At 67.8% G+C, this 55,804-nt stretch carries 55 protein-coding genes and 1 pseudogene (1 of these 56 running past the window's edge); 26 read left to right on the top strand and 30 right to left on the bottom strand.

Features of this window, described 5'->3' with window-relative positions; all coding sequences use genetic code 11:
- Positions 1 to 730, bottom strand: partial view of an NAD(P)H-dependent flavin oxidoreductase gene (locus tag AC30PD_RS13840; RefSeq protein WP_489536224.1) — the 5' portion only. 389 nt of this gene lie to the left of the window's left edge; 730 of the gene's 1,119 nt are visible here — the first part of the coding sequence; its start codon is at positions 728 to 730; its stop codon lies off the left edge, out of view.
- Positions 731 to 776: 46 nt separating this feature from the next.
- Between AC30PD_RS13840 and AC30PD_RS13835 the strand changes: the two genes are divergently transcribed.
- Genes AC30PD_RS13835 through AC30PD_RS13765 form a run of 15 tightly spaced genes read left to right on the top strand, consistent with a single transcriptional unit; the run spans position 777 to position 16,436 of the window.
- Complete coding sequence (locus tag AC30PD_RS13835; protein ID WP_489536223.1) at positions 777 to 1,691, top strand: IclR family transcriptional regulator; 915 nt, start codon at positions 777 to 779, stop codon at positions 1,689 to 1,691.
- On the top strand, positions 1,688 to 2,677 hold the full coding sequence (locus AC30PD_RS13830) for a Bug family tripartite tricarboxylate transporter substrate binding protein (protein WP_489536222.1): 990 nt from the start codon (positions 1,688 to 1,690) through the stop codon (positions 2,675 to 2,677). Before AC30PD_RS13835 ends, AC30PD_RS13830 begins: the two co-directional genes overlap by 4 nt.
- 34 nt (positions 2,678 to 2,711) lie before the next feature.
- Positions 2,712 to 3,170: a MaoC family dehydratase gene (locus AC30PD_RS13825; protein ID WP_489536221.1), complete on the top strand. Its 459-nt coding sequence runs from the start codon at positions 2,712 to 2,714 to the stop codon at positions 3,168 to 3,170.
- Positions 3,171 to 3,207: 37 nt separating this feature from the next.
- Entirely contained in the window at positions 3,208 to 4,365 is a 1,158-nt protein-coding gene (locus AC30PD_RS13820; RefSeq protein ID WP_489536220.1) for an acyl-CoA dehydrogenase family protein, read from the top strand.
- A gap of 14 nt (positions 4,366 to 4,379) precedes the next feature.
- Positions 4,380 to 5,270, top strand: coding sequence for an SDR family oxidoreductase (locus AC30PD_RS13815; protein ID WP_489536219.1), 891 nt, complete (start codon positions 4,380 to 4,382; stop codon positions 5,268 to 5,270).
- Entirely contained in the window at positions 5,267 to 6,454 is a 1,188-nt protein-coding gene (locus tag AC30PD_RS13810) for a CaiB/BaiF CoA transferase family protein (protein WP_489536218.1), read from the top strand. Before AC30PD_RS13815 ends, AC30PD_RS13810 begins: the two co-directional genes overlap by 4 nt.
- A 5-nt stretch (positions 6,455 to 6,459) precedes the next feature.
- The gene (locus AC30PD_RS13805; RefSeq protein ID WP_489536217.1) at positions 6,460 to 7,707 is read left to right on the top strand and encodes an acyl-CoA dehydrogenase family protein; all 1,248 of its coding nucleotides are present in this window, start codon (positions 6,460 to 6,462) and stop codon (positions 7,705 to 7,707) included.
- Positions 7,688 to 8,812: an acyl-CoA dehydrogenase family protein gene (locus AC30PD_RS13800; RefSeq protein ID WP_489536347.1), complete on the top strand. Its 1,125-nt coding sequence runs from the start codon at positions 7,688 to 7,690 to the stop codon at positions 8,810 to 8,812. Before AC30PD_RS13805 ends, AC30PD_RS13800 begins: the two co-directional genes overlap by 20 nt.
- Complete coding sequence (locus AC30PD_RS13795; protein WP_489536216.1) at positions 8,809 to 10,038, top strand: thiolase family protein; 1,230 nt, start codon at positions 8,809 to 8,811, stop codon at positions 10,036 to 10,038. Before AC30PD_RS13800 ends, AC30PD_RS13795 begins: the two co-directional genes overlap by 4 nt.
- Before the next feature lie 34 nt (positions 10,039 to 10,072).
- Positions 10,073 to 10,516, top strand: coding sequence for a Zn-ribbon domain-containing OB-fold protein (locus tag AC30PD_RS13790; protein ID WP_489536215.1), 444 nt, complete (start codon positions 10,073 to 10,075; stop codon positions 10,514 to 10,516).
- Positions 10,513 to 11,823, top strand: coding sequence for a phenylacetate--CoA ligase family protein (locus AC30PD_RS13785; RefSeq protein WP_489536214.1), 1,311 nt, complete (start codon positions 10,513 to 10,515; stop codon positions 11,821 to 11,823). Before AC30PD_RS13790 ends, AC30PD_RS13785 begins: the two co-directional genes overlap by 4 nt.
- 4 nt (positions 11,824 to 11,827) lie before the next feature.
- A complete protein-coding gene (locus tag AC30PD_RS13780; RefSeq protein WP_489536213.1) occupies positions 11,828 to 13,591 on the top strand; it encodes an acyl-CoA dehydrogenase family protein in 1,764 nt (587 codons plus the stop codon).
- Between the two features lie 26 nt (positions 13,592 to 13,617).
- Positions 13,618 to 14,775 (top strand): acyl-CoA dehydrogenase family protein, encoded by a 1,158-nt coding sequence (locus AC30PD_RS13775; RefSeq protein ID WP_489536212.1) that lies wholly within the window; start codon positions 13,618 to 13,620, stop codon positions 14,773 to 14,775.
- A complete protein-coding gene (locus AC30PD_RS13770; protein WP_489536211.1) occupies positions 14,776 to 15,570 on the top strand; it encodes a CoA-transferase in 795 nt (264 codons plus the stop codon).
- Positions 15,567 to 16,436, top strand: coding sequence for a hypothetical protein (locus tag AC30PD_RS13765; protein ID WP_489536210.1), 870 nt, complete (start codon positions 15,567 to 15,569; stop codon positions 16,434 to 16,436). Before AC30PD_RS13770 ends, AC30PD_RS13765 begins: the two co-directional genes overlap by 4 nt.
- Positions 16,437 to 16,442: 6 nt before the next feature.
- Here the strand turns inward: AC30PD_RS13765 and AC30PD_RS13760 are convergent, their stop codons facing one another.
- The 7 genes and pseudogenes from AC30PD_RS13760 to AC30PD_RS13730 all read right to left on the bottom strand — a co-directional run.
- The gene (locus AC30PD_RS13760; RefSeq protein WP_489536209.1) at positions 16,443 to 17,798 is read right to left on the bottom strand and encodes an MmgE/PrpD family protein; all 1,356 of its coding nucleotides are present in this window, start codon (positions 17,796 to 17,798) and stop codon (positions 16,443 to 16,445) included.
- 45 nt (positions 17,799 to 17,843) lie between these two features.
- Positions 17,844 to 18,821: a tripartite tricarboxylate transporter substrate binding protein gene (locus AC30PD_RS13755; RefSeq protein ID WP_489536208.1), complete on the bottom strand. Its 978-nt coding sequence runs from the start codon at positions 18,819 to 18,821 to the stop codon at positions 17,844 to 17,846.
- A 20-nt stretch (positions 18,822 to 18,841) separates the two neighbouring features.
- Positions 18,842 to 19,717, bottom strand: a complete 876-nt coding sequence (locus tag AC30PD_RS13750) for a TauD/TfdA dioxygenase family protein (protein WP_489536207.1) — start codon at positions 19,715 to 19,717, stop codon at positions 18,842 to 18,844.
- Between the two features lie 32 nt (positions 19,718 to 19,749).
- Positions 19,750 to 20,721 carry a Bug family tripartite tricarboxylate transporter substrate binding protein gene (locus AC30PD_RS13745; protein WP_489536206.1) on the bottom strand — a complete coding sequence of 324 codons (972 nt, stop codon included), beginning with the start codon at positions 20,719 to 20,721 and terminating at the stop codon, positions 19,750 to 19,752.
- Between the two features lie 34 nt (positions 20,722 to 20,755).
- On the bottom strand, positions 20,756 to 21,547 hold the full coding sequence (locus AC30PD_RS13740) for a class II aldolase/adducin family protein (RefSeq protein ID WP_489536205.1): 792 nt from the start codon (positions 21,545 to 21,547) through the stop codon (positions 20,756 to 20,758).
- Between the two features lie 10 nt (positions 21,548 to 21,557).
- Entirely contained in the window at positions 21,558 to 22,712 is a 1,155-nt protein-coding gene (locus AC30PD_RS13735; protein ID WP_489536204.1) for an acyl-CoA dehydrogenase family protein, read from the bottom strand.
- Positions 22,670 to 22,993, bottom strand: a pseudogene (locus tag AC30PD_RS13730) (acyl-CoA dehydrogenase family protein); the annotation flags it as partial. The pseudogene AC30PD_RS13730 and the gene AC30PD_RS13735, both read right to left, overlap by 43 nt.
- A 364-nt stretch (positions 22,994 to 23,357) precedes the next feature.
- Here AC30PD_RS13730 and AC30PD_RS13725 point away from each other — a divergent pair.
- The 9 genes from AC30PD_RS13725 (at position 23,358) to AC30PD_RS13685 (ending at position 33,760) form a co-directional block, all read left to right on the top strand.
- Entirely contained in the window at positions 23,358 to 24,164 is an 807-nt protein-coding gene (locus tag AC30PD_RS13725; RefSeq protein WP_448169798.1) for an ABC transporter ATP-binding protein, read from the top strand.
- Positions 24,154 to 26,097 (top strand): AMP-dependent synthetase/ligase, encoded by a 1,944-nt coding sequence (locus tag AC30PD_RS13720; protein ID WP_489536203.1) that lies wholly within the window; start codon positions 24,154 to 24,156, stop codon positions 26,095 to 26,097. Before AC30PD_RS13725 ends, AC30PD_RS13720 begins: the two co-directional genes overlap by 11 nt.
- Before the next feature lies 1 nt (position 26,098).
- Positions 26,099 to 26,986 carry a branched-chain amino acid ABC transporter permease gene (locus AC30PD_RS13715; RefSeq protein WP_489536202.1) on the top strand — a complete coding sequence of 296 codons (888 nt, stop codon included), beginning with the start codon at positions 26,099 to 26,101 and terminating at the stop codon, positions 26,984 to 26,986.
- 5 nt (positions 26,987 to 26,991) lie between these two features.
- Positions 26,992 to 28,065 carry a branched-chain amino acid ABC transporter permease gene (locus AC30PD_RS13710; RefSeq protein WP_489536201.1) on the top strand — a complete coding sequence of 358 codons (1,074 nt, stop codon included), beginning with the start codon at positions 26,992 to 26,994 and terminating at the stop codon, positions 28,063 to 28,065.
- 75 nt (positions 28,066 to 28,140) lie between these two features.
- Positions 28,141 to 29,388 carry an ABC transporter substrate-binding protein gene (locus AC30PD_RS13705; RefSeq protein WP_489536200.1) on the top strand — a complete coding sequence of 416 codons (1,248 nt, stop codon included), beginning with the start codon at positions 28,141 to 28,143 and terminating at the stop codon, positions 29,386 to 29,388.
- 96 nt (positions 29,389 to 29,484) lie between these two features.
- Positions 29,485 to 30,732, top strand: coding sequence for an ABC transporter substrate-binding protein (locus AC30PD_RS13700; RefSeq protein ID WP_489536199.1), 1,248 nt, complete (start codon positions 29,485 to 29,487; stop codon positions 30,730 to 30,732).
- Between the two features lie 74 nt (positions 30,733 to 30,806).
- The gene (locus tag AC30PD_RS13695; protein ID WP_489536198.1) at positions 30,807 to 32,015 is read left to right on the top strand and encodes an ABC transporter substrate-binding protein; all 1,209 of its coding nucleotides are present in this window, start codon (positions 30,807 to 30,809) and stop codon (positions 32,013 to 32,015) included.
- 3 nt (positions 32,016 to 32,018) lie between these two features.
- Positions 32,019 to 32,810: an ABC transporter ATP-binding protein gene (locus AC30PD_RS13690; RefSeq protein WP_489536197.1), complete on the top strand. Its 792-nt coding sequence runs from the start codon at positions 32,019 to 32,021 to the stop codon at positions 32,808 to 32,810.
- 80 nt (positions 32,811 to 32,890) lie between these two features.
- On the top strand, positions 32,891 to 33,760 hold the full coding sequence (locus AC30PD_RS13685; RefSeq protein WP_489536196.1) for an alpha/beta hydrolase: 870 nt from the start codon (positions 32,891 to 32,893) through the stop codon (positions 33,758 to 33,760).
- A 12-nt stretch (positions 33,761 to 33,772) separates the two neighbouring features.
- On the opposite strand, the gene AC30PD_RS13680 is transcribed toward AC30PD_RS13685, so the two are convergent.
- The 20 genes from AC30PD_RS13680 to AC30PD_RS13585 all read right to left on the bottom strand — a co-directional run bounded on the left by AC30PD_RS13680 (position 33,773) and on the right by AC30PD_RS13585 (position 51,174).
- Positions 33,773 to 34,165: a Zn-ribbon domain-containing OB-fold protein gene (locus AC30PD_RS13680; protein WP_489536346.1), complete on the bottom strand. Its 393-nt coding sequence runs from the start codon at positions 34,163 to 34,165 to the stop codon at positions 33,773 to 33,775.
- 2 nt (positions 34,166 to 34,167) lie between these two features.
- Positions 34,168 to 35,334, bottom strand: coding sequence for a thiolase domain-containing protein (locus tag AC30PD_RS13675; protein ID WP_489536195.1), 1,167 nt, complete (start codon positions 35,332 to 35,334; stop codon positions 34,168 to 34,170).
- Positions 35,331 to 35,720, bottom strand: a complete 390-nt coding sequence (locus tag AC30PD_RS13670) for a MaoC family dehydratase (RefSeq protein WP_489536194.1) — start codon at positions 35,718 to 35,720, stop codon at positions 35,331 to 35,333. Before AC30PD_RS13670 ends, AC30PD_RS13675 begins: the two co-directional genes overlap by 4 nt.
- A 10-nt stretch (positions 35,721 to 35,730) precedes the next feature.
- Positions 35,731 to 36,132, bottom strand: coding sequence for a MaoC family dehydratase (locus AC30PD_RS13665; protein WP_448169810.1), 402 nt, complete (start codon positions 36,130 to 36,132; stop codon positions 35,731 to 35,733).
- Positions 36,129 to 36,548 (bottom strand): Zn-ribbon domain-containing OB-fold protein, encoded by a 420-nt coding sequence (locus AC30PD_RS13660; protein WP_489536193.1) that lies wholly within the window; start codon positions 36,546 to 36,548, stop codon positions 36,129 to 36,131. The genes AC30PD_RS13665 and AC30PD_RS13660 overlap by 4 nt, the downstream gene beginning before the upstream one ends.
- 2 nt (positions 36,549 to 36,550) lie before the next feature.
- On the bottom strand, positions 36,551 to 37,702 hold the full coding sequence (locus tag AC30PD_RS13655) for a thiolase family protein (RefSeq protein ID WP_489536192.1): 1,152 nt from the start codon (positions 37,700 to 37,702) through the stop codon (positions 36,551 to 36,553).
- A 13-nt stretch (positions 37,703 to 37,715) separates the two neighbouring features.
- The gene (locus AC30PD_RS13650) at positions 37,716 to 38,846 is read right to left on the bottom strand and encodes an NAD(P)H-dependent flavin oxidoreductase (RefSeq protein WP_489536191.1); all 1,131 of its coding nucleotides are present in this window, start codon (positions 38,844 to 38,846) and stop codon (positions 37,716 to 37,718) included.
- Positions 38,846 to 39,607: an enoyl-CoA hydratase/isomerase family protein gene (locus AC30PD_RS13645; protein WP_489536190.1), complete on the bottom strand. Its 762-nt coding sequence runs from the start codon at positions 39,605 to 39,607 to the stop codon at positions 38,846 to 38,848. Before AC30PD_RS13645 ends, AC30PD_RS13650 begins: the two co-directional genes overlap by 1 nt.
- Before the next feature lie 37 nt (positions 39,608 to 39,644).
- Positions 39,645 to 40,613, bottom strand: a complete 969-nt coding sequence (locus tag AC30PD_RS13640; protein WP_489536189.1) for a tripartite tricarboxylate transporter substrate binding protein — start codon at positions 40,611 to 40,613, stop codon at positions 39,645 to 39,647.
- A 28-nt stretch (positions 40,614 to 40,641) separates the two neighbouring features.
- Positions 40,642 to 40,827, bottom strand: coding sequence for a hypothetical protein (locus tag AC30PD_RS13635; protein WP_489536188.1), 186 nt, complete (start codon positions 40,825 to 40,827; stop codon positions 40,642 to 40,644).
- Between the two features lie 96 nt (positions 40,828 to 40,923).
- A complete protein-coding gene (locus AC30PD_RS13630; RefSeq protein WP_489536187.1) occupies positions 40,924 to 41,700 on the bottom strand; it encodes an SDR family NAD(P)-dependent oxidoreductase in 777 nt (258 codons plus the stop codon).
- Positions 41,697 to 43,214 (bottom strand): AMP-binding protein, encoded by a 1,518-nt coding sequence (locus AC30PD_RS13625; RefSeq protein ID WP_489536186.1) that lies wholly within the window; start codon positions 43,212 to 43,214, stop codon positions 41,697 to 41,699. The genes AC30PD_RS13630 and AC30PD_RS13625 overlap by 4 nt, the downstream gene beginning before the upstream one ends.
- 26 nt (positions 43,215 to 43,240) lie before the next feature.
- A complete protein-coding gene (locus AC30PD_RS13620; RefSeq protein ID WP_489536185.1) occupies positions 43,241 to 44,413 on the bottom strand; it encodes an acyl-CoA dehydrogenase family protein in 1,173 nt (390 codons plus the stop codon).
- 18 nt (positions 44,414 to 44,431) lie between these two features.
- Complete coding sequence (locus tag AC30PD_RS13615; protein WP_489536184.1) at positions 44,432 to 45,649, bottom strand: dihydrolipoamide acetyltransferase family protein; 1,218 nt, start codon at positions 45,647 to 45,649, stop codon at positions 44,432 to 44,434.
- Positions 45,650 to 45,671: 22 nt separating this feature from the next.
- Entirely contained in the window at positions 45,672 to 46,457 is a 786-nt protein-coding gene (locus AC30PD_RS13610) for an enoyl-CoA hydratase/isomerase family protein (protein WP_489536183.1), read from the bottom strand.
- Positions 46,458 to 46,471: 14 nt separating this feature from the next.
- Positions 46,472 to 47,434, bottom strand: coding sequence for an alpha-ketoacid dehydrogenase subunit beta (locus AC30PD_RS13605; protein ID WP_489536345.1), 963 nt, complete (start codon positions 47,432 to 47,434; stop codon positions 46,472 to 46,474).
- Between the two features lie 17 nt (positions 47,435 to 47,451).
- Complete coding sequence (locus AC30PD_RS13600; protein WP_489536344.1) at positions 47,452 to 48,375, bottom strand: thiamine pyrophosphate-dependent dehydrogenase E1 component subunit alpha; 924 nt, start codon at positions 48,373 to 48,375, stop codon at positions 47,452 to 47,454.
- A gap of 50 nt (positions 48,376 to 48,425) precedes the next feature.
- Positions 48,426 to 49,238, bottom strand: a complete 813-nt coding sequence (locus AC30PD_RS13595; RefSeq protein WP_489536182.1) for an enoyl-CoA hydratase/isomerase family protein — start codon at positions 49,236 to 49,238, stop codon at positions 48,426 to 48,428.
- Positions 49,235 to 50,383, bottom strand: coding sequence for an acyl-CoA dehydrogenase family protein (locus AC30PD_RS13590; RefSeq protein ID WP_489536181.1), 1,149 nt, complete (start codon positions 50,381 to 50,383; stop codon positions 49,235 to 49,237). The genes AC30PD_RS13595 and AC30PD_RS13590 overlap by 4 nt, the downstream gene beginning before the upstream one ends.
- Entirely contained in the window at positions 50,380 to 51,174 is a 795-nt protein-coding gene (locus tag AC30PD_RS13585; RefSeq protein WP_489536180.1) for an IclR family transcriptional regulator, read from the bottom strand. The genes AC30PD_RS13590 and AC30PD_RS13585 overlap by 4 nt, the downstream gene beginning before the upstream one ends.
- Positions 51,175 to 51,287: 113 nt before the next feature.
- Between AC30PD_RS13585 and AC30PD_RS13580 the strand changes: the two genes are divergently transcribed.
- On the top strand, positions 51,288 to 52,250 hold the full coding sequence (locus tag AC30PD_RS13580; RefSeq protein ID WP_489536179.1) for a tripartite tricarboxylate transporter substrate binding protein: 963 nt from the start codon (positions 51,288 to 51,290) through the stop codon (positions 52,248 to 52,250).
- Between the two features lie 483 nt (positions 52,251 to 52,733).
- Positions 52,734 to 53,927: a porin gene (locus AC30PD_RS13575; protein ID WP_489536178.1), complete on the top strand. Its 1,194-nt coding sequence runs from the start codon at positions 52,734 to 52,736 to the stop codon at positions 53,925 to 53,927.
- A 127-nt stretch (positions 53,928 to 54,054) separates the two neighbouring features.
- Here the strand turns inward: AC30PD_RS13575 and AC30PD_RS13570 are convergent, their stop codons facing one another.
- Together AC30PD_RS13570 and AC30PD_RS13565 are read right to left on the bottom strand one after the other, a co-directional pair.
- Entirely contained in the window at positions 54,055 to 54,480 is a 426-nt protein-coding gene (locus AC30PD_RS13570; protein WP_489536177.1) for a Zn-ribbon domain-containing OB-fold protein, read from the bottom strand.
- Positions 54,477 to 55,685 (bottom strand): thiolase C-terminal domain-containing protein, encoded by a 1,209-nt coding sequence (locus tag AC30PD_RS13565; RefSeq protein ID WP_489536176.1) that lies wholly within the window; start codon positions 55,683 to 55,685, stop codon positions 54,477 to 54,479. The genes AC30PD_RS13570 and AC30PD_RS13565 overlap by 4 nt, the downstream gene beginning before the upstream one ends.
- Positions 55,686 to 55,804: the final 119 nt, after the last annotated feature.

Here is a 55,804-nt window from a genome sequence, read left to right as displayed (position 1 = left end):
CCTCGCAGCCGAGCGCCAGCGCCGCCGCGAGCTGGCGCCCGCGGCCGATGCCACCGGCGCCGAGCACGGGCAAGGGCGCGACCGCGTCGACGATGCGCGGCCACAGCACCATCGAGGTGATGCTGCCGGTGTGGCCGCCGGCCTCGGTGCCGACCGCGATGACGAAATCACAGCCGGCATCGCGGTGCTTGATCGCGTGTTTGGGCGCGCCCGCCATCGCTGCGACCTTGATGCCGCGCGCATGCGCGCGCTGCACGAGTTCAGCCGGCGGCGAACCGAGCGCGTTGACGATCAGCTTGATCGGGTGGCGCAGCGCGATCTCGATCATCGCGGCGCTTTCGCCCGGGGTGAAGTTGAAGGTCGACACCAGGTCGCGCTCGATCTGCGCCGCTTCGGCCGCAGGCAGCGCGGGGACACCGGCACGATCGAGCATGCCGCGCACGAAGGCCAGGTGCTCGGCGGGCAGCAGCCGATCGGCGTCGTACTTTGCCTCGCCCTCGCCGGCGTCCTGGTAGGTGGTGGGCATCAGGATGTCGACACCGTAGGGGCGGCCGCCGATGTGGTCGTCGATCCATTGCAACTCGGCATCGACGCGCTGCGGGCTCATGCGGGCCAGACCGAGCACGCCCAGCCCACCGGCCTTCGAGACTTCGACGACCACGTCGCGGCAGTGCGAGAACGCGAAGATCGGCGCCTCGATACCGAACATTTCACACAAGCGGTTTTCCATGCTGGCTCCGTGACCGTTGGTCCGATATTGGACTATCATACCAATAATGGACCAACCATCGGCGACGATCGACCCCGGCAACGACGACTACAGCGGCCCGAAATCGCCGCTGCGCGTGATGCAGATCGTCGAGTTGCTGGCCGCTTCGAACAGCGGCCTGTCGCTGGCCGCGATGACCGAGGCATTGCAGATCCCGAAGACCAGCCTGTTGAATCATCTTCGGGTCATGGTGGTGGCCGGCTACGTCAGCTCGCGCGACGCGCGCTACACGCTCGGACCGGCGTCGATGCGGCTGGGCGCGATCATTGCCGCCGACGCTGGCGTGCTGGCCGCCTGGCGCCCGGTGGCGCTGGACCTCGTCGCCCAGAGCGGCGAGACCGCGATGCTCGCCACGCTCGACGACCGCAGCGCCGAGGCGCTGTACATCGACGTCGTCAACAGCGATCAGGACATCCGCTACTCGCCGCGCGTCGGCTCGCGCTGGCCGCTGTACTGCACCGGCATGGGCCGCGCGCTGCTGGCGTTCCAGGAGCCGGTCTTCCTCGACCGCTACCTGGCCAGCGCGCGCACGGTCGAGCGCACCGAACTCACCGTGACCGGCGTGGCGCGCCTGCGGCGCATCATCGCCGGCGTCCGCAGCGCCGGTGTCGTCGTCACCGAGGGCGAGCACACCGTCGGCGCCGGTGCGGTGGCGGCGCCGATCATCGAACGCGACGGCCGCGTGCGCTGCGCCATCGGCATTGGCGTGCCGATCGCCCGCCTCGGGCCGCGGCGCGAGGCCTTGGCCGGGCTCGTGGCCGACGCTGCGCGGCGCGTCTCGTGGACGCTCGGCGGACACGGCGCGAGCCCGAACCCGTCGACGATCACCGCCCTCACCCCGCTTCCCGACGAGGTGCGGCCACCTGCCACACGCTCGTCGCCCATGCCAAGGGCCGCCGCGCCCGCACGGAGACACCGATGACCATGATCCTTGCCACCACCGCACACCACCTGTCGCGCGGCATCGCCGTCGCGTTGATGCTCAGCCTGGCGTCGCTCGCCAGCCAGGCGCAGTATCCAAACAAGCCGGTTCGCCTGGTCCTGCCCTTCGGCCCGGGGTCGGCCACCGACACCTTCCTGCGCATCGTCGCCGAGCCGCTGGGCACCGCGCTTGGCCAGAGCGTGGTGGTCGACAAAAAGCCCGGCGCGATGTCCGTTCTGGCCGTCGAGCATGTCGCCAAGTCGCCGGCCGACGGCTACACGGTGGTCGCCGCCACCAACTCCATCGTCGCCAATCCGGCCGGCATCCTGCGCAGCGTCAACTACGACCCGTTACGCGACTTCACGCCCATCACCCGGCTGGCCGGCACGTCCTACGTGCTGGTGGTGGCGGCCGACCAGCCCTGGAAGACGCTGGACGAACTGGTTGCGCATGCGCGCGCCAATCCGGGAAAGCTCAATTACGCCAGCGGCAACCTCGGTGGTGTGCTGTACGGCGGCATGTTGCAGAAGTCGATCGGCGTGAACATGGTTCACGTGCCTTACAAGTCCACGCCGCCGGCGCTGCTGGAGCTGCTGGCCGGCCGCGTGCACCTCATGTTCACCGACCTGGCGACGGCCGGCGGGCAGGTCAAGGCGGGCAAGGTGCGGCCGCTGCTGGCCACCGCAACGCAGCGCACGGCGCTGTTCCCCGATGTGCCGACCATTGCCGAAACAGGCTTGAAGGGCTTCGCCGACATGCCGGCCTGGTGGGCACTTTACGGCCCGGCCGGCATGCCCGCCGACGCCGTCGAACGGCTGAACCGCGAGATCACGACGATCCTGCAGCGGCCCGACATCCGCAGCCGGCTGCTCGCGATGGGCATCGACGCCGTGCCGTCGTCGCCGCAGGGGCTGGCCGAGTTCACCCGCGAACAGTCGCAGAACTATGTGCGGCTGATCAAGGAATTCAACATCCAGCCGGAATGACCCGGTTGCAACGCATCGCGAAGAGACTCGATCCATGCACCCTACCCAACCCCTCTGGCTCGGCGACATCCGCCCGGGCATGCGCCTGCCCCTGCCCGGCTTCGACTGCAGCGCCGAACTGGTGGCCGGCTACGCCGACCTGCTGGACGCGCGCCATCCGATCCATGTCGACCCCGAGTACGCCAAGACCACGCGCTACGGGCGGCTGATCGCGCACGGGCCGCTCGTCATCGCCAAGGTGCTGGCCGAGTTGAACGGCATCTTCGGCACTGCCCTGCAGGTCATGCTCGACGTCGGCGAGTGGCGTTTCTACGGGCCGGTGTTCGTGGGCGACGCGGTCAAGGTCGAGTGTTTCGTGATCGACGTGAACGCAGCCAAAGGCAGCAGCGCAGGCGCGGTCAGGCTCGAGATCCGCGTGCTCGGGAACGACGGCGCGCTGGTGCAGCGCGGCACCGTCGGCGTGCTGATTTCGCGCGCCGCGGCGAAGGCCTGATCGCCCATCTTCAACTTCCATCAAGGTACCGCATCCCATGAGCCAACCCGAGCGCCGAGTCCCCCCCAACAGCGTCGACCGCGAAGCGTTCCGCGACATGTGTCGCAAGTTCGCCGAACGCGAGATCAAGCCACGCTGGCAGCAGGCCGACCGCGAGGCGCGCTTCCCGCGCGAGTTCTTCGTGGCCGCCGCCAAGGCCGGGCTGATCGGCCTGCACGCACCTGAATCGATGGGCGGCGCCGACCTCGGCGTCACCGAAGAAGCGATCTCGATCGAAGAGCAGGCCAAGGCCAACCCGAATCTGGCGATCATGGCGCTGATCCAGGGCGTGGCGGGCTCGCTGCTGGCCGAGCATGGCCATGCGGTGCACCACGACCTGGTGCGCGCCAACATCGCCGGCGAATGCCTGCTCGCGCTGGCCGTCACCGAGCCCGAAGCGGGCAGCGACGTTCAGAACCTCAAGACCACCGCGACGCGCGACGGTGACGAGTGGGTGCTCGACGGCATCAAGTCCTTCATCACGCTGGGCGGCGACTGCGACACGATGCTGGTGCTGGCGCGCACCGACCCGACCCAGGGCCGGCGCGGCATGCACTTCTTCGCCGTCGATCGCAAGACGCCGGGCGTCGAGACTTCGCAGATCAAGACCTACGCAAACCGCCCGTTGCCGACCTACCGCGTGATGTTCAACAACGCGCGCGTGCCCGAGTCGCGTCGCCTGACCGCCGGCTTCGGCGCGATCATGGCCGGCTTCAACCGCGAGCGCGTGATGGTGGCCGCGCGCTGGCTCGGCCACATGCAGACGGCGCTGGCCTGGGCGCTCGACTACGCCAAGGTGCGCCAGCAGTTCGGCAAGCCGATCGGCGCGAACCAGAGCATCGCCTTCATGCTCGCGCAGGGCCATGTCGACGTCGAAGCCTCGCGCCTGTACACCTACCATGCGGCGCAGCGCTGGGACAGCGGCGCGGCCATCAAGGACATCATCCTCGATGTCTCGTCCGCGAAGCTGTTCGTCACGCAGGCCGTGTACCGCGTGACGCAGAACGCGCTGCACATCGGCGGCGGCTGGGGCATCACCGAGGAACTGCCGGTGATGCGCATGGCGCTCGACGCGCTGGTGGCGCCGGTCACCGTCGGGTCGTACGAGATCCAGCTGCGCGTGATCGCCAAGCAGCTCGGCCTGCCCTGCGACTGAGCGGGCTTGCGACGATGACCCAAGCGTCCGCCGGCCCGTCGCCCTACCGCTCGGCCTTCCGCCCCGACCTGCTCGCCGGCCAGGTGATCGTGGTCACCGGCGGTGGCTCGGGCATCGGCCGCTGCACCGCGCACGAACTGGCAGCGCTCGGCGCCACACCGGTGCTTGTGGGCCGCACGTTGGCCAAGCTCGAAGGCGTGCGCGCCGAACTGGCCGAACGCGGCTGCCGCGCCGGCGTGCAGGTGATCGACATCCGCGACGGCGCCGCGGTGCGCGACGGCGTGGCCGCCATCCTGGCCGAACACGGCCGCATCGATGGCCTGGTCAACAACGCCGGGGGCCAGTTCCCGAGCCCGCTGGAGAGCATTTCCGACAAGGGCTGGGACGCCGTCGTGCGCAACAACCTGAACGGCGGCTTCAGCATGATGCGCGAGGTGTTCACGCAGTGGATGCGCGCGCATGGCGGTGCCATCGTCGGTGTGGTCGCGCCGGTCGACTTCGGCTTCCCGAACATGGGCCACACCGGTGCCGCGCGCGCCGGCATGATCAACCTGACGCAGACTGCGGCGCTCGAATGGGTGCAGCACGGCGTGCGCGTCAACGCAGTCGCACCGGGCTCGATCATCGGCAGCGGCCTGGGCACCTACAGCCCCGAATTCCAGGAGCGCCTGAAGACGCGGCGCACCCACATCCCCTATCACCGGCTGGGCACCGAGGCCGAGGTCTCGGCCTGCATCTGCTTCCTGCTGTCGCCGGCCTCCACTTACGTCACCGGCCTGGTGCTGCAGGTCGACGGCGGGCTGCGCCTGGCCAAGCACAACTGGACCGTGCCCGAGCACCAGGCCATCCCGCCTTACGACCCGTTCGGGCAATCCGCGCGGCCCGAGTTCCTGAAGGGGCAATGATGTCGCTGCCCTTCTCCGCACTGCGCGTGCTCGACATGAGCCAGGGCTACGCCGGCCCCTATTGCGGCATGCTGCTCGGCCAGCACGGCGCGCAGGTCACGAAGGTCGAACCGCCCGAGGGCGACTGGATCCGCGGCATGGGCACGCGCCACGGCGAACACACCGCGCTCGACCTCGCCGTCAACCGCGGCAAACGCAGCATCGCGATCGACATGCGCGCCGATCCCGGGCGCGCGCTCGCGCGGCGGCTGGCCGGCGGCTGCGACGTGTTCATCGAGAGCTTCCGCCCCGGCGTGGCCGACAAGCTCGGCCTCGGCTACGCGGCATTGGCGGCCGCGAATCCGAAGCTCGTCTACCTGTCGATCAACGGCTTCGGCCCGACCGGCCCCGACGCCGCACGGCCCGGCACCGACACGGTGCTGCAGGCCTTCTCAGGAATGATGGCGCTGAACCGCGACGCGGCCGGCAACCCGAGCCGGGTCGGCTTCCTGATCGTCGATGCGCTGTCGGCGCTGTACGCCTTCCAGGCGCTGTCGGTCGCGCTCTATGCACGCCTGGCCGGCGGCGGCGGGCGCCATCTCGAGATCAGCCTGATGCAGTCGTGCGCGGCGTTCCTGGCGCCGAAGATCATCGAGTCGCGGCTCGAGCCGGCGGGCGCTCGCTCGCTCAACGCGCCGGCCGGCATCTACCGCAGCAGCGACGGCTGGATCGCACTGGCCCTGAGCAAGGAAACGCAGTTCCGCTCGCTGGCCGCCGCCATCGGCCGCGAAGTCCTGCTGGGCGACCGGCGCTTCAACAGTTTCGAGACCCGCGCGCGCCATCTGCCCGCTCTGCTGCCGGCGATCGAGCAGGCGCTGCTCGGCGCCACCACGGCCGAATGGCTGCAGCGCTTCGCCACGGCCGACGTGCTGTGCAGCCGTGTCAACGGCATCGCCGAGTGGCTGGCCGAACCGCAGGTGCAGGCGACGGGCGCGGTGGCCGAAGCGCCGGCGCCGATGGGCGCCATTCCGCTGCCGCTGATCCCCGGCGCCGGCGCGCCGCACGGCGACTGGCCGGCGATCGGCGGCGACGGCGCGCAGGTGCTGCGTGCAGCGGGCCTGTCCGAGCCCGAGATCGATGCGCTCGTCGCCGCCGGCACGGTCGTGCTTCCCCCCTCGCCGGCGCGCGAAACAGCAAGGCATTGAAGACGATGGACCTCACTCTGTCCGACAAGCACCAGGCGCTGGCCGACGAGGTGGCGCAGTTCGTGGCCCGCCACGGCACACGCGCCCCGAAGCCGCACGCCGGCTACCAGCCGCCGGACGAACGCATGCTCGACTGGCAGGCCCTGCTGGTCGAGCACGGCTACTCGGCCCGCACCGTGCCGCGCGAATACGGCGGTTTCGGCGCCGCGCCCGACGTGCTGGAAGGCGCGATCATCGCCGAGGGCTTCGCCCGCGCCGGTGTCTGGCAGGGCTTCATGAACCAGGGCGTGCGCATGGTCGCGCCGACGCTGCTCGAGGTCGGCACCGAAGCGCAGAAGCGCGACTACGTGCGCCCCACCATCCTGGGCCGCATGCTGTGGTGCCAAGGCTATTCCGAACCCGGCGCCGGCAGTGACCTGGCCTCGGTGCAGACGCGCGCGGTGCGCGACGGCGACGACTACGTCATCAACGGCCAGAAGATCTGGACCAGCTTCGCGCACTACGCGCACATGATCTACGTGCTGTGCCGAACCGAGCCCGAGCGCCCCAAGCACGCCGGCCTGTCCTACCTGCTGCTGTCGATGAAGACGCCGGGCATCGAGGTGCGCCCGCTGCCCAACATGACCGGGCGGCGCGAGTTCAACGAGGTCTTCTTCACCGACGTGCGCGTGCCCGCCAGCCAGATGGTGATGGGCCCGGGCGACGGCTGGAAGGTGGCGCAGGTCAACCTGAAGCACGAACGCCTGAAGCTCGGTGACCCCGACAAGATCACGCAGCGCCTGCACCGCCTCGTGACGCTGATGCGCACGGCGCAGGCCGACGGCCACGTGGCGATGCAGGAACCCGAACTGCGCGTCCGGCTGCTGCAGTTGCAGGCCGAGGCCGCGGCGCTGCGCGCGCACCACCTGCGTTTGCTGACCGAGCAGGCGCAGAACATAGACTCGGGCGTCAAGCGCCTGATCGTCAAGCTCGCCGGCACCGGGTTGCTGTGGCGCCTGTCGGCGCTGGCGCTCGACGCCTGCGGCGAAGCCGGGCTGCGCTACGCGCCGCATGCCGATGCGAGCGATGACGACGAGGTCACGGTCTGGAACTTCGACCACATGTACGACCTCGGCATGCTGATCGGCGGCGGCACCTCGCACATCCAGAAGAACATCATCGCCGAGCGCGGCCTCGGGCTGCCGCCCGAAGCACGCGCGGGATCCGCCGCACCGGCGGCGAACCCGGGAGACCATCATCGAATTCGGTCTTGACGCGGCGCAGCGCCAGTTCGATGCCGCGCTGCGCGCCTTCATCCGCAGCGCCGTTCCGCTCGACCGCGTGCGCGCGCTCGCGCACGGCGGCTTCGACACCGCGCTGTGGCGCGAACTGCAGGCACTGGGCGTGCCGGCGCTGCGCGTGCCCGAGGCCCACGGCGGCTTGGGCTTGGGCTTGCTCGACGCGGCGGTGGCCGCCGAGGCGCTGGGCAGTGGCAGCGTGCCGGCACCGTTTGCCGCCGTCGCGGTGATGGCACCGGCCTGGGTGCAGGGCGCGGCCAGCGCCGCGCAGCAAGCCGAGTGGCTGCCGCGCATGGCCAGCGGCGAGATGCGCGTCGCGGTGGTGCTCGACGCGCTGGCGTGCGCCCCGGCGCGCGCGCCATCGATATCGGCCAACGCCCTCAGCGGGCAGGCCTGCGGCGTGCTCGACGCCGCAGGCGCCACCCATGGCTTGGTGCTGCTCGGCGATGGCCGCACGGCGCTGGTCGCGATCGATGGCCGCGGTGTCGGCGTGCAGGCGCGGGCCAACATCGACGGCACGCGCAGCGTCGCCGACCTTCGTTTCGACGCCGCACCGGCCGTGCTGCTGGCCGCGGCGGCCGACCCCTGGGCGCTGGCGCGTCGGGTGCGCGACGCCGGCCGCATCGTGCTCGCGGCCGACGCCATAGGCGCCGCGCAGCACATGCTCGACTCGGCCGTGGCCTGGGCCGGCGAGCGGGTGCAGTTCGGTCGCTTGATCGGCAGTTTCCAGGGCCTGAAGCACACGCTGGCCGAAGCGGTGACGCTGCTCGAACCGTGCCGCGCGCTGTTGTGGCAGGCCGCGCATGCGCACGACCAGCATGCCGACGACGCAGCGCTGCTGGCCTGCCACGTGAAGGCGCACGTCGGCGACGTGAGCCGCGAGGTCGCGCGCATGACGACCGAGGCGCACGGCGGCATGGGCTTCACCGACCTGCTCGGCCTGCACCACTGGTTCAAACGCTGCACCTTCGACCGCCAGTTGCTCGGCACGCCGGCGCAGTGCCGCGACGAGGCCGCTTCGCTGCAGGGCTGGGACCAGCCCCTGCCCACCACCACTCTACCGACAGGAGTCACCGCTTGAAAACACCCGACCGCTCCCTCGGCCGCGTCGCCGCCATCATCGGCATGGGCGACTCGTACGCCGACAAGCAGGACGTCAAGGACCCGCTGCAGCTCGCCACCGAGGCGAGCTGGGCCGCGTTCAAGGACGCCGGCATCCGCAAGGACGACATCGACATCCTGCTCACCGGCCGCTCGCCCTGGGCCGACCGGCGGCCGCAGTGGAACAACATCTTCGCCTCGCACATGCAGATGCCGGTGCGCATGACGACCGAGATCACCTTCCACGGTGCCGGCGTCAACGCCATGATCGGCCAGGCCGCGCTGGCGATCGCCGCCGGCGTGGCCGACTACGTGCTGTGCGTGCAGTCGGATGCGGTCGAGCTGTTCATCGACGCCACCGCGGTGGGCGCGGCCACCGACGCCTGCCCGCAGTTCGAGTTCCCCTACGGCCCGACGATTCCGACCATCTACGCGCAGCTCGCCTGCCGCTACATGCACGAGTTCGGCGTCACCGAGGAAGACTTCGCCGAGGTCGCGGTGCAGCGCCAGGAATGGGCGATCCATCACCCGAAAGCGGCCAAGCGCAGGCACGGCCTGATCACCGTCGACGACGTGATGCGCTCGCCCTACATCTCGTCGCCGCTGCGGCGCTGGATGTGCGCCACCTGGGGGCCCGGTGGCACTGCGGGTGCCTTCGTCGTCACCAGTGTCGAACGCGCGAAGCAGGCCAAGCGCCCGATCTACATTCACGGCTTCGGCACCTGCACCACGCACGAGTACCTGTGCGAGCGCATCAACCTGCGCAAGAGCCGCATCCCGCTCGGGCCGCTGCCGGCGATCACGACCACCGGCGCCGCCCACGCCGCGCGCGAGGCCTACGCGATGGCCGACATGACGCCCGCCGACATGCAGCTCGGTGCGCTCGCGGGCAACTTCTCGCACACCGTGCTCGTGCAGCTCGAAGACCTGGGCTTCGCGCCCAAGGGCCGCGCGATGGACCTGGTGCGAAGCGGGCGCATGCGCCCGGGCGGCGACTTTCCGGTCGACACCAACGGCGGCTGGATGGGCTTCGGCCAGCCCGGCATCTCGGTGGCCGCCGACTCGCTGGTCGAGACCGTGCGCCAGTTGCGCGGCGACCCGCTCGGCCTGAAGGCCGGCAACTCGCCCAAGCGCGCGATGGCGTATTCGGCCGGCGGCATGCTGGCGTGCCACAGCGCCGTCATCCTCGGCACCGAAGCGCAATAGACGCTCGCACCACGCCGCACCAGGAGCACACACCATGTTGGAACAAGGCGAATTCGCCGACTACACCGAATCATTTCCGACCCCGCGCGTCACGCAGGACGCGCTGCCCTACTGGGCCGCCGTCAAGGAAGGCCGGCTGCTGTTCCAGCGCTGCCCGGCCTGCCGCGGCGCGATCTTCCCGCCGCGCTCGATCTGCCCGATGTGCGAGGCCGGCGCCACACCGGCGTGGGAAGAGTCCAAGGGCGCGGGCAGTATCTACAGCTTCTCGGTCGTGCACCGGCCGCCCTCGGCGGTGTGGCGCGCGCGCTCGCCCTACACGATCGGCCTCGTGCGGCTCGACGAAGACTGGTTCCTGTTCACCGAGATCGAAGGCCGGCCCGAAGACATGGCGGTCGACAAGCGGGTGCAACTGGCGTTTCCCGAACGCGAGGTGGCGCTGCCGGTGTTCCGCCTCGTCAGCGGCGACGCACCGCGATGAGCGACGCGCGTGCCATGTGGGACGCCACGGCCGAAGGCATGGCGCCGGAAGTCCGGCAGGCGCTGCAGCTCAAAGGCGTGCAGGCACTGCTGGCCTGGGTCAAGGAACGCTCGCCGATGCAGCGCGAGCGATTGGCGCAGGTCGACCCGGCCGCGGTGCGAAGCCTGGCCGACTTTGCCGCACTCGTGCCGCTCTGCACCAAGGACGAGCTGCGCGCCGCGATGGACCGCGTCGGCAGCGCCCTGCCCCACCTGTGCGTGCCGCGCGAAGACATCGTGCTGTCCGGCCCGTCGGCCGGGACCAGCGGACGCCAGACCTACCAGGCCTTCGACGCCCACGACCTGGACCGCAACGTCGAGCTGGCGGCGCGCCTGTTCTGGTGCAGCGGGCTGCGGCCGGGCGATGTGCTGCAGATGCTGGTCACGCCGTTCACGCCGGCAGCCGACATCTTCCGCCTCGGCGCTCAGCGCGCCGGCGCGCAGTGGATCATCCGCGACAACCACGAGCCCGCGCAGGTGCCGCGTTATGTCGAGGTTGCGCGCTCGCTCAAGCCCACCTTCCTGCAGGCCGGCGTGGCCACGTTGCGCGCGATGGCCCAGCACGCCGCGGCCACGCCCGACGGCGGGGCGCTGCCCTACCGGCGCGCGATTCTGATGGGCGCGGCGCTCGGCCCGGAAGCGCGCGAGCAGTTCCGCCAGACGCTGGGCATCGAGGTCACGACGCTGTCGGGCCAGGGCTCGGACTTCAACCTCTTCAGCACCGAGTGCCCGGCCCACGACGGCGAGCACTGGCACGGCGAGGACATGACGCTGGTCGAGGTCGTCGACCCGGCCACCGGCGCGCCGGCGCGCGAGGGCGACGTGGGCGAGATGGTCATCACCGACTTCTACCGCCGCGCCACGCCGCATGTGCGCTGGCGCACCGAGGACATGGTGCGTGTGCACCCGGGCGTGTGCAGTTGCGGCCGGACGTCGCGCCGCTTCACGCTGCTCGACCGGCTGGCCAACCGCGTGCCGGTGCGCGGCGGCGCCGTCTATCCGTTCCAGGTCGAGACCGCGCTGTCGCGCAGCGAGGACGGCCGCAACATCGAGTTCGCGCTGGTGCGCCGGGCGGTCGAGCCGCAGACGCTGGAAGTGCGCCTGCTGCGCCCCGCCACGCTGGCCGACGACGCCGCGGCCAGCGTGGCGCTGCGGCTGCAAGCCCACCTCGACGCCGAGTTGAAGCTGCCGACCCAGGTGTCGTTCCACGACGACCTGCCGCGCGTCGGCTACAAGACGCTGCGCGTGCTCGACGACAGGACGGCGTGATGCCATGAACCTTGCCACCGAGACCGCCGCCGGACGCGGTTCCGCCGCGATTCCCAGCGACTGCCACGGCCAGAACTTCTGGCGCATCGACCCGGCGGTGCAGGACCTGCTCGCGCTGAGCCTGGGCAGCGCCGAACTCGCGCACTTTCGCCCGCACTTCGACCGCCTGGGCGAACTGGCCGGCGGGCGCCTGGACGAACTCGCGGCCAGGGCCGAACGCCACCCGCCGGTGCTGCGCCCGCGCGACCGCTTCGGCCGCGACGAGGACTCGATCGACTACCACCCCGCCTACCGCGAGATGGAACGCATCGCTTGGAGCGAATTCGGCTTGGTCGCGATGAGCCACCGCGGTGGCGTGTTCGGCTGGCCGGAGCCGGTATCGCCGCTGGTCAAGTACACCTTCAAGTACCTGTTCGTGCAGGCCGAGTTCGGCCTGATGTGCCCGATCAACGGCTGCGACACCGCCGCGCATGTCGTTTTCAAGCACGGCGACGACGCGCTCAAGGCGCGCTTGGCGCGTGTGCTCAGTCAGGACATGAACGAGGTGCTGAAGATCACCCAGTTCATGACCGAGAAGAACGGCGGCTCGGATCTCGGCAGCAACGAGCTGCGCGCCGAACGCGACGGCGAGCACTGGCGCCTGCACGGCGAGAAATGGTTCTGCAGCCACACCGACGCCGACTACGCCCTCGTGCTGGCGCGACCGGCCGGCGCACCTGCGGGCACGCGCGGGCTGGGCATGTTCGCGGTGCCGCGCCGGCTCGACGACGGCAGCTTCAACCGCAGCCGCATCGTGCGTCTGAAGGAGAAGATGGGCACGCGCTCGATGGCCACCGGCGAGGTGATCTTCGACGGATCGCTCGCCTATGCGGTGGGCGACGTCGCCGACGGCATCAGGAACGCGATGGCGCCCGTCAACCTGTCGCGGCTGTCGCACGGCGTGCGCGCGGCCGCGATGATGCGGCGCTGCCTGAACAAGGCACTGCGGGTGGCGCGCCAGCGTGTCGCCTTCAAGAAGACGCTGATCGACCACCCGTTGATGCGCCGCTCGCGGCTCAAGCTGATGCTGCCGACCGAGCAGGCGCTGTCGGTGTTTGTCTTCACCGCGGCGGCGATGCGTGATGCGAACGCCGGCCAGCCGCGCGCGCGCGCATTGCTGCGCATCGCCACCGCACTGCTGAAGTTCCGCGCCTGCCGCGACAACGTGCGTGTGGCCACCGCAGCGATGGAAGTGCGCGGCGGCCTGGGCTACATCGAGGAGTGGGTGCATTCGCGGCTGGTGCGCGACGCCCACATCGGCCTGCTGTGGGAAGGCACGAGCAACATCAACGGGCTGGACATCATCACGCGCGCGGTGCGCAAGGACCGCGCCGAGCAAGCCTTGCACGCGGCCCTGCGCGAGCGGCTGCAGCAGCCGGCGATCCCGACGGCGCTGCGCAGCGCGTTGACCGCGGCGCTCGACCGCGGCACAGCCTTCGCGCGCCGCATCGCCGACGATGCGACGCTGGAGGCGCATGCGCGCACGGCCTCGTCAGCGCTGTACCACGCGCTCAGCGCCTGCCTGCTGGCCTGGGAAGGCGCCGAGATCGGCAGCCGTGGCGGCGATGCGCGCCGGCTGCTGCTGGCTTGGTTGGTGCTGCGCCACTGGGCCGGCCGCCTCGACCCATTCGATCTTTCCAGCGACGCACGCGAGCAAGACGCGATCAGCCTGCTGCTCGACACCGCGCCCGTGCCGCTGGCGCGCGCGCAGGCGCTGCTGAACGACTGAACCACAAACCAACCGGAGCACGACCCATGGATTTCGAACTGAGTGAAGAACAACGCGCGATCGCCGAGACGACGCGCCGTTTCGTCGAGAAGGAAATGCCACGCCAGCAGGTGCTGCAGTGGTCGCGCGACAAGGTCGAGCCGCCGCAGGAGCTGTTCAAGAAGTTGGGCAAGATGGGCTACTACGGCTTCCTGCTGCCCGAGGCCTACAGCGGGCTCGAGAAGCCCGACCCGATGGGCATGCTGGCTTTCGTCGAGCAGTTCGCGCGCGCCTCGTCGGCCATCACCACCGCCTGGGGCCGCGTCGCGGTGATCCTGGCGCCGCTGGTGGCCAAGTTCGGCACCCAGGCGCAGAAGGACATGGTGCTGCCCAAGGTGATGGCCGGCGACATCTTCATGGCGCTGGGCCTCACCGAGCCCGGCTCCGGCAGCGACGCGGCCTCGCTGCGCACCACCGCCGTCAGGCGCAGCGACGGCCACTGGGTCATCAGCGGCGAGAAGCTGTATTGCTCGCAGGCCAAATCGGCAGGCTTCCTGATCCTGGCCGCGCGCACCGACCCGCACGCCGTCAAGCAGGAGGGCATCTCGACCTTCCTGATCCCGAACCCGGGCAGCAACCCGGCGATCGAACTGACGCGCATCGAGACCATGGGCCTGGGGCCGGTGCCGACCTTTTCGGCCCACTTCCGCGACCTGGTGCTGCCGCCGGACGCGCTGATCGGGGCCGAGAACAAGGGCTGGCAATGTGTGCTCGGCGGGCTCGACAACGAACGCCTGTACCACGGCGCCATCGGCGTCGGCGCCTCGCAGGCCATCATCGACGAGGTGGTGGCCTACCTGAAGCAGCGCGTGCAGTTCGGCAAGCCGCTCTCCAAGCTGCAGTCGGTGCGGCACAAGATCGTCGACATGCAGTTGCGCACCGATGCGGCGCGGCTGCTGGTCTACCGCGGCGCCAGCGTGCTTGAGAAAACCGGCGCCTGCCACAACGAGGCCTCGTTCGCCAAGGTGGCCGGTGCCGAGTGCTACATGCACTGCGCCTACACCGGGCTGCATCTGCTGGGCGGCTACGGCTACACCGTCGACTCGGGCCTGCCGATGCACTTCCAGGACGCCAAGCTGTTCGAGATCGGCGGCGGCGCGATGGAAGTGCAGCGCGACATCATCGCGCGCGGCATGGGGCTCTAGGTGGCAGCGTCGAACGGAAAGCTGGCAAGCCTGGCCGACGCCGCCGAACTCGCGCGCGGCGCGGCGCGCGTCGCCCTCGGTGGCTGGAGCTTCAGCCGCCGGCCGCTGGCCATCGCGATGCACTGGGCCGCGCACGGTCTGCGCTTCGACGAACTGCTGGTGCTCACCGGCGGCGTCGAGACCGACTTGCTGGTCGCCGCCGGCGCGGCGCAGCGCGTGCGCGGCTTCTACCTCGGCATGGAGGCGCTGGGCATGGGGCCGGGGCTGAAGGCCGGCTGCGACGTGATCGAGGAAACCGAGACCTCGCTGATGCTGGGCCTGAACGCGGCGGTCGAGGGCGCGTCCTTCCTGCCACTGGCGGCGCGCCATGGCGTCGCGCTGGCGCAGGTGCGACCCGATCTGCGCCGCGTGCGCTGCCCGTACACCAATGAAGAGCAACTCGCGATCCCGCCCCTGCCCATCACCGTGGCCTACGTGCACGCATGGCGCGCCGACCGCCGAGGCAACGCGGTGTTCGGTGGCCACCGGGCAGCCGACCGGCTGCTGGCGCTGGCGGCGGACCGGGCCGTCGTGACCTGCGAGGAACTGGTCGACGACATCACCGCCGGTGGGGTCGAGGCCGATCTCACCGAACCACTGGTCAGCATGGTCGTCCACGCGCCCGGTGGCGCGAAACCCGGCGGCTGCCTGCCCGGCTACGAAGCCGACTGGCCGGCACTGCTGGACTACACGGCGCTCGATCGCGACGCCGTGTCCGGCTGGGCCCGCGCCCGGCTCGAAGGAGGGGCACGATGAGCGACAACGTGAACGTCAACGACACCCGCGGCGACACAACCGCCACGCCACCCGACGTGGCCGAGATGATGGTCTGCACGATGAGCGACTGGCTGCTGCGCGCCGAGGTCATCCAGCTCGGTCTGGCTTCGGCGCTGAACCAGGTCGCCGCGCTGCTTGCGCAGGCGCGCACGAATGGCCAAGGCCCCGCGCTCGAAGACCCGGCGGCGCTGACGCTCACGCGCGCCCAGCGCCCCGCTTTCCTGAGCCGCAGCGAACGCGCCGCCCAGATCGGCGCGCTGCGGCGCTACGAGGCGCCCGAATGGATCGGCCAGATGATGCCGCGCCTGTCGGGCCGCGTGCGCCAATTCGTGCGCCCGCTGCAGATCGACGCCCAAGGGCGCATCAACAGCCTGCGCGTCGCCGACAAGCAGGGGCGCCTGCGCCGCTTCGCCGGCCTGGCGGGACTGGCCGAACTGGCCGAAATCGCGCAGCCCTTTCTGGTCTATCTGCCGCAGCAGGACCAGCGCTGCTTCGCCGATGCGGTCGACTTCGTCGTTGCCGACCCGATCGCCGCGCACCGGCCGGGCGTCGGCCATGTCGTGATGGTCACCGATCTCGCGGTGTTCGAGTTCACGTCGGCCGGCGCGCGCGCCCTCAGCCGCCACCCCGGCGTGACGCACGAGCAGCTGCGCGAGCGCACGCCTGCCGCCGTGGCGGTCGGCAGCGTGCCGTACACGGCCAAACCGGATGCCGCGCTGCTGCACAGCCTGCGCACGCAGATCGATCCGCACCGGGTGCGCGACATCGAGTTCGCCAGTGGCACGGCGCGACGCGACGCGCTGCTGCGTCTGTACGAGCGGGAGGTGGCAACCTCGCTGCCCTGAGCCGCTTCAGTCGGTCGGCGGTTTCGGCAGCATCGCGAAGGCCGCGAGCACCTCCGCGATGCCCACACGCTCGGGCTCGCGGCAGAAGGCCTCAATGCGGTCGTAGGCGGCCGGTGGCACGCCGGTCTCGGCGCCGATGCGCCGCACCAGCTTCGAGTCGGTGTCCCAGTCGTAGGAGAAATCGGCCACGGTCATGCGCTGGTCCTGCACCAGCCGCGCGCCGTCGACGGTCTCGGCCTCGATCACGCAGGACAGCACCGGCACCGTGTCGTCGGTCACCAGCTCGATGCGGTCGGTGAGCGCGTTCACGCCAGCATCGTCGTAGGTCGTCATCGCCGCCATGCTCGGCGTGCCGCGCAGCAGCGTCAGTGCGATGCAGAACGGAATGCTCATCAGCGTGCCCGAGATCGAGTCGAACGGCCCCTTGGCGTCCATGCCGGCGTAGCCGGTCTCGAAGGGATTCATGCGCACGCGCACCTGCTCCAAGGCCCGCCCTTCGAGCTTGTCGCGCAGGATCAGCGCGCCGGTCACCGGCGTCTGGTTGAAGGCGCACACCGGGAAAGGCTTGAAGGTGACGCGCTGCACCGACCACTCCTTCCCCAGCCGCGCCAACAGCGCAGGCACGTCGCAGTCGCTGCGCGCGAACGCCTTGACGAAGCCCGAGCGGCCCTCGAACGCGCCCGGCGCCGAGCGCGAACCGGCGCGCGCGAGTTCGGTGGCCACCAGCCCGTTGCGCGCGGCCACACCGACCTGATAGCGCCATTCGTCGGTGCCGTCGGCGAAGGACTGCAGCATGCCGCCCGTGAACGAGGCCGCGTTCGCCAGCGCTGCCGCGCTGCGCGCGGCGTCAAGGCCGAGCAGGTGCGCGCTGGCCGCAGCCGCCGCCAGCGTGCCATAAAGAGGCGACGCGCGCAGCCCGGCGGGCGTCGTCTTCGGCCCGTATGCCGATTCGAGCAGACCGCCCACCTCGTAGCCGGCGATCAGCGCCGGCAGCAAACGCGCCACCGGCAGGCCGCGTGCCTCGATCAGCGCCGTCAGCAGCGGAATCATGATCGTGCCGAAGTGCCCGGCGCCGCAGGTGTCTTCCTGGGCACGGCCGTGGAACAGCGCCGAGTTGGCCAGCGCGGCGCCGTCGACCGAGGTCTTGCGCCCGTCACCGAGCAAGGTGGCGCCACCACTGCGCTCGCCGTCGAGCGCCAGCGCCGCCCGCCGAGCCACCGGGGCGAAGGGCGTGGCGTGCCCGCCGAGCGCGATGCCGTAGCCGTTGAGCAGGCAGGTGCGGGCCTTCTCGACGACAGGTGGCGGAACCTGCGTCAGATCGAGCTCGGCGACGAAACGGCCGAGGCCTTGTGCGAGCGTCATGGAAGTCTCCTTGATCTGTTGCGGGCCCCGCAGGCCGGTCGTTGCTCAGTCGAGCTTGATGCCGGCTCGGGCGATCACCGCGCCCCAGCGCGCGGTTCCCGCCCTCGAGAATGCCGCCAGTTGCTCGGGCGTGCTGCCGCCGACGATCGCCCCCTGCGCGACCAGCCTATCGCGCATCGCAGGGTCGTTGACGAACTTCTGGATCTCGGCATTCAGCCGCGCGATGATCGGCGCCGGCGTCCCTGCCGGCGCCAGCAACTGGTACCAGGTCGAGGCCGCAAAACCCGGGAACGTTTCGCTGATCGCCGGCACGTCGGGCAGCCCGTGCATGCGCTTGACCGACGCCACCGCGAGCAGCTTGAGCTTGCCGGTGTCGATGAACGGGCGGGGCTGCTGAAGCGCATCGAACAACACGTTGATCTGGCCGCCGAGCAGGTCGTTCAGGGCCGGGCCATTGCCCTTGTAGTGCACGGCCAGCATCGAGATGCCCGCCGCTTCTTCGAGCAGCTTCATCGCCAGGTGGGGCGAGGTTCCGTTGCCGGGCGTGCCGACGTTCACCTTGCCGGGGTTGGCCTTCGCGTACGCGAGCAACTCCTTGAAGGTGGTGGCCGGCAGCGCCGGGTGGGCGACCAGCACGTAGGGCAGTTCGGCAACGCGGCTGATCGGCGCGAAATCGCGTTCGGCGTTATATGGCAGCTTGCTGAACAGGTGCGGGTTGATGCTCAGCGCGCCTGTGGCAAGCAGCAGCGTGTAGCCGTCGGGTGCGGATTTGGCGACCGTGTCGGTGCCCAGGATCGTCGCCGCGCCGGCCTTGTTCTCCACGACGACCGGCTGGCCCAGGCTCTGGGTCAGCCACTGCGCGAGCGAGCGCCCCAGCGCGTCCGAGAAGCCGCCCGCCGCGTACGGAACGATCAGCTTCACCGGCTTGTCGGGATAGGACTGCGCCGATGCCGCGGCGACACCGACCGCGAGCGCCAGCAGACCCGCCAGCCGAGCGACCACACGAAAGCCGAAAGTGCCCATGGTCATTCCTTTCGAGACGGTCAGACCGACCCTTGGTAGAGCGCCCCGGACGGCTCGCCGACGACGGTCGTGCGATGCATGTGGCGATACGTCCCCGGCATGCGGTCGCGCAGCGCCTTGTGCATCGCGCAGCGGTTGTCCCACAGGATCATGTCGTGCAGCTGCCAGTGGTGCCGGTAGGTGAACTCGGGCCGCACCGAAGCCTCGAACAGCGTCTTCAGGATCGGCCGGCTCTCGTCCGGCGTCAGGCCGGCGATGTGGGTCGTGATGCCTTCGCTCACATACAACACCTTGCGGCCGGTCTCGGGGTGCACGCGCACGACCGGCTGCACCACCGGCGGGTTGACCTTCTTGTGGGCGTCGGCGGTCGCGCTGTTGCGGCCCTTCTCGGTGTCGTGGATCGCCCAGGCGTAGTCGTGCACCGCCTGCAGCGGCTCGATCAGCGTCTTCAAGCCATCGGACAACGAGTCGTAGGCGCGGTACATGTTGGTGAACATCGTGTCGCCGCCGATCTCCGGGATCTCCAGGCAGTGCAGCAGCGAGCCCATCGCCGGGCGCGTGGTGTACGAGAGATCGGAGTGCCAGTTGACGCCGGTTTCGCGCGTGTCCGAGGGGCTGCCGTCGGCGTTGGGCCGCGTCGTGACGATGAAGATCTCGGCATGCTGCGGATGCCGGTACTTGTAGAGCGCCGCGTGGTTGTCGAGCTGCCCGAAGCGCGCGCTGAACGCGATGTGCTGCTCGGGCGTGATGTCCTGGCCGCGGATCAGCAGGATGCAGTTCTCGATCCATGCCTGGCGAATCTGTGCGATGTCCACGTCGTTCATCGCACGGCTGAGGTCCGCACCGACGATCTCGGCGCCGATGCCGTACGAGAGTTTCTTGACCGTGATGCCCATGGGGATGGTTCCTTGCAATCGAAGTGGCAGCCCTATTCGGCCTTCGCGCCGGAATCGCGCACGACCTTGGCCCATTTCACCGCCTCCGAACGCATGAAGGTGCCGAGTTGGTCGGCAGAGCCGGTCATCGGCTCCATGCCCATCGTCGCGAAGATCTGCTTCAGCTCGGGCTGCGCGGTGACCTTCGCCGTCTCGGCGCTGAGGCGCGCGATCACGTCGGGCGGCGTGCCGGCGGGCGCCAGCAGCGCATACCAGACGCCGAGGTCGAAGCCGGGATAGCCCGACTCGGCCACCGTCGGTACCTTCGGCTCGAACGAGGAGCGCGCCGCGGAGCTGACGGCGAGGAAGCGCAGCTTGCCCGATTGCACGTGCGGGCCGGTCGTCGCCCAGGCATCGAACATCACCTGCAGGCTGCCGCCGAGCATGTCGTTGACGGCCGCAGCCGTGCCCTTGTAGGGCACGTGCGTGATGCTCATGCCGGTGTGGGCCTTGAGCATCTCCATCGCGAGGTGGGTCGTGCCGCCGATGCCCGACGAACCGTAGTTGAACTTGTCCGGCTTGGCCCGCACTGCGGCGACCAGTTCGGCCACCGAGTTCACCGGGCTCGTTGCCGGCACCGTCAGGAAGAGCGGCAGCTGGCCGACCAGCCCGATCGGCGCGAAGTCCTTCATCGGATCGAAGTTCAGCTTCGCGTAGAGCGCCGGGTTGATGACGAGCTGGCCGGTGGCGCCGAAGAACAGCGTGTAGCCGTCAGGCGGCGCCTTGGCCGCCATCTCGGCGGCGATGTTGCCGCCGGCGCCGCCGCGGTTGTCGACGATCACCTGCACCCCCAGCCCGGTGCCGAGCTTCTGCGCGATCGAGCGCGCCATCAGGTCGGTCGCGCCGCCCGCGGCGTACGGCACGATCAGACGAATCGGCTTGTTGGGATAGGCTTGTGCGGCGGCATCCGTCGCCACCGCGGCCAGCACCATCTGCGCCGTGATCATTGTCTTGAACGGGGTCATTGTCTGTTCCTGGTCGGGTTCGTGCGGCGCGGGTTCAGTCGCGGTAGCCGGGGTCTTCGCGGTCGAGCTTGCGCAGCAGCGCCGCCCATTCCTTCTGGCCCAGCGGCACGAAGCCGCTCTTGCCGAAAATCTCCGTGCCCTGCGCGGCGCTCTTGGCGATCACCGCCGGCGCGATCGGGTACAGCTTCGCGCCGCCGCCGAGCGCGGCCACCTGCATGCGGCAGGCGCGCTCGAGCTGGTACATCAGCATGAAGGTCTCGCCCATCGTCGCGCCGCAGCTGATGGTGCCGTGGTTGCGCAGCAGCATCAGCTTCTTGTCGGCGCCGAGGTCGCGCACCAGGCTCAGCTTCTCGTCGTCGTCGAGCGCGATGCCCTCGAACTCGTGATAGCACAGCTTGTCCCAGACCACCAGCGCGTGCTGCGACGCCGCCAGCAGGCCGTGCTCCTGCATCGACACCGCCGTGCCGTCGCGGGTGTGCAGGTGCATCACGCAGTTCAGGTCGGGGCGCGCGTCGAGGATGGCCGCGTGGATGACCAGCACGGCCGGGTTCAGCGGATAGTCGGACGCGCTCAGGATCGTGCCATTGGAATCCGTCTTGATCAGCGACGAGGCGGTGATCTCGTCGAACAGCATGCCGTAGGGATTGATCAGGTAGTGCCCGGGCTCGCCCGGCACGCGGTGCGAGATGTGGGCCGAGATGATGTCGGACCAGCCCATGCGGTCCGCGAGGCGATAGCAGGCGGCGAGGTCGCGGCGGGCGTGTCGCTCCGCTTCGGAGATTGGGGCCGCCGGTGGCCGGGCAGCGCGCGCTGAGTCAATTGGCATTCGGTGTCTCCTACAGCCCCAGATCCTTGGCGATCGAGTTGCGCATCACCTCGCTGGCGCCGCCGCCGATGCGCATCAGGCGCGAGTCGCGGTAGTGGCGCTCCATCGGAAAGTCCGGCGTCAGCGAATAGCCACCGAGGATCTGCATGCCCTCGTCGGCGACCCGGAAGTACGCCTCGGTGGTGTGCACCTTCGCGATCGATGCCTCCTTGCGGCACTCGATGCCGGCGTCGAGCCGGCGCGCCAGGTCGTAGGTCAGCAAGCGCGAGGTGTGGACCGCAATCTGCATGTCGGCCAGCTTGTGCTGGATGACCTGGAACTTGGCGATCGGCTGGCCGAACTGGACCCGGTCCTTCGCATACTGCAGCGCGCAGTCGAGCGCGGCCTGCGCCGCACCGGTGACCTGCGCCGCGAGCGAGAAGCGCTCCTTGTTGAGGTTGGTCATCAGCTGCTTCCAGCCGCCGTTGAGCTCGCCCAGCAGGTCGTCCTGGTGCACGCGCACGTTTTCATAGGTCACGCGGTTGGTGCCGACGGCGCGGAACGACAGCGTCTCCAGGCGCTCGATCGTCACGCCCGGACTCTTCGGGTCGACGAAGAACAGGCTGATGCCCTTGTGCTGCGGCGCGTCGGGGTCGGTGCGGGTGACCAGCACCGTGCGGTCGGCGAGATCGACCTGCGAGTTGAAGACTTTGGCGCCGTTGATGACGAAGTGGTCGCCGTCGCGGACCGCACGCGTGCGGACGGCTGCGGCGTCGGAACCCGCGTTCGGCTCGGTCAGGCTCATCGACGACTTGAACTTGCCGGCCGCGATCAGCGGCAGGTATTTCTTGCGCTGCGCCTCGCTGCCGTAGGTCAGCAGCGAATGCGCACCGTGCACGGTGGCGCGATAGAACAGCACCGCGAGTTCCAGCAGGCCGTACGAGAGCTCTTCCTGGATGATGCCGAGTTCGACGAAACCCAGGCCCGAGCCGCCGTACTCCTCGGGGATCGCCACGCCCAGCCAGCCCAGTGTGGCCATCTTGTCGAACACCGCCAGCGGCGCGATCTTCTCGCGGTCGCACTGGCGCGCGTAGGAATCGGGCATTTCCTTGCGCACGAACTGGCGCACTGCGTCGCGCAGCATCAGCTGCTCGTCGGTGAAGCCGAAATCACGGTCTGCACGCATCTCTGTACTCCTTGGATTCGTCTCAGCGCCGCGAGAACCGGCGGCCGATCAGCTCGCCGGTGATGTTGACGCCCCATCACCTGCGCGCCGTTCGCGACCACACGGCGCACCGCCTCGTTGGCGAAGCACATGGCGACGCTGGTGTCGAGCAGCGACGGCAGCCCCTCGTCGGCACCCTGCGCGGCGCGGTGGGTCAGCAGGCGGGCCGCCTCGACGTCGATCTTCATCTCGGCCAGCCGCAACTGCACCGCCTGGAAGTCGACCGGCGGCTTGCCGAACTGCTGGCGCTCCTGGGTTTAGGCCAGCGCAACGTCGAGCGCGCTCGCCGCGATGCTCAGCGTGCAGGTCGCGCTGCCTAGGCGCTCCATGGGCATCAGCGCTCAGGGATTGCGCTGACTGCGATTCAGTCTAGTGAGCCTACGATCGCGAACCAGTGGGGCATGCGCTCATTGACACTCTGTCGAACGCTTGTTAGAAACGCGTATTGTCTTCGGAGTGTAAAAGCATTCCGCTCAGACCCCGTCGTCCTGTAGAAAATTATCAAATCTGCTCCTTGATCAGGAGCATGGAGACTACCCGAATGCCCACTCGCCCAAGGAATTCGCCTAACATTAGGCAGGTAATGCCCAATGAAGGGGTGTCTCCATGATGGCCGCCGACGGCGTCGCCGCGGCCGTACCGGTGCTCGAATGTCAAGGGCTCGAACGCCGTTTTGGCGGCTTGGTGGCCGTGACCGGCGTCGACCTGCGCATCGATCGCGGCGAGATTTTCGGTCTGGTGGGTCCGAATGGCAGCGGCAAGACCACGCTGGTCAACGCCATCACGGGCTTTTACCCACCGCAGAAGGGCCGCATCCTGCTCGACGGCACCGACATCACCGGAATGAAGCCGCACAACGTGGCCCGCCGGCGCGTCGCCCGCACCTTCCAGAACCTGGCGCTCTTCAACGGCATGAGCGTGCTCGACAACATCCTGCTTGGCCGCCACGTTCACCTCAATCCCGGCGTGCTGAAGACAGTTTTTTACCCGTGGCTGGCCCAGCCCGAGGAAATCGCCCACCGCCGCATGGTCGAAGAGATCATCGAGTTCCTGCAGCTGCAGAGCGTCCGCGAAGACATGGTGGAAACGCTGCCGATCGGCCTGAAGAAGCGCGTCGAGCTGGCACGCGCTCTGGTGGCCGAGCCGAGCTTCCTGATTCTTGACGAGCCGATGGCCGGCATGAACCAGGAAGAAAAGGAGTACATGGCCCGCTTCGTTCTCGACGCGCGCGACGAACGCGGCATCACGGTGCTGCTGATCGAGCACCACATGGACGTCGTGCTCGGCATTTGCGACCGCATCATGGCCCTGAACTACGGCGAGATCATCGGCACCGGGCTGCCACGGGACGTGGTCGCCAATCCGCGCGTCATCGAAGCCTACCTGGGGAAGGCGAACAAGCATGCAGCGTGACCAAACGACGCTCGTGGCGGGTTCTGCCTCGCAGTGGGACCTCAGCGAACACACGACGCTGCCGCGGCTGCTGGCCCTCAACGCGCGGGCGCACCCGGACCGGGTGGCCATGCGTGAGAAGGCACTCGGCATCTGGCAGGAATTCACTTGGTCGCAGATGCTCGAGGAGGTCCTCGAGATCGCTGCGGGCCTGGAGGAGCGGGGCTTTGTCGAGCGCGACGCGATGCTTGTCCTGGGCGACAACCGCGTCCGCTTGTATCTGGGCATGCTCGCCGCCTCCGCGCTGAAGGGCTACGCGATGCCGGTGTATCCGGACGCGAACCCAGACGAAGTGGAGCACTTTGCCAGCGAGGCACAGGCACGGTTCGCGTTGGCCGAAGACCAGGAACAGGTCGACAAGCTGCTCGAGCTGCGCAGCAACGCACCGTCGCTGAAACACATCATCTACGACGACTCGCGTGGCATGGGTGGCTACAAGGCCGAAGGCCTGGTGTCCTGGGACGAGCTGCGCGCGGCCGGCGCACGCCGCCTCCAGGCCGAACCGGCGCTGCGCGAATCGCTGGTCGCGCGGGCCGTGCCCGAGGGCCCGGCCGTCTTCGTGCACTCCTCCGGCACCACGGGCAAGCCCAAGGGTGTGGTGCTGCAGCACCGCAACCTGCTGTCCGGCGTGGGCAACGCCTACCGCGGCAAGGTGTTCCGTTTCGACGAAGTGATCCTCGCCTACCTGCCGATGGCCTGGATCGGCGACTTCGCCGTGACCATGGCGGCAGGCATCGGGCTGCGCTTCACGATCAACATCCCCGAGCGCCAGGAAACGGTGCTGCACAACCTGCGCGAGATCGCGCCGACGGTGTATCTGGCGGCGCCGCGCAGCTGGGACAACCTGCTGACGACGATCCGGGTGCGCATGGCCGACTCCACGCCGCTCAAGAAACGCGTGTTTGACTATTTCATCGACCTCGGCGTGACGGTCCAGCGCCTGCGGCTCGACCGCAAGACGCCGAGCGCGATGCAGCGGCTGATGACACGCATCGGCGAGATCGTCCTGTACGGCCCGCTCAAGGACCAGTTCGGCCTGAACCGCATGAGCACGGCGCTCACCGGCGGCGAAGCGATGGGCGAGGACACCTTCCTTTTCTACCGGGCCCTCGGCATCAACCTGCGCCAGTTGTACGGCCAGACCGAAAGCAGCGCGTTCAATGCCGTCCAAGCGTTCGACGAGGTGCAGCTGCACACCGTGGGTCGGCCGCTGCCCGGCGTCGAGACCAAGATCGCCGACGACGGCGAGATCCTGGTGCGCTCCGGCAGCATCTTCAGCGGCTATTTCAACAACCCCGAATCGAGCGCCAAGACGCTGATCGACGGCTGGCTGCACACCGGCGATGCGGGCTACATCGAACCCAATGGTCACTTGGTGGTGCTCGGCCGGCTGGCCGAGGTCGTGTACACATCGAAGGGCGAGCGCTACATCCCGAACTACATCGAGAACCGGATCAAGTTCAGCCCGTACGTGCGTGATGTCGCGGTGATCGGCGCGGGGCGCGACGCGCTCACCGCGATCGTCTGCATCGACAGCGAAGCGGTCGGCCACTGGGCCGAGGTGCGCGGCATTGCCTACATCTCGTACGCCGATCTCTCGCAGAAGCCCGAGGTGCGCAAGCTCGTTGTCGAGGAGATCCGGCGCGTCAACCGCGTGCTGCCCGAGCCGCTTCAGATCAGGCGCTTCGCCAACCTGCACAAGGAGTTCGATCCCGATGACGGCGAGATCACCCGCACCCGCAAATTGCGTCGCAACGTGATCGAGGAACGCTACCTCGTCGTGATGAACGCGCTGTACTCTAACGCCGACTCGGTGGTGATGAAAGCCCAGATCACCTATGACACTGGCGAAACCGGCGTGATCGAACGTCAGCTTTCGGTGGAGAACGTCTGACATGGATTTCGCACTATTCGCCGAATTGGCAATCAACGGGGCCCTGTCGGGTCTGATGTATTCGCTCGTCGCGCTCGGCATCGTCCTGATCTACAAGTCGTCGTCGGTTCCCAACCTCGCGCAGGGCGCCCTCGCCATGCTGGGCGCCTACGTGACCATGGCGGTGTTCGACCTGCTGCAGGTGCCGTTCTGGGTGGTGGTGCCGGTCGCGATGGTCGTCATGTTCCTGATCGGCATGGGAATCGAACGGGTCGCGCTGCGCCGCCTCGCCGGCCGCCCGCTGATGATGATCCTGATGATGACGCTGGCGATCGACATTTTCGTGCGGGCGGCTGCGCTGGTCACCTGGGGTGGTACCAATCGCGTCATTCCGCTGGGCATCACCTCCGATCCGCTGTTCCTTGGCGATGTGTTGGTGAATCGCTCGTACCTCGCCGGAGGTATCGTCGCGCTGCTCCTGTTCGGCTTCTTCGTCTTGTTCTTCCGAACCCGCATGGGCATCGTGCTGCGGGCGATTTCTGACGACTACACGGCCTCCTGGTCGGTCGGCATCTCGGTCGAACGGGGGGTGGCCCTGTCGTGGGCGATGTCGTCCGTCGTGACCACATTCGCCGGCGTGCTGTGGGGCTCGATCCAGGGCGTCGACCAATCGCTGTCGCAGCTGCTGCTGATGGGCATCGCGGTGGCCGTTCTCGGCGGGCTGGACAGCATCGGCGGTGCCGTGGTGGCCGGTGTGGTGATGGGCACGTTCCAGGGCATCGCTTCGGGCTACCTCGACCGACTGGTGGGCGGCGGAAGCCGTGAACTGGTCGTCGCCGCAACGCTGATTCTCACCATCCTGATCCGGCCCCACGGCCTGTTCGGCCGCGAAGACATCCAAAGGATCTGAATTCCATGTTCTACCGTCAGGCTGGTACCCACCACACCACGTATCGGGCCGCCCAAAGGCTGTTCCCGATTCCCTTCGACCGCTGGCAGATCGGCGTGCTGCTCGTGATCGGCCTCGTCGCGCCGTTCCTGATCAGCCCGCTGTACCTGAAGAGTTATGTGCTGCCCTGGCTGATCTGGACCGGGGCCGCGCTCGGGCTCAACCTCATCCTGGGCTGGGCCGGGCAGTTCCACTTCGGTTATGCGGCCGTGATGGGAATCGGCGCCTACACCGCGGTGCATGCCACGCGCGGCGGCATCCCGTTCGAGATCGCCCTGGTGCTGGCCGGCGCGGTGGCCACCGTCATCGGTTGCGCGTTCGCGATCACCGCGCTGCGCGTGCGCGGCCTGTACCTGGCCTTGAGCACGCTGGCCTTGCAGTTCGTGCTGGACTGGGTGATCAATAAGGTGCCGGCGGTCAGCGGCGGCACCCAGGCCACGATTCAGGCGCCGCCCATGCGGCTGCTGGGCATGCCGGTGGTGTCCGACGCGGGCCAGTACTACGTCGCGCTGTTCTGGTGCGCGCTCGTGACGCTCTTCATGCTGAACCTGCGCCGGACCGGCCTCGGCCGTGCGCTGGTGGCGGTGCGCGAGAAAGATTTCGCCGCGGCGGTGATCGGCGTCAACAGCTTCTATTACAAGTTGACGGCGTTCGCAATGTCGTCCTTCATCGGCGGCGTGAGCGGCGCGATCCTGATCTTCACCTTCTACCACGCGGTGACGCCGGAGCAATTCACGGTCAACGTCTCGATCCAGGTGCTGGCCATGGTGATCGTCGGCGGCCTCGGCAGCGTGATCGGCTGCTATTTCGGCGTGGCCTTCATCCTGTTGCTGCCGGGCATTGTTGCCAACCTCATCTTTGCAGCGGCCAATACGATGCAATTGAAGATCGGCATCGAACTGTTGGCGCACATTCCGAGCCTGCTGTACGGCGTGCTGATCATCGGCTTCCTGCTGTTTGAACCCCTTGGCCTGGCCAAGATCTATTCGAACCTTCGCAACTACTTGATCTATTGGCCCTTCGGCTATGAAAGAAAGTAGTGTCGACGCGTCCTCACCGGACGCCATTTCAGCCCCGCCCCCTTTTCATGTCCATCAATGCAAGGAGAACGTTCCATGTTCAAACCGCTGAAACTGCTGCTGAGTGCGGCGTCGTTGCTGCTCGCATCGCAGCAACCCGCCTTCTCGGCTGAACCGATCAAGTTCGCGCTGTGCTACGACCTTACCAAGGCCTACACCTTCATCACGCCGCAGATCGCGCAATCGGTGCGCGACTACGCAGAAGTGCTCAACGCGAAGGGTGGCATCGAGGGGCATCCCATCGAGATCATCGTCCAGGACCACGGCAACGAGCCGCAGCGCGGCATTGAATGCTACGAGAAGGTCAAGCAGATGGGGGCGATCACGGTCGACTTCCTGTCCACGCCGGTCTCTCGCGCCGTGCTGCCTCGCGCGATGAAGGACGGTACCGTCATGGTCCAGGCTTTGGCCGGTCGCGGCGATGCCGTCGACGGCGAAGTCTTCAAGTGGGTGTTCACCCTGGGCCCGACCTACTGGGGCCAGGCCGCCAACATCGTGGGCACCTACAAGAAGCAGTCGGGCGGCAGTCTGAAGGGCAAGAAGATTGCCTTCCTGTACATCGATTACCCGTTCGGCCAGGAACCGATTCCCGTGCTGCAGGAACTGCAGAAGCTGGAAGGTTTCGACCTCCAGATGTTCCCGTACCCGCTGCCCGGCAGTGACCAGTCTGCCGCCTGGTCGCAGCTGCGCCGCTTCCAGCCCGACTTGATCATTCATTGGGCGTTCTCGGCGATGCACGTGGTGGCGTCCAAGGAAGCCAAGCGCAATGGCATCTCGCTCGACAAGATGGTCACCGTCAACTGGTTCAACGAGGTCGATCTCGCCAACATCGGCGCCGACGCCGCCAAGGGCCTGAGAAAGTCCTCGGTCGTCGTCAGCGGCACGGCACATCCGCTGATGCAGCAGATCACCAAGGAGCTGTACGACAAGGGCAAGGGCAACGGCGACCGCAAGTTCCTGGGTGACACCTACTACAACGTCGGCCTGTCGATCTACGCGCCGGTGTTCGAGGCCGCGCGCCTTGCCATCAAGGCCGACAAGTGGCCGCTGACACCGGAGAAGATGCGCAAGGGCATGGAAAGCCTCAAGAACTTCGACGCCGATGGCCTGGTTCCGCCCCTGACCATCACCGCCAAGGACCATGGCGGTGGCGGCAAGACCCGCATCGACATGTGGGACGGCACGAAGTGGGTGGCACAGACCGACTGGTCGGCCGACTACTCAGACCTCGTGTGGTCGACTGTCAAGAAGTCCTCGGCGGAGTTTTCCAAGGCCGGCCAGTAATTGCCAAGGGGTTCGCGCGCTTCCTCGCTCGAACCCCCAACCTTCCCCCACCCTTTTAGCAACCCTGCCCTGCGGCTGTCTACGAAAGCGAACGCCATGCTCCTCAAGCAACTCAAGTGTGTGATCAGTGCGATTGCCATGACGGCCTTCGGCCCGACGGTGCTGGCGGCAGACCCGATCAAGTTCGGCTTGTGCTACGACCTGACGAAGATCTACGTGGCTGCGGTCCCGCAGCTTGCGCAAGCGGTCAAGGACTACGCCGATGTCTTGAACGCGAAAGGGGGCATCGAAGGCCACCCGATCGAAATCATCGTGCAGGACCACGGCAACGAGCCGCAGCGCGGGATCGACTGCTACGAACGGCTCAAGACGCAGGGCGTGATGATATTTGACTTCTTTTCCACGCCGGTTTCGCGGGCGGTGCTGCCGCGCATCACGCAGGACAACAACATCCTCCTGCAGCCGCTGGTCGGTCGCGGCGACGCGGTGGACGGCGATGTGTTCAAGAACGTGTTCCCGCTGGCGCCGACCTATTGGGGCCAGGCCGCCAACATCATCAGCTACATCAAGAAACAGTCGAAAGGCGATCTGACAGGCAAGAAGGTCGCGTTCCTGTACCTCGACACACCTTTCGGCCGTGAGCCGACGCCGGTGTTCGAGGCGCTCAAGCGGCTCGAACGCTTCGAGTACCAGACCTTCCCGATCCCGGTGCCGGGCACCGACCAGAGCGCCGCTTTCACTCAGATGCGGCGGTTCCAGCCCGACTGGGTGATCACCTGGTCGTTCTCCCCGCTGAACCCGATCAGCTTCCGCGAGATGCAGCGCAACGGGATACCGATCGAGAAGATGGTCACCGTCAACTGGATCAACGAGGTGGACATCAACAATTTCGGCGCCGCGGCAGCAAAAGGGCTGAAGCGTTCGACGGTCGTCGTTGGCGGCGCCGAGCATCCGTTGGTGAAGTCGATCGTCAGCGAACTCTACGACAAGGGCAAGGGCAATGGCGACCGCAAGATGGTGGCCGACTCCTACTACAACACCGGCCTTGCGGTCTACTCGTCTGCGTTCGAAGGTGTTCGGCTCGCCATCAAGAGTCAGGGCTGGCCGTTGACGGCCGACAAGATCCGCTTGGGCATGCAGAGCATCAAGAACTTCGACGCCAAGGGCTTCATGGCGCCGATCACCGTCACGGCCAAGGACCATGGCGGTGGCGGCAAGACCCGCATCGACATGTGGGACGGTACAAAGTGGGTAGCGCAGACCGACTGGTTTGCCGACTACACGGGCTTGGTCGACACCCTCGTCAAGGCCAACTCGGCCGACTTCGTGAAGTCCGGCAAATAACGACACCCATCACAGCGATCTTCGGAGGAACCGATATGCGAAACATTTTGTGGACCGCCACTTCAGGGGTTCTCTTGTTCGTCGCTTCGCACGCAGCGGGTGCGGCGGAGCCACTCAAGTTCGGCCAGTGTTACGACCTGACCAAGGTGTACTCCTTCATCTCGCCGCAGATCGCGCAGGCCTCGCGCGACCTGGCCGCGCTGATCAACGCGAAAGGCGGCATCGGCGGCCGGCCGATCGAAATGCTGCTCAACGACCATGGCAACGAGCCGCAACGCGGCGTGGAATGCTACGAGCGCCTGAAGCGAGACGGCGTGGTCGTGTTCGACTTCTTCTCGACCCCGGTCGCGCGCGCGCTGCTGCCCCGCGTGATGCAGGACGGCAATATCCAGCTCCAGGCCTTGCATGGCCGTGCCGACGCGGTCGACGGCGAAGTCTTCAAGACGATCTTCCCGCTGGGCCCGACCTATTGGGGTCAGGCCGCCAACATGATCAGCTACATCAAGCGGCAGGCCGGCGCCAACATCAAGAGCACGAAGGTCGCGTTCCTCTACGCCGACTACCCGTTCGGACAAGAGCCGATCCCGATCCTGCAGGAGTTGCAGAAGCGCGAGGGCTTCGAGCTGCAGATGTTCCCTTACCCGTTGCCGGGCAACGACGTGAGCTCGGCGATGAGCCAGATCCGGCGCTACCAGCCGGACTGGATCGTGCACTGGGGCGTGGGGCCGATGAATGTCGTCGCCCTCAAGGAGATGAAACGCAGCGGCATCCCGAACGAGAAGTTCATCACCGTCAACTGGCTCAACGAAACCGACATCGCGAATATCGGCGCCGAAGCAGCCAAGGGCGCGAAGCGATCCTCCGTCGTGGTCGGCGGCGGAACCGACACCGCGCTGCTGCGGGAAATCACCAAGGAGCTGTACGACAAGGGCAAGGGTGGCGGCGACCGCAAGTTCCTGTCCGACACCTACTACAACGTTTCTCTGGCCATCTGGTCCACCGTCTTCCAGGGAGTGGAGCTCGCGCTGAAGAACGACCCCGGCCCGTTGACCGCTGAAAAGGTCCGCAAGGGCATGGAAAGCCTGCGCAACTACGACGCCAACGGCCTGATGCCCCCGCTGACGATCACCGCAAAGGACCACGGCGGCGGCGGCAAGACCCGCATCGACATGTGGGACGGCACGAAATGGGTGCCGCAGACCGACTGGTTCGCCGATTACACCGATCTGGTCTGGAGCACCGTGAAGCAGCATTCGGCCGATTACGCGAAAGCAGGCAAGTAGATCGTGAACGCACTGACCCTGAACAACATCGAAGTCATCTACGACCACGTCTTTCTGGCGGTCAAAGGTGTTTCCATCGAAGTGCCCGAAGGCGGCATGGTCGCCCTTCTCGGTGCCAACGGTGCCGGCAAGAGCACCACACTGAAGGCCGTCAGTGGCCTGCTCAAAGCCGAGCGTGGCGAAGTGACGCGCGGCAGCGTCAAGTTCCGTGACCAGGACTTGGCGAAGTTCGCGCCCCAGGAGCGTGTCAAGCTCGGGATCGCGCAGGTGCTCGAAGGCCGCCGCGTCTTCGAGCACCTCACGGCGGACGAGAATCTGATCGCCGCCTCGGCCGTGCACGGAAGCCGCGCCGACATGGCCCGCAACATGGACAAGGTCTACGGATACTTTCCGCGCCTGCACCAGCGACGCACGGCCAAGTCGGGGTACCTGTCGGGAGGCGAACAGCAGATGCTGGCGATCGCGCGCGCGCTGATGACACAGCCCAAGCTGTTGATGCTCGACGAACCCAGCCTCGGCCTGGCCCCAGTGATCGTCGTCGAAATCTTTGAAATCATCCGCCGCATCAACCGCGATGAGGGCATGTCGATCCTGCTGGTGGAACAGAACGCGATTGCCGCACTCGACGTGGTGTCGCATGGCTACCTGATCGAGAACGGCCGCGTCGTGATGCACGACAAGGCCGAGGTGATGAAAAACAACCCGGACATCCGAGACGCCTATCTCGGTGGCGCCGAAGGGCGTGACTTTCACGACATCAAGCATTACCGGCGCCGCAAGCGCTGGCTGGCCTGACCGCCGCGGCACCCATGCCGACCGAAGCTGCGCCTGAGTCGGCGGCGAGCGGACGAACGCTTGAGCGACTGCTCGAGCGTTTGGCCAGACTGCCACCGCAGACCTCGCTCACGTTGGCGCAGTTGCGCGCTCAGTACGAACGCGCCCAGCACGCTTTTCCGCTCGGTCCCGAGGTTGCGCTCAAAGTCCTCGATGGCCCGCCGGTTCGAGGCGAATGGTTGCGCCCGGCCGGCGCCGGAGATGGGCTCGTTTTGTACCTGCACGGCGGCGGCTACGTCATCGGGTCGCCTCGCTCGCACCGCCACCTGGCCGCCGCGATCGCCACTGCGGGGCGCATGCGGGCATTCGTGCTCGACTACCGGCTCGCGCCGGAACACCCCTTCCCCGCGGCACTGAACGATGCGGTCGCGGCCTACCGCTGGCTGATCGACGCGCATGGGATCGAGCCACAGCGCATCGTGATCGTCGGCGATTCGGCCGGCGGCGGCCTGGTGGCGACGACGCTGGTCGCGCTGCGCGACGCCGGCCTGCCCTTGCCGGCCGCGGGCGTGTGCCTGTCGCCGTGGACCGACCTGAGCTGCAGCCTGCCGTCGTGCGATCCGCAACGGCCTTCGTATGATCCGCTGATCGACCACGCCGTGCTGCGCGCGATGGCGCGCGCCTACCTGGGTCGGCGCAGCCTGCGCACGCCAGCTGCCTCGCCACTGTTCGCCGATCTGCGTGGCCTGCCGCCGCTGTTGATCCAGGCGGCCACGGACGAGGCGCTGGTCGACGACGCACGCCAGCTCGCGATCGCCGCCAGTCAGGCCGGCGTGCACACCACGCTCGAGGTCTGGCCGCGCCTGGTTCACGTCTGGCACTGGTACGCGCCCATCCTGGACGAAGGGCAGCGCGCGATCGAGCGCATCGCGCAGTTCGCGCGCGACGCGCTCGGCCGGCGCGCCGCCTGAACCCGCAGCGCCTCAGGCCGGCGCGAACACCGGCAGCGGTGGCCCACCGTCGCTCGGGTTGAATTTCACTTTCACCTTCTGCCCGATGCGGATCGCGTCGGCATCGGCATCGACAATGTTGCTCATCATCGTCGGGCCCTCTTCCAGTGTCACGTAGGCGATGACGTAGGGCACCTCGGCGCGCCGCATCACGCTGAAGCTGTAGATCGTGCCTCGGCCGCTGGCCTCGCGCCACTGGGCGCGTTCGCTGCCGCAGAAAGGGCAGGCGGCGCGCGGGTAGTGGTGGTGCTCGCCGCAGTCGTCGCACTGCTTGAGCAGCAGGCGACCTTCGCCGGCGGCGTCCCAGAAGGTCTTCGTTTCCGGGTAGACGGTGGGGGCGACGAGCTTGCGTTCCTTGATCAGCATATTCACTCCCGCTCCATGATCAGTGTGCTGCTGCCGTGGCGCGTGCCCAGCGAGCCGCCGGTGCCGTGCGCCAGTGCGAGCCTGCAGTTCGGAACCTGCACCTTCGGGTGCGCTTCGGCGCGCAACTGGCGCACCGCCTCGATCACCTTGGTCATGCCGCCGCGGTTGCCCGGGTGGTTGTTGCACAGGCCGCCGCCATCGGTGTTGAAGGGCAGCTTGCCGGTGCCCGAGATCAGGTTGCCGTCGGCCACGAACCGCCCGCCCTCGCCCTTCTTGCAGAAGCCGAGATCCTCCAGGGTCAGCAGCACGGTGATCGTGAAGCTGTCGTAGATGGATGCGTACTGGATGTCGGCGGGTTTGACGCCAGCCTCGGCGAAGGCCGCCGCGCCGGTCCAGGCCGCGCCGGTGGTCAGCAGGTCGACCTTGCCGCCGATCTGCGCGCGCATGAATTCGCCGGTGCCGATCACCTTGACCAGCGGACGCTTCAATTGGCGTGCGATCTCCGGCCGCACCACCACGAGCGCGCCGCCGCCGTCGCTGATGACGCAGCAGTCGAGCCGGTGCAGCGGGTCAGAGATCATCGGCGAGCCGACCACGTCCTGCACCGTCACCACGTCGCGCACCATTGCGTGCGGGTTGTGCTGGGCGTGGTGCGACGCGGCCACGCGGATCCATGCGAGCTGCTCGCTGGTCGTGCCGTGCTCGTGCATGTGGCGCATCGCGGCCATCGCGTACATGTTGACCGTGGTCGGCGCATAGGGCAGCTCGAACGGCACGTCGGGGGCCGGGCCGTAGTTGCGCGGTGCGGTGCCGGTGGCCATGCCCTCGGCCTTGGGCCGCCCGGCCAGCGTGATCAGCGCCACGTTGCAGCGGCCGGCCGCGATCGCAGCCGCGGCATGCGCCACATGGACCACGTACGACGATCCGCCGGTCTCAGTGGTGTCCACGTGCTTGAGCGTCATGCCCATGTAGTCGACCATGCTCAGCGCGCCCAGACCCGGCGCGTCGCCGGCGCAGAAGTAGCCGTCGACATCGCGCATGGTCAGGCCGGCGTCGGCGAGCGCACCGCGCGCGACCTCGGCGTGGAGTTGCGCCACCGACTTGTCGTCGGCGCGCCGGATCGGGTGCTCGAAAGCACCCGCGATGTAGGCCTTGCCCTTCAGGCTCATGGATTTCCCTTTTCAGGTTTGACGGTCGCGGTGCCCTTGATCACCTCTTGCCCCTTGGCGTTGCGAACCCAGACGTCGTACACAGGGGGCTGTGTGCCGTCGCGCAATTCGCCGCCGCCGGTCACGTCGTCGTCGATTCGCACCGGCTGCACGAAGCGGATCTCCAGGTGCACCCGGTTCAGCGCCTCGATGCCCAGCGTGTTCTTCAGCGCCTGCCAGATCAGCGCCACCGACATCGTGCCGTGGGCGATGATCCCGCCCATCGGGCTTGTGGCGGCGAAGGCCTTGTCGACGTGGATCGGGTTGTAGTCGTTCGTCACCGCGGCGTAGGCCATGATGGTGTCGAAGTCGACGTGCTTGGTGGATGCTTTCAGCTGCTTGTTCACTGGCGGCTCCTCACTGCGCGACCAGCGTGGTCATGATGCCGGTGAACAGCAGTTCACCCGAGCCGACCGAGCGTGTTTCGCTGCGGATGCGGACCCACTTGCGTTCCTTCTTGATCTCCTTGTCGAGACACCAGACCTGCGTGCGCAGCGTGTCACCGACCCGGGGCATGCGCGCGACGTCGAAGGTCTGCCCGCCGTGCACGCCACCCGGCGGGCGCGGTGCATTCAAGGTCAGCACCGCGTCGATGACGATCATCGCAAGCATGCCACCGGGCATGACGCCGGGGTCGTCGTCGCCGGGATAGACGCTGCGCCATTTCGCCACCGTCGATTCGTCGACGCTGAAGTCGCGCGAGCCGTAGTCCTTGCCGGGCTCGTAGTGGTCATAGTTGAACATCGCTTGCTCGCTCATGGGGTTGCCGGCTCCACTTGGGGAATCTTCTGTTCGCTGCCGGGCCGCGTCTCGAAGCACACGCGCACCCGCATTCCCACGCGCACCGTCGCCGGGTCGCAGTTCAGGACGTTGCACATGAAGCGGAAACCCTCGTCCATGTCGACCAGCGCCAGCACGTACGGCGTGTCGGCCGCAAAGGCGGCCAGCGGCGCGCGGTGGATCACCGAGAAGCTGGCCACCCGGCCGGCGCCGGCCGCCACCTGCCATTCGAGGTCGGTGCCGTGGCAATGCACACAGGCCGAGCGCGAATAGAACTGCGCCTTGCTGCAGGCGCGGCAGCGCTGGAAACGGAATTCGCCTTCGTTGGCGCCTTCCCAGTACCGACGGCTGTAGGCGTCCGGCACGGGCATGGGCTTGGATTGCACTTCTGCCATGTTCAGGTTCTCCCCATGATGATCGAGCAGTGACCGGAGAAGATGCCGCCCAGCGTGTGCGCCAGCGCCACCTCTGCGTCCTTGACCTGGCGCGCACCGCATTCGCCGCGCAGCTGGCGCACGGCCTCGACGACATGGAACATGCCGCCGGCCGCCCCCGACGAGCCGTAAGACAGCAGCCCGCCGTTGGTGTTGACCGGAAAGCGCCCGCCGATCGCGAACTCGCCCGCCAGCGCGGCCGGGCCGGCCTCGCCACGGCCGTAAAAGCCCATCGATTCCAGCGTGATCAGCAGCGTGCTGGTGAAGCAGTCGTAGATGTGCGCGCAGTCGACGTCCTGGTGCTTCAGCCCGGCCTGTGCGAGCGCGTCGGCGGCCGACTCCTTGCAACCAAAATCAACCAGCGAGGGCGCCGCGAAGATGTGCTCGTGGGTGTGGCCTTCGCCGATGCCGAGCAGTTCGACGGCGCGCTTGGGCCGGTCTCGCCCGGTCTCTGCCGCACTGACCACGACCGCCGCGCCGCCGTCCGACACCAGGCAGCAATCGAGCATGCGCAACGGCGATGCGATCACCTTGGACTTGCGCACGTCGTCCATCGTGATCGGCTTCTTCATGTGCGACTGCGGATGCAGCGCCGCATTCGTGCGCTGGTTCACCGCGACCGCCGCGAGGTGGTCGCCGTTCAGCCAGCCCTCGTGGAAGTAGACCTGCGCCGCCATCGCGAACGCCGCCGGCACGCTCATGCCGTAGGGCTGCTCGTACTGCGGGTGGCCCACGTCGGCGAGTGCCGCCTGCACCTTGTCGCCCATGCCGGTGAGGCGGTTGTCGCCGGTGACGCACAGAACGTGGCGGCAGATGCCGGCCTGCACCAACGAAGCAGCGTGGCGCACCAGCAGGCCGCCGGTCATGCCGCCCATGGCGATCGACGCGTTGACCTTCGGGCGCAAGCCGATGTATTCACCGAGGACGCCGCCGAGCATCAGCTGCGGCGACGCGAACGAGTAGGCGGTGAGCAGCCCATCGATGTCGGACACCTTCAGTCCGGCATCGGCCAACGCGCCAAGGCTGGCCTCGGTGTGCAGCGACATGCAGGTGCTGTCGGGCAGCGCGCCGACCTGCGTATCGTGCACGCCGCTGATGATGGCTCTGTTTCCCATGGATTCCCTTCGACTACGAGGCAAGACTGATGCGCACATCGCGCTGCAGACGGTGAATTTCATCGACCGCGCCACCGACCAGATCGGCCATGATGTCGCTCGCCGGGCGCCGCACCTTGAGCATGCCGCCCACCTGGCCGGCGATGTTGTAGAACAGGTCGTGCCGGCCGGCGGCCAGCGCGGCGGACAGAAAATCCTCCATCAGGATGCGCTGGTAGGGCGTCTCCAGCGTCGGCAATCCTGACTCGCCCCAAGCCTGCGAGATCTCGCTGTGGAAGGCACGCACGGTCTTGCCGGTCCAGACCTTGCTGATGCGGAAGGCCTCGGAGTCCGAAGCCACGATCTGGTCCTTGCAGGCGTCGAACAATTCGCACTCGTCGGCCACCAGGAACGCCGTGCCGAGCCAAGCGGCCTGCGCGCCGAGCACCAGCGCGGCGACGATGCCACGGCCGTCGCCAATGCCGCCGGCGGCGATCACCGGCGTCGGGTTCACGGCATCGACGACCTGCGGGATCAAGGGCAGCGAAGCCACGGTGCCGGTGTGGCCACCGGCTTCGGTGCCCTGGGCCACGATCGCGTCGACGCCCGACTTGCGCTGCCTCACCGCATTGCGCACCGAGCCCGACAGGCCGATCAGCTTCATGCCCTGGGCGCGCGCGCGCGGCAGCAGGAAGTCGGGGTCGCCCAGGCCCGCGGCGAAGATCGGCACGCGCTCCTCGAACACCACGTCGAGCACCGACTTGGCGTATTCGATGTTGACCACCGTTTCGTCGGCCGGTTGCACCGGCGGCAGCCCGTAGCGCTGGATTAGCGTCTGCACGAAGGCCGCGTGCTCGGGAAAGCGGCGGCGGATCTCGTCGCGCACGCCGCTGCGCGTGTCGGGCGCGTCGGCGATGCGCGCCGGCAGCAGCAGGTCGACGCCGAACGGCCGGTCGGTCAACGAACGCACTTCGCGGATGCGGCGCCGCGTTTCTTCGGGCGACAAGCCGGAGCAGCCCAGCACGCCGCAGCCCCCCGCCTGCGACACCGCCGCCACCAGCTTCGGCGGCGTGGCCCGCCCGCCCACGCCCATGCCGGCGAGGAAGATCGGGTACTCGATGCCGAGCGAGTCGCAGAACGCGTTGTGAAGGACCGGGCGGGCCATCACTTGAACTCGGGCTTGCGCTTGGCGCGGAAGGCGGTCACACCTTCCTTCACGTCGTCGGTCAGGAAGAGGAACGGGAAAGCGTCGACGGCGTAGCGCATCTCGTCGCCGCCCAGGCCGCGGTTGTAGAACGACTTGGCCATCTCGACCGCCATGCGCGGCTTGGCGGCGATCTTCTCGGCCAAGGCCATCGCCTCGTCGAGCAGTTTGTCGTGCGGCACCACACGCAGCGCGATGCCCAGCCGCGCCGCTTCGGCGGCGTCGATTGGCTCGCCGAGCATGCTCAGCTCCTTGGCCTTCGGGCGGCCGACGATGTCGTGCAAACGAACCACCGCGAAGCCGGGCAACAGCCCGAGCTGGATCTCGGGCACGCCGAACTTGGCCTTGTCGGACGCGATGACGAAGTCGCAGGCGATGGCCAATTCAAAGCCGCCGCCGAAGGCCATGCCGTTGACTGCCGCGATCAAGGGCTTGCGGCAGCGTTCGGGTGACTCGAGGAACGGCAGAACGGTCGCGATGAAGGCACGCACCTGCTCCGGCGTGACCGGGAAGCCGCTGATGTCGGCACCGGCGCAGAACGCCCGGTCGCCGCGGCCGGTGACGATGCCGACGCGGATCTCGTCGTCGGCGTCGATCATCGCCAGGCTTTCGAGCACGCCCTTGCGGATGTCGGCCGACAAGGCGTTGAGCTTGGTCGGCTCGTCCAGCGTGATGACCGCGATGCGGCCCTTCTTCTCGAATTCGACACTTCCTATGCGCATGAACTTCTCCTGTGATGGGACGACGAAATGGCGTGGTTCAGTCGAGCCTGGCGCCCGACGCCTTGACCACCTTGCCGAGCTTGACGATCTCGCTCTGGATGAAGCCACCGAAAGCTTCCGGCGTGGAACTCGCGACCTCAAAACCGGCCTCGGACAACTTCTGGCGGATGTCCGGGGAGGCGAGGATCTTGACCATCTCGGCGTTGAGCCGATCGACCACCGGCTTCGGGGTCCCGGCCGGCGCCAGCAGGCCGATCCAGGCGGTGTACTCGAAGCCGGGAAAGCCGCCTTCGGCGATCGGCGCCAGATCGGGCGTCGCGCCGACGCGCCTGGCACTCGTGACCCCGAGACCGACGACCCTGGCGGAGCGCAGCATCGGCAGCGCCGCCGTGACACCGTCGAACTGCAGCGAGACATGCCCACCCATCAGATCCTGGTTTGCTGGTGCCGTGCCTTTGTAGGGCACATGCAGGATGTTGATGCCGGCCATCGTCTTGAGCATCTCCATCGCCAGATGCGAGGACGTGCCGTTGCCGGAAGACGCGTAGGTCAGCTGACCCGGCTTCTCGCGTGCCAGGCGCACCAGATCGGGAACCGAGCGCACACCCAGGCTCGGGTGCGCCATCAGAACGAAGGGAACGTGGCCGACCAGGGTGATGGGCGCGAAGTCCCGCACCGCGTCGTAGGGCATCTTGCCGTAGAGCGTCGGGTTGACGCCGTGGCTCGTGCTCGTCCCGACCAGCAGGGTGTAGCCGTCGGGGGCGGATTTGGCGACCGCGTCGGCGCCCAGGTTGCCGCCGGAGCCCGGCCGGTTCTCGATCACCACGGCCTGGCCGAGCGCCTCGGAGAGCTTGGGCACGAGCATGCGCAGCACCGCGTCGGTGCTGCCGCCCGGCGACAGCGGCACGACCACGCGCACCGGCTTGTTCGGGTAGTCCTGCGCCTGTGCAAGGCCCGCGGCGAGGGCTAGCGACCATGTCAACGCAGCGAGCCAAGTAGGCTTCATTATGTCTTTCGTGGATTCGAGTTGTTGTTCATTCGGCTCGGGCGCCCGATGCCTTGACGACGCGGCGCCATTTGGAAAGCTCCGCGGCAATGGTGTCCGCGTAGCCTTCGGGCGAGCTCGGGTGCGCCTGTGCGGATTGCGCCGCAAACCGCTCCTTGATCGCGGCCAATAGCGCCGTAAAGGGCAGGGCAAACGGGGTTCTTATGTTGGTCATGTCTTGTCTCCTGACGCGCGATGCGCCCTTGGCAAACTAACAAACGTTTGGCAGTCTGTCAATTCATTTCACGGCAACCGTAAGGCACGGCGCGGCTCACCGGCGCAGGCCGCCGTAGCTCGCCCACGGCGTGGCCACGAGGTAGCCGGCATCGACGGGCAGGTTGATGCCGGTGATCGCCAAGGCCCGGTCCGATGCGAGAAAGGCAACGGCGTTCGCGATCTCGCGCGGCTCAATCAACCGCCCGAGGGCCGCGTGCGTCGTCATCGCGCCGGTCTCGAGCGTGCGGGTGGTGATGCCCTTTTCGAGTGCCGGTGTGTGCGTGAAGCCCGGCGACACGGCGTTGACGCGCACCCCCTTGGGCCCCCACTCCGCCGCCAGGCACTCGGTCAGGTTGATGACGCCAGCCTTGGCCGGGCCGTAGGAATGCAGCGGCCCCGAGCCCATGCCGGCGACCGAGGCAATGTTGACGATCGCCCCGCTGCCGCGCTGCGCCATCGCGGCACCGAAGCGCGCGCAGCAGAGATACGTGCCGCGCAGGTCGATGCGGGCGACGAAGTCCCATTCGCGCAAGCTCAGTTCCTCGGGCGGCAGCGTGCGTTGCAGCACGCCGGCGCTGTTGACCAGAACATTCGGCACGCCGTATTGCGCCTGTACCGCGGCGACCAGCGCATCGACTGATTGTTCTTCGCCGACGTCAAGTGACAGCGCGATCCCGCCCACCGCTTCGGCCACCGCACGCGCCGCCGCTTCGTTGCGGTCAGCCACGACGACACGGGCACCGGCTTCGGCCAGCAAGCGCGCGCAGGCTTCGCCGATGCCGCTGGCGCCGCCGGTGACGACGGCAACCTGCCCTGAAAAGTCGAGCTTCATGCGGTTGATCCCTTGGGTTTGCCTGTCAGTTCGGCACGCAGCACGCGCTTGAGCACCTTGCCCGACGGCAGGCGCGGCAAGGTCTCGCGCAGCACCAGTTCCTTGGGCAGCTTGAAGCCGCCGAGCTTGCCGCGGCAGAACGACTGCAGCTCTTCGAGCGTGAGCGTCGTGCCGGGCCGCAGCACCACCACTGCCGCGACCCGCTCGCCCCAACGCTCGTCGGGCAGGCCGACGGCCGCCGCTTCGAGCACCTGCGGCAGTTGGCACAGCACCCGCTCGACCTCGCTGCTGGCGATGTTCTCGCCGCCGCTGATGATCATGTCCTTCTTGCGGTCGCTGAGGAACAGAAAGCCCTCGGCATCGAGGTAGCCGATGTCGCCGGTGCGAAACCATTGGCCGGCATGAAAGCTCGCCGCGGTCTTCTCGGGGTCGCGCCAGTAGCCGCTGGTGACCTTGGGGCCGCGCAGGCAGATTTCGCCGGCCTCGCCCGACGGCAGTTGGCGGCCGTCGTCGTCGCAGATGCGGATCTCGACGTGCGGCAGCGCGCGCCCGGTCGAGCCGATCTTCTCGATCTCGCGACCGGCCTCCATCAGCGTGTCGCCGGAGCAGCTCTCGGTCAAACCGTAGCCGTCGATGTAGCGGCCGCTCTTGAAGAGCGAGCTGAACTCGCGGATGCGTTCTTCGGGCGTGCGCTCGCCACCGCCGATCTGCCAGCGGAAGCTGCTCACGTCGAAGCGCTCGCGATCCGGCAGCGCGAGCAGGCGGTTCAGCATCACCGGCGCCATCCAGCCGGCGGTCAGGCGTTCGCGCGCGATCAGCGCCAAGGTCTCCTCGGGCTCGAACTCGCGCTGCACCGCGAGCATGCCGCCCATCTGCAGCACCGCCAGGCCCGGCAGGTCGAAGGCGCCGACGTGGTACAGCGGCCCGACCACCAGCAGCCTTTCGCCGCCATGCAGGCCCAGCAAGGCGATGTGGTCCAGGCACTTCCAGTGGTAGTTGGCGTAGGAATGGATCACGCCCTTGGGGCGGTCAGTCGTGCCCGAGGTGTACATCAGCCGGAACAGGTCCTCGGGCCGCCGAACCTGCGGCGCCCACACCGCCTCGACCACGGGCCCGAGGCGGCGGCTGTCGGATTGCGCCGCCTCGTCGACGACGACCACGTGGCCGAAGGCGCCCGCCAGCGCGCGCAATTCCTCGTCCACCAGCAGCAGCTTCACGCCCGCGTGGCCGACGATGTATTCGACCTCGTCGGCGCCGAGGCGGTAGTTGATGGGCAGCAGCACCGCGCCCAGGTGGCTCACGGCCAGCGCCAGTTCGATGAACGCGGCGCTGTTCTTCATCAGCAGCGCAACGATGTCGCCTTCGCCGATGCCGCGTGCGCGCAGGCTGCCGGCGGTGGCGGCCACGCGTGCCGCCAGGTCGCCATAGCCCAGACGCTGGTCGCGGTACAACAGGGCCGGTCGTGCGGGCTCGGCGCGCGCCCAGCGCAGGATGGCGGCACTCAGGTTGACCATGCAGATCTCCTTGGAGACTGACGCGCTCAGTACGAGCGCGGCATGCCCAGGTCGTGGTTGGCCACGTAGTTCAGGATCATTTCCTCGGACACCGGTGCGAAGCGGAACAGCCGCGCATCGCGCCACAGCCGCTCGACGTGGAACTCGGTCGCGTAGCCCATGCCGCCCATGGTCTGCATCGCGCGCTCGGTGGCGCGGCCGACCGCCTGCGCCGCCAGCAGCTTGGCGGCGTTGGCCTCGCTGCCGTAGGGCAGACCCATGTCGCAGTTGACCGCCGCCTTGTGGTTGAGCAGCCGCGCCGCCTCGACCTCGACATGGCATTGCGCGAGCGGAAACTGCAAGCCCTGGTAGCTCGTGACCGGCTTGTCGCCGAAGACCTTGCGCTCGTTGCCGTACTTCACCGCCAGCTTGATCGCCAGTTCGCCGGTGCCGGCCAGCGCCGCGGTGGTGACGATGCGCTCGGTGTTGAGCACGTCGAGCAATTCGTGCCAGCCGCGGTGCAAGGTGCCGACGAGTTCGCCCGGCGCGATGCGCACGTCGTCGAAGAAGACGCTGCTCGACGCCAGCGTGCGCGTGCCGACCTTGTCGATCGCGGTGTGCGCGAGTCCCTTGCGCTCGACGTCGATCATGAACATCGACAGGCCGTCGCTGCGCGACTTGCAGTCGGCGAGCTTCTTGGTGCGCGCCACCACCAGCATCTTGGCCGCGTCGGGCACGCCGGTGATCCAGATCTTGCGGCCGTTCAGGCGCCAGCCGTCGCCGTCGGCCTCGGCATAGGTACGCAGCTCGAGCGTGTTGGTGCCGGCGTCGGGCTCGGTCAGCGCCATGCAGCAGTTGATCTCGCCCGAGACGATCTTGGGCAGCAGCTCGGCCTTCATCGCCGGCGTGCCGAAGCGCGACAGCGCGACGCCGCCGAAGATCGGGTTGATCATGAAGAGTTGCCCGACGGTTGCGCCGCCGCCGCAGGAGGCCAGCGTCTCCACCACCAGCGCCAGCTCGAACATGCCCAGGCCGGCCCCGCCGACCTCGGTGGGCAGCGCGGCGCCACACAGGCCGGCGTCGCAGACCGCGAGCCAGAACTCCTTCGGGAACGCCTTGGCGGCGTCCTGCTTGCGCCAGTACTCCAGGCCGAAGCGGTCGCCGACCTTGCGCGCCGCCTCGATCATCAGCTTCTGTTCATCGGAGAGTCGAAAGTCCATCGTGAGCTCCTGCGTCAGCTAGTCAAACAACAAGCGAGTCGGATGGGCCAGCCCGTCGACGATCTCGTTGAGAAGCGCGGCGCCGCCGACCCCGTCGAGCACCCGGTGGTCGACCGACAGCACCAGCGCGATTTCGAGCCGCAGCGCCGGCTGGCCGAGCTTGTCGGGGCGGAACAGCTCGCGCACGCTGCCGACGCCGAGGATCATCGACTGCCCGGGCACGATGATCGAGGTCATCGCGGTCAGGCCGTGCATGCCGGCATTCGACACCGTGATGGCACCACCGGCCATGTCGTCGGCCCCGAGTCGACCCGCACGCGCACGCTCGGCCAGGGTGTTGGCTTGGCGCGCCAGGTTGACCAGGCTCAAGCGCCCGGCATCGCGCACCAACGGCACGCGCAGACCGTGTTCGGTATGCACGGCCACGCCGACGTCGCTGCCATCGAGCACCAGCGCGCCCTGCGGCGTCCAGACGCGATTCAGCTCGGGCAGCGCACGCAGCGCCCGGCCCACGGCTGCAACGAGGAAGTGGTTGAGCGTCAGCCGCGGCTCGGTCTCGGGGTCTTTCAGCTTGGCGTAGAGGTCGAGCAGGCTCGAGACCTCGGCCTCGCGCGCCAGGTAGAAGTGCGGGATGTCCTGCTTGGCGGCGGTCAGCCGCGCGGCCGTGGCCTGCTGCACCGCGGTGAACGGCTGCAGGCGGCCGGGAACCGTACCGCGGGCCACTGGCGCAGACAGCGGCGGCAGGACTGTCGCCGACGCAGAGTTCGTCATCGTCACGGATGTCGGGGCGGGCGCCAGCGGCGTCGCGGGCACAGGTGTCGGTGCAGGAGCGGATGTCCGCGCTTTCAACACTGCCTCGACATCGCGCGCCCGCACCCGACCGCGCGGCCCCGAGCCCGTCACGTCGGCGATCGCGATCCGATGTTCGCGCGCGAGACGGCGAGCGAACGGTGTGACCGGCCGGCGAGCGGTGGTGGCGGCCGCGTCGGCCACGGCGGGTGCTGCGACCGGCGGCGCGTCCTCGTCCCAATACCCCACCACCGCTCCGACCGGCACGGTCTCGCCCACCGCGACCAGCGGCGTGCCCATCACGCCGTCGCTTTCAGCCTCGACCTCGGTGGCCGCCTTGTCGTTCTCGACCACGAACACGCAGTCGCCGGCCTTGAAACGCGCGCCGGGCGCGAGTGTCCATTCGGCCAGCGCGCCCTCGGTCATCGTCAGGCCCAGCTTGGGCATGAGCCAGTCTCTGCGCACGCCGTCAGGTCCCTTTGAATTCGGCCTTGCGCTTCTCGAGAAACGCGCGACAGCCCTCGTGCGCATCGTCGCTGTCGAGCACCAGGCCGATCATCGCCTGCTCGTGCGCCAGCGCGGCGGGCAGCGGCATCTCCAGGCCCTGGCGCAAGGTGCGCTTGAGCAGCTTCAGCACCAGCGGCGACTTCTCTGCGATGCGCGTCGCCAGCGCCAGCGTCTCGTCCAGCAGCTTCGCACGCGGCACGGTGCGGTTGCACAGCCCCAGCGCCACCGCCTCGGCAGCGCTGATCTGGTCGCCCGTGAACATCAGCTCCTTGGCGCGGCACAGCGGGATCTGGCGAATCAAGCGCTGCGTGCCGCCCGCGCCGGGAAACAGCCCGAGCGTGATCTCGGGCAGGCCGAGCTTGGCTTCCTCGGCCACCAGGCGAATGTCCAGCGCCAGCAGCAACTCGGTGCCGCCGCCGAGCGCCCAGCCGTTGATGGCGCCCAGCGTCGGCTTGTCGCAATTGTCGAAGCGCGTGAACAGGCGATGGATGACTTCGGCGAACTGTTCGTAGTGCGGCAGCCCGCGCCGGCTGTCGAGATCGGCGATGTCGCCGCCGGCCACGAAAGCCCGTTCGCCAGCCCCGGTGACGACGATGGCGCGCACCGAATCGTCGGCCTCGAAGGCCGCGAGGGCGGCGTCGAGTGCGTGCATGGTGGGCACGTCGATCGCGTTCAGGGTCTTCGGCCGGTTGATCGTCAACAGGCCCACCGGGCCGCGCTTTTCACTCAGGATGCTGTCGTTGGCCATGCGTGTCTCCGTGTTCATTCGAGGGTGCGGCGCACCGCCTTGACGATGGCCGCGGCACCGATGTTGTAGCCCTGCTCCAGCGATTTGGCGAAGGGCACCGGCATGAAGGGCGCGCCGACGCGCACCACCGGCGCATCGAGTTCGTCGAAGCCTTCGTCGGCGATCGTCGCCGCGATCTCGGCGCCGACGCCGAAGGCCTGCACCGCCTCGTGCACGATCACCGCACGGTGGGTGCGCGCCAGCGACGCGAGCACGGTGGCGTGGTCCCAGGGCTGCAGGCTGCGCAGGTCGATCACCTCGACCTCCACGCCCTCGCCAGCCAGTTCCTGCGCCGCCGCCAGCGAGGTGTGCACGGTCGCGCCGTAGGTCACGAGCGTCACGTCGCGGCCGGCGCGAACGGTCTTGGCCTTGCCGATCACGTCGCGCACCGTCACGTCGACCGGGCCCTTGCTGCCGTACAGGCCCTTGTGTTCGATGAAGATCACCGGGTCCGGGTCTTCGATGGCGGCGCGCAGCAGGCCGTAAGCATCGGCCGGCGTGGCCGCGCACACGACCTTGAGGCCCGGCACATGCGCCAGCCAGGCTTCCAGACATTGCGAATGCTGCGGCCCGGCGCTCAAGCCCCCGCCGTGCGGCGTGCGCAGCACCATCGGCACGCTGCACTGGCCACCGAACATGAAGCGCGCCTTGGCGGCCTGGTTCACCAAGGCGTCCATCGCCAGCGTGATGAAGTCCATGAACATGATCTCGACGACCGGGCGCAGGCCCGACAGCGCCGCGCCGACCGCGGCGGAAACGATGCTCGCCTCGGAGATCGGGGTGTCGAGCACGCGCTTCGGCCCGAACTCGTCGAGCAGGCCGCGCGTCGCCTTGAACGAGCCGCCGGGCGCGCCGATGTCCTCGCCCATCACGATGACGCGCGGGTCGGCGGCCATGCTGTCGCGCAGCGCCTGTGCGACGCTGGCCATGTATTTCATCTCGGTCGGGCCGGCGCTCACGAGGTCGTCTCCGTGTAGACGCCGGCGAAGGCGGGTTCAAAGGCCGGCAGGCCATCGGCGCGCGCACCGGCGATCGCCGCCTCGATGCGCTGCGCGACCTCGGCGGCCGCTGCATCCAGCACCTCGGCGGCGACGCCCGCGGCGAGCAAGGCCGCATGGGTGCGCGCCAGCGGATCGGTCCTGGCGCCCGCCTGCATTTCGTCGGCGCTGCGGTACTTCTGCGGGTCGCCTTCGAAGTGGCCGCGCACACGGTGCGTCTTGCACTCGAGCACACGCGGGCCGTGGCCTTCGCGGATCGCAGCCACCGCGCGCGCGGCCGCATCGGCGACCGCGAGCACATCGTTGCCGTCCACGCCTTCGTGAACGATGCCGAACGCCGCCGCCAGCGCGTCCAGCCGGGCCGCGAACTGGCGCGAGGTGGGCGAGAACTCGGACCAGCCGTTGTTCTCGCACACCAGCAGCAGCGGCGACTTCCACAGCGCCGCCATGTTCAGCGTCTCGTGCAGCACGCCCTCGGCCATCGCACCATCGCCGAAGAACACGACCGCGAGGCCACCGGTGTCGAGCGTGGCTTGCGCGATCGCGCTGCCGAGCGCGATCGGGATGCCGGCGCCGACGATGCCGTTGGCACCGAGCACGCCCAGGCTCGTGTCTGCCACGTGCATCGAGCCGCCGCGGCCCTGACAGATGCCACCGGCGCGGCCCATGATCTCCTTGAAGAAACCGTCCAAACCGATGCCGCGCGCGAGCACGTGCCCGTGGCCGCGATGGGTGGTGGCCAGCGTGTCCTGCGGCGCCAGCGCCGAAGTCACGCCTGCGGCGATCGCCTCCTGGCCGATGCTCAGGTGGATGAAACCCGGCACCTCGCCGTCGGCGAACAAGCGTGTGAGTGCGGTCTCGGCCTGCCGCACCAGCAGCATCGTGCGATACAGGGCGAGTTGGCGCTGCCCATCGCTCTTCTTCGCCCGGCTCACGCCTTGCCCTCGCCGGCCTTCGGCTTGGCGGGCCAGTCGAACGCGCGCGGCTGCTTGTTGATGAAGCGCGCGACCGCGTCGTGGTGGTAATCGGTCTTCATCACCATCGCCTGGGCCGCCGCTTCGAGCTCGGCGAGCGTGTCCTGGTCGAGGTTGAACGAGCGGTTGAGGATGTTCTTCGAGATGCCGATGGCCTGCGTGGCCGCGCCGTGGAAGCGCGCCGCCATCGCCAGCGCGTCGTCGAGCAGGCGCGCCTCGGGCACCACGTCGTAGACGATACCGAGCGAGCGAGCCTCCTCGACATCGACCTCACGCGCCGAGAACACGAGCTCCTTGGCGCGCATCAGGCCGACCACGCGCGGCAGCAGGTAGAACGCGCCGAGGTCGGGCACCAGGCCGACGCGCGTGAACACCGCGCAGAAGCGCGCGCTCGGCGTGGCGAGCACGAAGTCGCAGGCCAGCGTCAGGATGAACCCGGCGCCGAAGGCCGGGCCGTGGACCGCCGCGATCACCGGCTTCTCGAGGTTGACCAGTTCGCGGAACCAGACATGCAGTCGCCGGATGCGGTCGCGGTCGGCGAACACCGGGCGCTTCTCGGCCGACAGCGACTTCAGGTCGCCGCCGGCGCAGAACGCGCGGCCGGTGCCGGTGATGACGACGGCGCGCACCTCGGCGGTGTCACGCGCTTCGTACACCGCCTCGGCGATGCCCTGGCGCATTTCCAGGTCGAAGGCGTTGCGCGCCTCGGGCTTGTTGAGTCGAATGACGAGTGTGGCGCCGTGGCGCTCGCGCAGAACGGATGCGGTCATGGCTTGAATCCCAGATCTCGGGCGATGATGTTGCGTTGGATGTCGCTGGTGCCCTCGCCGATCACGTAGACCAGGGCATCGCGGTGGATGCGGCTGACCGGGTACTCGCGCATGATCCCGGCGCCGCCATGGATGCGGATCGCCGCTTCGCTGACCGCCACCGCGGCCTCGCTGGCGACGAGCTTGACCTTGGCGGCAGTGGCTGCGTCCAGCGTGCCCTGGTCGACTCGCCAGGCGCCGTAGTACACGAGCCAGCGCGCGGCCTCGATCTGCGCGGCCATGTCGGCGAGGCGATGGCCCACGGCCTGGTAGTCGCCGATGCGCTTTCCGGCGACGATGCGGTCATGGGCGTAGGCCAGCGCCGCCTCGTAGGCCGCGCGCGCCATGCCCAGGGCATTGGCGGCAACGCCGACGCGGTTCTCGCTCAACGAGTCGAGGATCACCGGGTAGGTGCCCTCGCGGTTGCCGAGCAGGGCGTCGCCGGACAAGAGCACGTTGTCGAAGTGGATCAGCGCCGTCTCGGAACCGCGGATGCCTTCCTTGCGCAGTTTCGAGATCGCGACACCGGGGTTCGGCAGCTCGACGATGAACAGGCTGATCGCCTCGGGGGTCAGTTCCGGCCGGGTGCGCGCCGCGACCAGCATGAAGTCGGCGATCGGCGCGTTGGTGATGTAGAGCTTGCTGCCGTCGAGTCGCCAGCCCCCGGCCGTGCGCGTGGCCTTGGTGCGCAGCGCACGCACGTTGGAGCCGCCATCGGGCTCGCTCAGCGCAAATGCCGCGATCTTCTCGCCAGCGAGTGCGGGCACGAAGCAGCGCGCGCGCTGATCCGGCGTGCCGGCGCGCCAGATCGGCCAGATGCCCAGATGCGAATGCGCCGACCAGCTCGACGCGAAGGCCTGGCTGCAGAAGCTGAGCTCCTCGCGCACGATGCAGTCGCTGACCTTGTCCATGCCGCTGCCGCCGTCGGCTTCCGGGTAGCGCACCCCGAGCAGCCCGAGCTCGCCCCAACGCCGGAAAATGTGGCGCGGAAAGGCTTCGTTCTCTTCGGCCTCGTCAACCAGCGGCGCAAGCTCCTCGCGGCACATGCGCCGCACGGTCTCGCGTACCGCATCGTGTTCGGTGGAGAAGCTGAAGTCCAGGCTCATCCGCGTGCACCCTCGTTCTGCGCAACGCCGGACAGTGCACGCGACACGAGCGCGGCCCTGTCGCGCAAGTCCTCGCCCAAGGCCTTGATGCTCGACCGCCCCAGTTGCGCGCTGAAACCGGTGCCGCTGATCGCCATGACGGGCGTGCCAGCCGAGTCGAGCACGGCCGACGACACACTCGTCACGCCCTTGACATAGCAGCCAGCGTCAACGGCATAGCCCTTGTTCGCCGCCTCATCCACGCTTCGCATGTAGCTGTCGAAACTGGGCGGATCGTCCCAGCGCAACGCATCCACGCGCTGGCGCATTTCGGCCTTCGTCAGCCCCGAGCGGGCAGCGATGCTGCGCCCGAGCGCGGAGATGTACATCGGCAGCCGCTGCCCGACGTTCATGTGGACCCGCATGGTCGCGTCGTTGTCGGCACGATCGACCAGAATCACGCGCTCGTCGGGTGCGCGGTGCCACAGTGTCGCCGTCACGCGGTGCGTTGCCGCGATCGCTTCGAGGTGCGGATGCACCATGCGCGCGTACGATGCCGTCTCCAGCGCACCCTTGGCGAGTTCCACCAGGCCCAGACCGATTCGATAGGTCTTGGTGGCCTCGTCAAAACTCACCAGTCTCTCGTGGACCAGTGTCTTGAGGAGGTTGTAGCAGGTGCTGGAGTTCAACCCCAGGTCGCGTGCGATTCGGCTCACGCCGACTGGCGCCGCTGCCGCGGACAGGTAGCGGATTACGGCCAGCCCGCTGGCGAGTGCCCCCACGAGCTTGTCCGGCGATGCCATGGTCTCCATACGCGATGTCGAGTCGTTCGAGTCCCGATATGTTGACACGATGCAGTCGAGCGGTCTACACTTTTTCGCCATAGCGATTCGTTTTCGGTATGGCGAATGACAAAGGAATCAAGATGACTCTCACCCGCCGGCAACTGCTCGCACTGCCGATGTTCACTGCGACGTCTCTGGCGGCACAGACCAGTTACCCGGACAAGCCGATCACGTTGATCATTCCGTCGGTCGCGGGCGGCATCCTCGACACCATCGGACGCATCGTCGGCAAGCACCTGGAATCGATGGGGCAGACGGTCATCTATCAGAATGTGCCGGGGGCCGGCAGCGTGCTCGGCACCGATGTCGTGGCCCGGTCCGCAGCCGATGGCTACACGCTGGGCGTGGTCGCGACCAGCCACGCGATCAACCCGAGCGTTCACGCCAAACTGCCCTACGACACGACGCGTGATCTGGCGCCGATCACGCACACGGTCAACCTGACGAACGTGCTCGTGGTCCACCCTTCAGTGCCCGCGAACAATCTGCGCGAGCTGATCGCGCTGGCCAAGAGAAAGCCCGGCAGCTTGAACTTCGGATCGGCCGGAATCGGGCAATCGAACCACCTGTCAGGCGAGATGCTCAGGGCGGCCTCGGGCATCGACATCGTCCATGTCCCCTACAAGGGCAGCGCGGCCGCGATGACGGACGTGATGGCGGGGCACATCTCGATGATGTTCGTCGATCTGCTCTCCGCAGCGCCTCAGGTCAAGGCCGGCAAGCTGAGAGTCATTGCCGCGACTGGGCTGACCCGCTCGGCCGCAGCTCCCGAGTACCCGACGATCAACGAGTCGGGCGTTGCCGACTTCAACGGCAACTCGTGGCTTGGCCTCGTCGGACGTGCCGGCACGCCGAACGACATCCTCGCCAGAATCAGCGCTGAAGTCACGCGCGGAATCAACACGCCCGAAGTGAGGCAGCGGCTGCTGTCGCAGGGGGTCGAACCGGTCGGCGGGACACCGGCACAATTCGCCAGCTTCCTCGAGACAGAGACGAAGCGCTATGCGGCAGCCGTCAAGGCGGCCGGCATCAAGAGCGAGTGAGCCCCCGAGTACACGCGCCGCCGCGATTCCCGTGGCGCTCGGCTTGGCCGTTGTAGAAGCGACCAAAACGACGCTCGAGAAATTTCCGGTCACCGACCAGCCTTCGTGCTGACCTGACACTCCGCCGACAAGCGGTTCGCCGTATGGCAGCGCACTGCCACGCACCATGGCCGGCAATAGACGTCGACGATCAGGTAATCACGAACAAATCGCTGCAACGCGCGGAAGATCCGCTGAGCCATGCCTCTTCGAAGAAGTCGTTGTCAATCCTGACGCGGTCGGCCCGCACCGCCCTTGACGCGCAACACATGGGGTTTGTCCCATCGGCCGAGGCAAAAATCTAATCTACCTTACGTTTGTTAGACAAACCGCTCCCCAAGAGCTGTTTGGCGCAAAGGCGAACCCGGTCGTTTGGGTTCGCGCGGGGCTCAGAGCACGGTCCCTGGCAAAGGGCTGGTTCATCAACAAGTTGGAGGCAAGCGAATGAATACTCGGATTCTTTGGGCAGGCATTCTCGGAGCAGTGGCGGCATCCACGGCACAAGCTCAGTCCGGCGTCACGCTCTATGGGCGACTGGATGCGAGCACCGCGTACTACGATCGCACCAGAACGAACACGCACAGACTGCTGAGGCTCAACACTGACTCTGGCAGTTCGTCGAGGTGGGGCTTGACGGGCTCGGAAGATCTCGGAGGAGGCCTTTCGGCGCTGTTCAACCTTGAAGCGGCGTTAGACATAGCAACGGGCAACGGCATCACTGGCGGGGCTAACTCCGGGACGCTGATTGCCCAACCCGCCACGGCGTTGTGGCGTCGCAATGCTTATATCGGTTTGAAGAGCGCCAGCTTGGGTCAGGTCACGCTGGGCCGAAACTACACTGCGGCCCTCATTGGCCACGCAAACATCATGAACGCCCTGCCAGCCGGCATCAACACGGGCTTCGCCACCGCGACAGCGGCTCAGGGCATCGGCAACGACTACTGGAACAGCAACCAGATCCGCTACGACAGCCCGAACCTCGGGGGATTCGACTTTGCGGCCAGCATGTCCGCTGGCGAACAAGGCGCGTTCGGGAACAAGGCGGGCTCCACCATTGGCGGGCTCGTGCGCTACATGAGCGGTCCGGTTGCCGTTGCGGCCAGCTACCAAAGGGATTTCGACGCCGCGGGGTCCGGCAAGAGCCTGAGCTGGTACATGCTCTCGGGCTCCTACAAGCTCGGGGACTTCAAGGTGGTCGCCGGCTACGATGCGGTCGACAATCGCGAAGGGCGCACCGCCGCTGCACCTGGCGGCATCGCGACCTTCGCTGGCACCACATGCCCGAGCACACCGGGGCCGGCAACCGGAGCCGTGCCCTGCCCGTACGTCGGATGGACAGATTCGAAGATGTGGACGGTGGGCGGCAGCTACAACGTCACACCGCAGTTTGTAGTCGCTGCGCAGTACTTCGCCGTCAAGGAAACCTTCGGCGGCACGACCAGCAAGCAGACCGTGCTGAATGCGCAGTACTACCTCTCCAAACGCACCTCGCTCTATGCCCTCGTCAGCCAGGTCAAGAACGAAACCTTGGCCCTCGGTCCCATTTGGGCCAACGCGGTGTTCTCCGGCTCCAACGACACCTTGGTGCCGAACGGCAAGAACTACGGCATCGCGACCGGTATCCAGCACATTTTCTGATTTTTCCTAGGTGGGGCGCCCGAGCGGAGCGACCCCCTTTTACAGGGCGGGAGATTCAATCTCCCGCCCTTTTTCTTATGGAACAGCTTGATACGGCGAGGCCGTCGGTCGTGCCGAGCGGGTCCGCTCAAACGGGCCGAAACCGTGGCAGAACGACGTGATCGCTCGCCGGCTCGCACACGAGCTCGACCGCCATGTCGAACTCAATGGCCGCTGGGTCGGCATCGACCAGGGAGCTGATCATTCGCGGTCCCTCGTCGAGTTGCACCAGCAGCACGGCGTAAGGCGTGTCCTGCTTGAACGCCGGCCCCGGGGCGCGATGCACGACGCTGAACGAATGCACGATGCCGCGGCCGCTGGCGGCCCGATGCGCGAGGTTCTCCCCGCCACAGTTGCGGCACATGGCCTGCTGGTAGAACTGCACATTGCCACAATCGCTGCAGTGCTGGAGCAGCAGCTTGCCGTCCTTGAGCCCCTGCCAATACGCCTCCGAATCCGCATCGGGCGTGGGCAGCGGTTTGATGTGTGCTTCCTTGGGATCGATGCGCCTCACAGCGTGGCCTCCGTTCCGAGAATCGTTGTCGCCTGGGTCGCGAAGCCCGCGCCGAGGCTGTGCACCAGCCCCAGCTCTGCGCCAGCGACCTGACGGTCGCCGCAAACACCGCGCAGTTGCTCGACCACCTCGAGGAAGTGAAGCAAGGATCCCGGCATGCCTGGGTGGGCGAAGGACAACAGGCCGCCGTGCGTGTTGCATGGAATCGACCCGCCGTAAGTGATCTGGCGGTCGTCGACGAACCGGCCGCCCTCGCCCTTGGGGCAGAAACCGAGATCCTCCAACATCATGATGACCGTTCCCGTGAAACAGTCATAGACACCCGCGACATCAATGTCCTTCGCGGCGCAGCCGGCCATCGCATAGGCCTTCGCGGACGATTGAACGGCACCCGTCGTCGTCAGCGAGGGCATCAGGAAGATGTGCTCGTGCGTATAGCACTCGCCACCGCCCAAGATGTAGATCGGTTTGGCCTTGAACGCCGATTTGGCCCGATCTGCCGACGAAACGACGAACGCGACGGCCCCGTCCGAGATCAGCGAGCAATCGAGCTTGTGGTACGGTGTTGTGACCCATCCCGAGTTGAGCACGTCGTCGACCGTGATCGGTTCGGTCATCTGCGCACCCGGCGTGCGGCGGGCGTGCTCGCGATGGATCACCGCCACCTTCGCGAACTGCTCGGCGGTGGTGCCGAAATCCTTCATATGGCGATGCGCCGTCATGGCGAAGGTGTTGGCCACGGGAATGCCGAACGGCATCTCGTACTGCTGGTCGCGACTTTCGGTCATCGAGCGCAGGGCGAGGTCTGGCGACAGCCCGGTGAGCAGGCTGTCGGCGCCGATGATCAGGATATTTTCGGCCAGGCCACCCGCGATCGCTGCGGCAGCGATGTTGAACATCGTCGCGGCAGTAGCGCCGGAAACCTGCAGCGTGTTCGAGAACGTGGGCACGATGCCGAAGTACTCGCTGAAGGCCACGCTGAAACGGTGAAATGGGGCCGCGAAGGCGACGCTGGAGAGCACGCCGTCGATCTGCGAGCGCCCTAGGCCGGCATCCTCAAGCGCGGCCTTGGCCGCCTGAGCGGCCAGCGCCATCACACTCTTACCGGGGACGCGGCCGACATCCGATCGGCCGGCGCCGACGATGGCGGTTTCACCGCGGATGCTGCGGCGGCGCCCGCTGGCATCGGGAGCGAAAGATGTCATGCGCGACTCCTGAATGGCATGGATGAATTCTAAACCTAACAAACGGCCGTTTGTCCAATCCGGGCAGTCCCTGTACGCTTCGCTGCCGACGGGTGCGGCCAAACGCCGACGCACTCGAT

This window comes from Rhizobacter sp. (assembly GCF_032229685.1).
GTDB lineage: Bacteria > Pseudomonadota > Gammaproteobacteria > Burkholderiales > Burkholderiaceae_C > LMDS01.
This window is presented reverse-complemented; position numbering and strand designations above follow the sequence as displayed.

Excerpts from the sequence above, each read along its gene's own strand:
- AC30PD_RS13835 (WP_489536223.1), top strand. The coding sequence starts at position 777 with ATGGACCAACCATCGGCGACGATCGACCCCGGCAACGACGACTACAGC.
- AC30PD_RS13830 (WP_489536222.1), top strand. The coding sequence starts at position 1,688 with ATGACCATGATCCTTGCCACCACCGCACACCACCTGTCGCGCGGCATC.
- AC30PD_RS13825 (WP_489536221.1), top strand. The coding sequence starts at position 2,712 with ATGCACCCTACCCAACCCCTCTGGCTCGGCGACATCCGCCCGGGCATG.
- AC30PD_RS13820 (WP_489536220.1), top strand. The coding sequence starts at position 3,208 with ATGAGCCAACCCGAGCGCCGAGTCCCCCCCAACAGCGTCGACCGCGAA.
- AC30PD_RS13815 (WP_489536219.1), top strand. The coding sequence starts at position 4,380 with ATGACCCAAGCGTCCGCCGGCCCGTCGCCCTACCGCTCGGCCTTCCGC.
- AC30PD_RS13810 (WP_489536218.1), top strand. The coding sequence starts at position 5,267 with ATGATGTCGCTGCCCTTCTCCGCACTGCGCGTGCTCGACATGAGCCAG.
- AC30PD_RS13805 (WP_489536217.1), top strand. The coding sequence starts at position 6,460 with ATGGACCTCACTCTGTCCGACAAGCACCAGGCGCTGGCCGACGAGGTG.
- AC30PD_RS13790 (WP_489536215.1), top strand. The coding sequence starts at position 10,073 with ATGTTGGAACAAGGCGAATTCGCCGACTACACCGAATCATTTCCGACC.
- AC30PD_RS13785 (WP_489536214.1), top strand. The coding sequence starts at position 10,513 with ATGAGCGACGCGCGTGCCATGTGGGACGCCACGGCCGAAGGCATGGCG.
- AC30PD_RS13780 (WP_489536213.1), top strand. The coding sequence starts at position 11,828 with ATGAACCTTGCCACCGAGACCGCCGCCGGACGCGGTTCCGCCGCGATT.
- AC30PD_RS13775 (WP_489536212.1), top strand. The coding sequence starts at position 13,618 with ATGGATTTCGAACTGAGTGAAGAACAACGCGCGATCGCCGAGACGACG.
- AC30PD_RS13765 (WP_489536210.1), top strand. The coding sequence starts at position 15,567 with ATGAGCGACAACGTGAACGTCAACGACACCCGCGGCGACACAACCGCC.
- AC30PD_RS13760 (WP_489536209.1), bottom strand. The coding sequence starts at position 17,798 with ATGACGCTCGCACAAGGCCTCGGCCGTTTCGTCGCCGAGCTCGATCTG.
- AC30PD_RS13755 (WP_489536208.1), bottom strand. The coding sequence starts at position 18,821 with ATGGGCACTTTCGGCTTTCGTGTGGTCGCTCGGCTGGCGGGTCTGCTG.
- AC30PD_RS13750 (WP_489536207.1), bottom strand. The coding sequence starts at position 19,717 with ATGGGCATCACGGTCAAGAAACTCTCGTACGGCATCGGCGCCGAGATC.
- AC30PD_RS13745 (WP_489536206.1), bottom strand. The coding sequence starts at position 20,721 with ATGACCCCGTTCAAGACAATGATCACGGCGCAGATGGTGCTGGCCGCG.
- AC30PD_RS13740 (WP_489536205.1), bottom strand. The coding sequence starts at position 21,547 with ATGCCAATTGACTCAGCGCGCGCTGCCCGGCCACCGGCGGCCCCAATC.
- AC30PD_RS13735 (WP_489536204.1), bottom strand. The coding sequence starts at position 22,712 with ATGCGTGCAGACCGTGATTTCGGCTTCACCGACGAGCAGCTGATGCTG.
- AC30PD_RS13725 (WP_448169798.1), top strand. The coding sequence starts at position 23,358 with ATGATGGCCGCCGACGGCGTCGCCGCGGCCGTACCGGTGCTCGAATGT.
- AC30PD_RS13720 (WP_489536203.1), top strand. The coding sequence starts at position 24,154 with ATGCAGCGTGACCAAACGACGCTCGTGGCGGGTTCTGCCTCGCAGTGG.
- AC30PD_RS13715 (WP_489536202.1), top strand. The coding sequence starts at position 26,099 with ATGGATTTCGCACTATTCGCCGAATTGGCAATCAACGGGGCCCTGTCG.
- AC30PD_RS13710 (WP_489536201.1), top strand. The coding sequence starts at position 26,992 with ATGTTCTACCGTCAGGCTGGTACCCACCACACCACGTATCGGGCCGCC.
- AC30PD_RS13705 (WP_489536200.1), top strand. The coding sequence starts at position 28,141 with ATGTTCAAACCGCTGAAACTGCTGCTGAGTGCGGCGTCGTTGCTGCTC.
- AC30PD_RS13700 (WP_489536199.1), top strand. The coding sequence starts at position 29,485 with ATGCTCCTCAAGCAACTCAAGTGTGTGATCAGTGCGATTGCCATGACG.
- AC30PD_RS13680 (WP_489536346.1), bottom strand. The coding sequence starts at position 34,165 with ATGCTGATCAAGGAACGCAAGCTCGTCGCCCCCACCGTCTACCCGGAA.
- AC30PD_RS13675 (WP_489536195.1), bottom strand. The coding sequence starts at position 35,334 with ATGAGCCTGAAGGGCAAGGCCTACATCGCGGGTGCTTTCGAGCACCCG.
- AC30PD_RS13665 (WP_448169810.1), bottom strand. The coding sequence starts at position 36,132 with ATGAGCGAGCAAGCGATGTTCAACTATGACCACTACGAGCCCGGCAAG.
- AC30PD_RS13660 (WP_489536193.1), bottom strand. The coding sequence starts at position 36,548 with ATGGCAGAAGTGCAATCCAAGCCCATGCCCGTGCCGGACGCCTACAGC.
- AC30PD_RS13655 (WP_489536192.1), bottom strand. The coding sequence starts at position 37,702 with ATGGGAAACAGAGCCATCATCAGCGGCGTGCACGATACGCAGGTCGGC.
- AC30PD_RS13650 (WP_489536191.1), bottom strand. The coding sequence starts at position 38,846 with ATGGCCCGCCCGGTCCTTCACAACGCGTTCTGCGACTCGCTCGGCATC.
- AC30PD_RS13645 (WP_489536190.1), bottom strand. The coding sequence starts at position 39,607 with ATGCGCATAGGAAGTGTCGAATTCGAGAAGAAGGGCCGCATCGCGGTC.
- AC30PD_RS13640 (WP_489536189.1), bottom strand. The coding sequence starts at position 40,613 with ATGAAGCCTACTTGGCTCGCTGCGTTGACATGGTCGCTAGCCCTCGCC.
- AC30PD_RS13635 (WP_489536188.1), bottom strand. The coding sequence starts at position 40,827 with ATGACCAACATAAGAACCCCGTTTGCCCTGCCCTTTACGGCGCTATTG.
- AC30PD_RS13630 (WP_489536187.1), bottom strand. The coding sequence starts at position 41,700 with ATGAAGCTCGACTTTTCAGGGCAGGTTGCCGTCGTCACCGGCGGCGCC.
- AC30PD_RS13625 (WP_489536186.1), bottom strand. The coding sequence starts at position 43,214 with ATGGTCAACCTGAGTGCCGCCATCCTGCGCTGGGCGCGCGCCGAGCCC.
- AC30PD_RS13620 (WP_489536185.1), bottom strand. The coding sequence starts at position 44,413 with ATGGACTTTCGACTCTCCGATGAACAGAAGCTGATGATCGAGGCGGCG.
- AC30PD_RS13615 (WP_489536184.1), bottom strand. The coding sequence starts at position 45,649 with ATGCCCAAGCTGGGCCTGACGATGACCGAGGGCGCGCTGGCCGAATGG.
- AC30PD_RS13610 (WP_489536183.1), bottom strand. The coding sequence starts at position 46,457 with ATGGCCAACGACAGCATCCTGAGTGAAAAGCGCGGCCCGGTGGGCCTG.
- AC30PD_RS13605 (WP_489536345.1), bottom strand. The coding sequence starts at position 47,434 with ATGAAATACATGGCCAGCGTCGCACAGGCGCTGCGCGACAGCATGGCC.
- AC30PD_RS13600 (WP_489536344.1), bottom strand. The coding sequence starts at position 48,375 with ATGCTGCTGGTGCGGCAGGCCGAGACCGCACTCACACGCTTGTTCGCC.
- AC30PD_RS13595 (WP_489536182.1), bottom strand. The coding sequence starts at position 49,238 with ATGACCGCATCCGTTCTGCGCGAGCGCCACGGCGCCACACTCGTCATT.
- AC30PD_RS13590 (WP_489536181.1), bottom strand. The coding sequence starts at position 50,383 with ATGAGCCTGGACTTCAGCTTCTCCACCGAACACGATGCGGTACGCGAG.
- AC30PD_RS13585 (WP_489536180.1), bottom strand. The coding sequence starts at position 51,174 with ATGGAGACCATGGCATCGCCGGACAAGCTCGTGGGGGCACTCGCCAGC.
- AC30PD_RS13580 (WP_489536179.1), top strand. The coding sequence starts at position 51,288 with ATGACTCTCACCCGCCGGCAACTGCTCGCACTGCCGATGTTCACTGCG.
- AC30PD_RS13575 (WP_489536178.1), top strand. The coding sequence starts at position 52,734 with ATGAATACTCGGATTCTTTGGGCAGGCATTCTCGGAGCAGTGGCGGCA.
- AC30PD_RS13565 (WP_489536176.1), bottom strand. The coding sequence starts at position 55,685 with ATGACATCTTTCGCTCCCGATGCCAGCGGGCGCCGCCGCAGCATCCGC.